The 57,671-nt window shown below is 56.5% G+C and carries 47 protein-coding genes and 3 pseudogenes (2 of these 50 cut by a window edge); 24 read left to right on the top strand and 26 right to left on the bottom strand.

Going from position 1 to position 57,671, the window contains the following annotated elements; genetic code table 11:
- On the top strand, window positions 1-1,045 hold the 3' portion of the coding sequence (gene tnpC / locus HPC62_RS01530) for an IS66 family transposase (RefSeq protein ID WP_315872759.1). It extends 56 nt beyond the left edge of the window; 1,045 of the gene's 1,101 nt are visible here — the last part of the coding sequence; its start codon lies off the left edge, out of view; its stop codon occupies window positions 1,043-1,045.
- A 28-nt stretch (window positions 1,046-1,073) separates the two neighbouring features.
- Here the strand turns inward: tnpC and HPC62_RS01525 are convergent.
- Window positions 1,074-1,235, bottom strand: a pseudogene (locus HPC62_RS01525) (helix-turn-helix transcriptional regulator); the annotation flags it as partial.
- Between the two features lie 133 nt (window positions 1,236-1,368).
- Window positions 1,369-2,679 carry an MATE family efflux transporter gene (locus HPC62_RS01520; RefSeq protein ID WP_172353448.1) on the bottom strand — a complete coding sequence of 437 codons (1,311 nt, stop codon included), beginning with the start codon at window positions 2,677-2,679 and terminating at the stop codon, window positions 1,369-1,371.
- A 276-nt stretch (window positions 2,680-2,955) separates the two neighbouring features.
- Between HPC62_RS01520 and HPC62_RS01515 the strand changes: the two genes are divergently transcribed.
- Window positions 2,956-4,740: a M61 family metallopeptidase gene (locus HPC62_RS01515; RefSeq protein ID WP_172353447.1), complete on the top strand. Its 1,785-nt coding sequence runs from the start codon at window positions 2,956-2,958 to the stop codon at window positions 4,738-4,740.
- A 94-nt stretch (window positions 4,741-4,834) separates the two neighbouring features.
- The gene (locus tag HPC62_RS01510) at window positions 4,835-5,320 is read left to right on the top strand and encodes a tellurite resistance TerB family protein (protein WP_172353446.1); all 486 of its coding nucleotides are present in this window, start codon (window positions 4,835-4,837) and stop codon (window positions 5,318-5,320) included.
- 48 nt (window positions 5,321-5,368) lie between these two features.
- Here the strand turns inward: HPC62_RS01510 and nadA are convergent, their stop codons facing one another.
- The gene (gene nadA / locus HPC62_RS01505) at window positions 5,369-6,331 is read right to left on the bottom strand and encodes a quinolinate synthase NadA (RefSeq protein ID WP_172353445.1); all 963 of its coding nucleotides are present in this window, start codon (window positions 6,329-6,331) and stop codon (window positions 5,369-5,371) included.
- Between the two features lie 480 nt (window positions 6,332-6,811).
- Between nadA and bicA the strand changes: the two genes are divergently transcribed.
- Window positions 6,812-8,491 carry a bicarbonate transporter BicA gene (gene bicA / locus HPC62_RS01500; RefSeq protein ID WP_172353444.1) on the top strand — a complete coding sequence of 560 codons (1,680 nt, stop codon included), beginning with the start codon at window positions 6,812-6,814 and terminating at the stop codon, window positions 8,489-8,491.
- Between the two features lie 156 nt (window positions 8,492-8,647).
- Here the strand turns inward: bicA and HPC62_RS01495 are convergent, their stop codons facing one another.
- From HPC62_RS01495 to HPC62_RS01475, 5 genes are all read right to left on the bottom strand, one after another.
- On the bottom strand, window positions 8,648-8,974 hold the full coding sequence (locus tag HPC62_RS01495) for an MgPME-cyclase complex family protein (protein WP_172353443.1): 327 nt from the start codon (window positions 8,972-8,974) through the stop codon (window positions 8,648-8,650).
- Window positions 8,975-9,080: 106 nt separating this feature from the next.
- On the bottom strand, window positions 9,081-9,806 hold the full coding sequence (locus tag HPC62_RS01490) for a pyridoxine 5'-phosphate synthase (RefSeq protein WP_172353442.1): 726 nt from the start codon (window positions 9,804-9,806) through the stop codon (window positions 9,081-9,083).
- Between the two features lie 146 nt (window positions 9,807-9,952).
- Window positions 9,953-11,554 (bottom strand): ABC transporter substrate-binding protein, encoded by a 1,602-nt coding sequence (locus HPC62_RS01485; protein WP_205370275.1) that lies wholly within the window; start codon window positions 11,552-11,554, stop codon window positions 9,953-9,955.
- Window positions 11,555-11,583: 29 nt separating this feature from the next.
- Window positions 11,584-13,116 (bottom strand): serine/threonine-protein kinase, encoded by a 1,533-nt coding sequence (locus HPC62_RS01480; protein WP_172353441.1) that lies wholly within the window; start codon window positions 13,114-13,116, stop codon window positions 11,584-11,586.
- Between the two features lie 191 nt (window positions 13,117-13,307).
- The gene (locus HPC62_RS01475) at window positions 13,308-14,294 is read right to left on the bottom strand and encodes a LysR family transcriptional regulator (protein WP_172353440.1); all 987 of its coding nucleotides are present in this window, start codon (window positions 14,292-14,294) and stop codon (window positions 13,308-13,310) included.
- A 488-nt stretch (window positions 14,295-14,782) separates the two neighbouring features.
- Here HPC62_RS01475 and HPC62_RS01470 point away from each other — a divergent pair, with 488 nt between their 5' ends.
- Both HPC62_RS01470 and HPC62_RS01465 read left to right on the top strand, forming a co-directional pair.
- Window positions 14,783-15,727 (top strand): hypothetical protein, encoded by a 945-nt coding sequence (locus HPC62_RS01470; protein WP_172353439.1) that lies wholly within the window; start codon window positions 14,783-14,785, stop codon window positions 15,725-15,727.
- A gap of 198 nt (window positions 15,728-15,925) precedes the next feature.
- Entirely contained in the window at window positions 15,926-16,411 is a 486-nt protein-coding gene (locus HPC62_RS01465; protein ID WP_068510758.1) for a 2Fe-2S iron-sulfur cluster-binding protein, read from the top strand.
- Between the two features lie 273 nt (window positions 16,412-16,684).
- Here HPC62_RS01465 and HPC62_RS01460 read toward each other — a convergent pair whose 3' ends face one another.
- The 3 genes from HPC62_RS01460 to HPC62_RS01450 all read right to left on the bottom strand — a co-directional run bounded on the left by HPC62_RS01460 (window position 16,685) and on the right by HPC62_RS01450 (window position 19,521).
- The gene (locus HPC62_RS01460) at window positions 16,685-17,239 is read right to left on the bottom strand and encodes an NADPH-dependent FMN reductase (RefSeq protein WP_172353438.1); all 555 of its coding nucleotides are present in this window, start codon (window positions 17,237-17,239) and stop codon (window positions 16,685-16,687) included.
- Window positions 17,240-17,620: 381 nt separating this feature from the next.
- Complete coding sequence (locus HPC62_RS01455; RefSeq protein ID WP_172353437.1) at window positions 17,621-18,373, bottom strand: class I SAM-dependent methyltransferase; 753 nt, start codon at window positions 18,371-18,373, stop codon at window positions 17,621-17,623.
- A gap of 59 nt (window positions 18,374-18,432) precedes the next feature.
- Complete coding sequence (locus tag HPC62_RS01450) at window positions 18,433-19,521, bottom strand: PIN/TRAM domain-containing protein (RefSeq protein WP_172353436.1); 1,089 nt, start codon at window positions 19,519-19,521, stop codon at window positions 18,433-18,435.
- Between the two features lie 264 nt (window positions 19,522-19,785).
- Between HPC62_RS01450 and hemW the strand changes: the two genes are divergently transcribed.
- Window positions 19,786-21,030 (top strand): radical SAM family heme chaperone HemW, encoded by a 1,245-nt coding sequence (gene hemW / locus HPC62_RS01445; protein WP_172353435.1) that lies wholly within the window; start codon window positions 19,786-19,788, stop codon window positions 21,028-21,030.
- 17 nt (window positions 21,031-21,047) lie between these two features.
- On the opposite strand, the gene HPC62_RS01440 is transcribed toward hemW, so the two are convergent.
- A complete protein-coding gene (locus tag HPC62_RS01440; protein ID WP_172353434.1) occupies window positions 21,048-21,896 on the bottom strand; it encodes a DNA-formamidopyrimidine glycosylase in 849 nt (282 codons plus the stop codon).
- A 409-nt stretch (window positions 21,897-22,305) separates the two neighbouring features.
- A pseudogene (locus HPC62_RS01435) lies at window positions 22,306-22,533 on the bottom strand (photosystem I reaction center subunit IV); the annotation flags it as partial.
- A gap of 371 nt (window positions 22,534-22,904) precedes the next feature.
- Here HPC62_RS01435 and HPC62_RS01430 point away from each other — a divergent pair.
- A complete protein-coding gene (locus tag HPC62_RS01430) occupies window positions 22,905-24,197 on the top strand; it encodes a hypothetical protein (RefSeq protein ID WP_172353432.1) in 1,293 nt (430 codons plus the stop codon).
- A gap of 72 nt (window positions 24,198-24,269) precedes the next feature.
- On the opposite strand, the gene HPC62_RS01425 is transcribed toward HPC62_RS01430, so the two are convergent.
- From HPC62_RS01425 to HPC62_RS01400, 6 genes are all read right to left on the bottom strand, one after another.
- Window positions 24,270-25,223, bottom strand: coding sequence for a PhoH family protein (locus HPC62_RS01425; protein ID WP_172353431.1), 954 nt, complete (start codon window positions 25,221-25,223; stop codon window positions 24,270-24,272).
- A gap of 142 nt (window positions 25,224-25,365) precedes the next feature.
- The gene (locus HPC62_RS01420; protein WP_172353430.1) at window positions 25,366-25,749 is read right to left on the bottom strand and encodes a KH domain-containing protein; all 384 of its coding nucleotides are present in this window, start codon (window positions 25,747-25,749) and stop codon (window positions 25,366-25,368) included.
- Between the two features lie 4 nt (window positions 25,750-25,753).
- Window positions 25,754-26,005: a 30S ribosomal protein S16 gene (rpsP, locus tag HPC62_RS01415; protein ID WP_068510770.1), complete on the bottom strand. Its 252-nt coding sequence runs from the start codon at window positions 26,003-26,005 to the stop codon at window positions 25,754-25,756.
- A 159-nt stretch (window positions 26,006-26,164) separates the two neighbouring features.
- Window positions 26,165-27,694, bottom strand: a complete 1,530-nt coding sequence (locus tag HPC62_RS01410) for a SagB/ThcOx family dehydrogenase (protein WP_172353429.1) — start codon at window positions 27,692-27,694, stop codon at window positions 26,165-26,167.
- Between the two features lie 120 nt (window positions 27,695-27,814).
- Window positions 27,815-29,083, bottom strand: coding sequence for a cytosine deaminase (gene codA, locus HPC62_RS01405; protein ID WP_172353428.1), 1,269 nt, complete (start codon window positions 29,081-29,083; stop codon window positions 27,815-27,817).
- Window positions 29,084-29,190: 107 nt separating this feature from the next.
- Entirely contained in the window at window positions 29,191-29,403 is a 213-nt protein-coding gene (locus HPC62_RS01400; protein WP_172353427.1) for a hypothetical protein, read from the bottom strand.
- Between the two features lie 816 nt (window positions 29,404-30,219).
- On the opposite strand from HPC62_RS01400, the gene HPC62_RS01395 reads away from it, so the two are divergent.
- The 6 genes and pseudogenes from HPC62_RS01395 (at window position 30,220) to HPC62_RS01370 (ending at window position 37,383) form a co-directional block, all read left to right on the top strand.
- Window positions 30,220-32,373 (top strand): GAF domain-containing sensor histidine kinase, encoded by a 2,154-nt coding sequence (locus HPC62_RS01395; RefSeq protein ID WP_172353426.1) that lies wholly within the window; start codon window positions 30,220-30,222, stop codon window positions 32,371-32,373.
- Between the two features lie 23 nt (window positions 32,374-32,396).
- Window positions 32,397-32,573: pseudogene (locus HPC62_RS01390) on the top strand (YkgJ family cysteine cluster protein); the annotation flags it as partial.
- A 96-nt stretch (window positions 32,574-32,669) separates the two neighbouring features.
- Window positions 32,670-33,983 carry an NF041680 family putative transposase gene (locus HPC62_RS01385; protein WP_172353244.1) on the top strand — a complete coding sequence of 438 codons (1,314 nt, stop codon included), beginning with the start codon at window positions 32,670-32,672 and terminating at the stop codon, window positions 33,981-33,983.
- 341 nt (window positions 33,984-34,324) lie between these two features.
- Window positions 34,325-35,218, top strand: coding sequence for a DNA/RNA non-specific endonuclease (locus HPC62_RS01380; protein ID WP_172353424.1), 894 nt, complete (start codon window positions 34,325-34,327; stop codon window positions 35,216-35,218).
- 228 nt (window positions 35,219-35,446) lie between these two features.
- On the top strand, window positions 35,447-35,986 hold the full coding sequence (gene pyrR / locus HPC62_RS01375) for a bifunctional pyr operon transcriptional regulator/uracil phosphoribosyltransferase PyrR (protein ID WP_172353423.1): 540 nt from the start codon (window positions 35,447-35,449) through the stop codon (window positions 35,984-35,986).
- Between the two features lie 224 nt (window positions 35,987-36,210).
- Window positions 36,211-37,383: a transposase gene (locus tag HPC62_RS01370; RefSeq protein WP_172353422.1), complete on the top strand. Its 1,173-nt coding sequence runs from the start codon at window positions 36,211-36,213 to the stop codon at window positions 37,381-37,383.
- 766 nt (window positions 37,384-38,149) lie between these two features.
- Here the strand turns inward: HPC62_RS01370 and HPC62_RS01365 are convergent.
- Together HPC62_RS01365 and purD are read right to left on the bottom strand one after the other, a co-directional pair.
- Window positions 38,150-38,959 carry a hypothetical protein gene (locus HPC62_RS01365; protein WP_172353421.1) on the bottom strand — a complete coding sequence of 270 codons (810 nt, stop codon included), beginning with the start codon at window positions 38,957-38,959 and terminating at the stop codon, window positions 38,150-38,152.
- A gap of 1,075 nt (window positions 38,960-40,034) precedes the next feature.
- Window positions 40,035-41,312 (bottom strand): phosphoribosylamine--glycine ligase, encoded by a 1,278-nt coding sequence (gene purD / locus HPC62_RS01360; RefSeq protein WP_172353420.1) that lies wholly within the window; start codon window positions 41,310-41,312, stop codon window positions 40,035-40,037.
- Between the two features lie 224 nt (window positions 41,313-41,536).
- On the opposite strand from purD, the gene HPC62_RS01355 reads away from it, so the two are divergent.
- On the top strand, window positions 41,537-42,871 hold the full coding sequence (locus HPC62_RS01355) for a tetratricopeptide repeat protein (RefSeq protein ID WP_172353419.1): 1,335 nt from the start codon (window positions 41,537-41,539) through the stop codon (window positions 42,869-42,871).
- A gap of 374 nt (window positions 42,872-43,245) precedes the next feature.
- Entirely contained in the window at window positions 43,246-43,599 is a 354-nt protein-coding gene (locus HPC62_RS01350) for a phenylpyruvate tautomerase MIF-related protein (RefSeq protein WP_172353418.1), read from the top strand.
- 193 nt (window positions 43,600-43,792) lie between these two features.
- Here the strand turns inward: HPC62_RS01350 and HPC62_RS01345 are convergent, their stop codons facing one another.
- Together HPC62_RS01345 and HPC62_RS01340 are read right to left on the bottom strand one after the other, a co-directional pair.
- Window positions 43,793-44,683 (bottom strand): succinate--CoA ligase subunit alpha, encoded by an 891-nt coding sequence (locus tag HPC62_RS01345; RefSeq protein WP_172353417.1) that lies wholly within the window; start codon window positions 44,681-44,683, stop codon window positions 43,793-43,795.
- Between the two features lie 96 nt (window positions 44,684-44,779).
- Window positions 44,780-46,003 (bottom strand): succinate--CoA ligase subunit beta, encoded by a 1,224-nt coding sequence (locus HPC62_RS01340; protein ID WP_172353416.1) that lies wholly within the window; start codon window positions 46,001-46,003, stop codon window positions 44,780-44,782.
- Between the two features lie 181 nt (window positions 46,004-46,184).
- On the opposite strand from HPC62_RS01340, the gene HPC62_RS01335 reads away from it, so the two are divergent.
- Both HPC62_RS01335 and HPC62_RS23630 read left to right on the top strand, forming a co-directional pair.
- Complete coding sequence (locus HPC62_RS01335) at window positions 46,185-46,859, top strand: YqiA/YcfP family alpha/beta fold hydrolase (protein WP_172353415.1); 675 nt, start codon at window positions 46,185-46,187, stop codon at window positions 46,857-46,859.
- A gap of 497 nt (window positions 46,860-47,356) precedes the next feature.
- Window positions 47,357-48,979, top strand: coding sequence for a HEAT repeat domain-containing protein (locus tag HPC62_RS23630; RefSeq protein ID WP_172353414.1), 1,623 nt, complete (start codon window positions 47,357-47,359; stop codon window positions 48,977-48,979).
- 64 nt (window positions 48,980-49,043) lie between these two features.
- Here HPC62_RS23630 and moaA read toward each other — a convergent pair whose 3' ends face one another.
- Complete coding sequence (gene moaA / locus HPC62_RS01325) at window positions 49,044-50,027, bottom strand: GTP 3',8-cyclase MoaA (protein WP_172353413.1); 984 nt, start codon at window positions 50,025-50,027, stop codon at window positions 49,044-49,046.
- A gap of 701 nt (window positions 50,028-50,728) precedes the next feature.
- Between moaA and HPC62_RS22965 the strand changes: the two genes are divergently transcribed.
- The 6 genes from HPC62_RS22965 to HPC62_RS01295 all read left to right on the top strand — a co-directional run bounded on the left by HPC62_RS22965 (window position 50,729) and on the right by HPC62_RS01295 (window position 56,662).
- Window positions 50,729-52,405 carry a low-complexity tail membrane protein gene (locus HPC62_RS22965; protein WP_205370267.1) on the top strand — a complete coding sequence of 559 codons (1,677 nt, stop codon included), beginning with the start codon at window positions 50,729-50,731 and terminating at the stop codon, window positions 52,403-52,405.
- Between the two features lie 298 nt (window positions 52,406-52,703).
- A complete protein-coding gene (locus tag HPC62_RS01315) occupies window positions 52,704-52,961 on the top strand; it encodes a hypothetical protein (RefSeq protein ID WP_172353412.1) in 258 nt (85 codons plus the stop codon).
- Window positions 52,962-53,384: 423 nt separating this feature from the next.
- Window positions 53,385-54,146, top strand: coding sequence for a MinD/ParA family ATP-binding protein (locus tag HPC62_RS01310; RefSeq protein WP_172353411.1), 762 nt, complete (start codon window positions 53,385-53,387; stop codon window positions 54,144-54,146).
- A gap of 168 nt (window positions 54,147-54,314) precedes the next feature.
- Window positions 54,315-55,349 (top strand): glutaminase A, encoded by a 1,035-nt coding sequence (glsA, locus tag HPC62_RS01305; protein ID WP_172353410.1) that lies wholly within the window; start codon window positions 54,315-54,317, stop codon window positions 55,347-55,349.
- A gap of 222 nt (window positions 55,350-55,571) precedes the next feature.
- The gene (locus tag HPC62_RS01300) at window positions 55,572-56,363 is read left to right on the top strand and encodes a YdcF family protein (protein WP_172353409.1); all 792 of its coding nucleotides are present in this window, start codon (window positions 55,572-55,574) and stop codon (window positions 56,361-56,363) included.
- Window positions 56,364-56,371: 8 nt separating this feature from the next.
- A complete protein-coding gene (locus tag HPC62_RS01295) occupies window positions 56,372-56,662 on the top strand; it encodes a hypothetical protein (RefSeq protein ID WP_205370264.1) in 291 nt (96 codons plus the stop codon).
- Here the strand turns inward: HPC62_RS01295 and HPC62_RS01290 are convergent.
- Together HPC62_RS01290 and HPC62_RS01285 are read right to left on the bottom strand one after the other, a co-directional pair.
- The gene (locus HPC62_RS01290) at window positions 56,655-56,879 is read right to left on the bottom strand and encodes a ferredoxin-thioredoxin reductase variable chain (RefSeq protein WP_172353408.1); all 225 of its coding nucleotides are present in this window, start codon (window positions 56,877-56,879) and stop codon (window positions 56,655-56,657) included. The genes HPC62_RS01295 and HPC62_RS01290 overlap by 8 nt on opposite strands.
- A 123-nt stretch (window positions 56,880-57,002) precedes the next feature.
- Window positions 57,003-57,671, bottom strand: the 3' end of a protein-coding gene (locus HPC62_RS01285; protein WP_172353407.1) for a PP2C family protein-serine/threonine phosphatase. It continues 1,356 nt past the right edge of the window; the window shows 669 of its 2,025 coding nt (coding positions 1,357-2,025); its start codon lies beyond the right edge, outside the window — the gene reads right to left on this strand; its stop codon occupies window positions 57,003-57,005.

The following is a 57,671-nucleotide window of genomic DNA, read 5'->3' as shown; positions in this document are numbered from 1 at the left end:
AATGCAGCGATTGAGTGGGATTTACGAGCGCATTGAATTGCCCCGATTGACCCCTCACATCACCCGAGTTGAACGCTACGGTGGGACTTGTCAGTGTTGCCAAAAGGCGTATGAGGCTCCGGTTCCAGTCGGATTAGAGCCAGGGTCTCCCTTTGGTACGAGTGTTGCGAGTCTAGTCACCTATCTACGCTACAGCCATGCGATCAGCTACCAACAGTTGAGCCACTTGATGGGCGACCTTTACGGTCTAAAGCTGTCGGAAGGAGCCATTGCCAATCTCTTGCAACGGGTGCAGGGGCAGCTAGAAACTCCAATTGCCAAGATCGTGGAACGTTTACGCAGTGCTCGGCTAGTTGGTAGGGATGAAACCGGGGCGCGGGTGAATGGGAAAAACCAGTGGGAATGGGTGTTTCAAAACGACCAGGTGTGTCTGCATGGGATTCGTCCCACTCGTGGCAAAACGGTCATTGATACCGTGATGGCTGGGCATCAACCGCAGATTTGGGTGTCTGACTTATTCAGTGCTCAGGCAGCCCATCCGGCCCAAGACTGGCAAGTATGTCTAGCGCATCAACTGCGTGATTGTCAGTATGCGATTGATGCAGGGGATGATTTGTTTGCGCCCCGGATGAAACGGCTGTTGCTCAAAGCCATCGCCTTGCAACGGCGACGACAGATCCTTGCCACCTCGACCGTCGAACAGTATTGCGCTCGATTGCGTGGGTCACTCCGAGAGCTTCTCAACTTGCAGCCCAAATCAGTCGAGGGACAAAGGTTGCTCAAACGCTATCAGAAGATTCGCGCTCATCTGTTACTGTTTCTGACCGATGAGGCAATCCCGCCGACTAATAATGCGAGTGAACAGGCGTTGCGCTGGAGTGTAATCTTTCGCAAGGTGACCAACGGATTCCGCTCAGACTGGGGAGCAGAGTTATTCGCTCAGGTGCGTTCGCTGGTCAATACTGCAAAGCGTCAGGGCATTTCTGCCTTTGATGCCATTTCTCGTGCCCTTACCTCACATCAGTTCGATTGGCTATTGGGTTGAGTAATTACGCCGTTTCGATGCGCTGCTAAAGCAAGTATTGATAGGGAGAAAGTCCGACCGATTGTCTGAACAAACGACTAAAGTGAAACTGGCTAGTGCCTAGCAGATTTGACAGATTCGCCAGCTTAATCTCCTGATCTAAATGGTCATTGAGATAGTCCAAAACTTGGAGCAATTGTTGCTGGCTCAGCCTAGCATCGTGCGCGATTTGCCCTTCGTCCGCTCCTATGTGCTGCAAGACGGGCATCTTTCCCATCGCTGTTTGCAGATGGCAGCATTGACAAATTCGAGCCAGTTCCCTGCTAATCTTACCCCGCTAATCTCTAGCAGCGCTCTAGGTAAGATTGCCGCAGCGCCCAGCCCAGCGTCACTGTGCGGGTTGCCATGAAACAAGTGAGCGCCAGCCACAGCAGCGCGTTGCTCTGAGTTTGCCAGGCGATCGCCGCGATGGGAGCAAAGCCCAGCAGCGATGAGGCAAGGGCCGACTTTCGCAGCACGTTTCCCGCCGTGATGCCGAGAAAATAGCCGTCGAGCATATACGCCAGGGAGCCGAAGCCCAGCAGCGGCAGCAGCCACCAGACCGACTGGCGCACGCCCTCCAGCACGTCGGCATGGTGTGTGAGCAGGCGAAACAGCGGTTGGGGCAACAGGGCAAACAGGAGGGCGATCGCCAGTCCGAGTCCCAGGCTCAGCGCTCCAGAGAGTTCCGCCAAGGCCCGCAGGCGATCGCGCTGACCGCCGCCGTGAAATTGGCCCGCGTAGGTTTCGGTGGCAAAGGCGAGGCCATCGATGAAGTAGGCCGCCAGCGTCACCACCTGAAGCAGCAGCGTATTTGCCGCCAGCACGGTCGTTCCCACCGCAGCGCTGAGGTTAGTAAACACTGCAAACGTGGTAATCAGGGCAAAGGTGCGAATCACAATATTGCCGTTCAGCAGAACCAGGGACTTCAGCGCTGCCGCGTTCCAGATCTTGGGAAACACTGCCCGCACCTGCGCCCCGGACACCTCGCAGCCCAGCAGCCCCAGTGCCACCCCCAGCATGGCGTACTGGCTCAGGGCCGTGGCCGCGCCCGCCCCTGCGCTGGCCCAGCCCCATCGCACAATCAGCCAGTAGTTCAGCACAACGTTCACGCCATTGCTGACCGCCGACAGCAGCAGCACCGCTCGCCCCTTACCCCGCCCCAAATACCAGCCCATCCACACCAGATTGAGCAGCGTCGCGGGTGCCCCCCAGATCATCGCGTTGTAATAGGCTCGCCCGGCCTGTTTTACCTCCGGTGCGGCGCTCAGCAGCGTAAAGCCAATCTCTCGCAGCGGCAGTTGCAGCAGCACAATCCCCAGCCCCACGGTCAGGGCGATCGCCCCACCCCGCAGCCCCGTCACCAGCACTTCGTCCGCGTCGCCCCGGCCTACTGCCTGCGCGGTGGTGCCCGTTGTGCCCATCCGCAAAAAGCCAAAGGTCCAGTATAGATAGTTGAATAAAACGGTGGCGATCGCCACGCCCGCCAGATGCCGAATCTCTGCCAAGTTGCCCAAAAACGCCAGATCCAGCAGCCCCGCCAGCGGTACCAGCAGATTCGAGACCATGTTCACACCGGCCAGTTGCAGGAACGGGAGCCAAAAGGGGTAGCGCATGGCAGAGGGTGGGTTTCAGAGTTAGGACTGAGAGAATTTTCGGTGACTTTGGAGGGCGATCGCCTAGACTAGACACAATCACCAGACACACTATCCCAGACACACTAACAAAGCTCTCAACAAGCTCTCAACAAGCTCTCAACAAGCTCTCAACAAGCTCTCAGCCAAAGCTCTCAGCAACTCGCTGGCAGCGATCTGCGACCCCGGCCGCTCGTTCTAGCCCAGCAACCCGTCTAGCCACTGACGGCTTCAATCGTTTTCAACCCAATTTTGCCCATGACCGCTACTCAAGTTCAGCCCTACACCGCCAGCGCCACCACAGTCCAGCTTCACTACACCGTCGCCATGTCCCAGCCAGAGACGCACCTGTTCGAGGTGACGCTGCGGGTTTCTGGCTGGCAACAGACCACGCTCGATCTCAAAATGCCCGTGTGGACCCCCGGCTCCTACCTGATTCGGGAATACTCACGGCATGTGCAGGATTTTTCTGTAGACTCTGGACTGACATGGGAGAAGATTAGCAAAAACCACTGGCGAGTTCACGCAAACGGCCTGTCAGAGATCACGCTGAAGTATCGCGTGTTTGCCAATGAACTGACCGTCCGCACGAACCATCTCGATACGACCCACGGATACTTCAACGGCGCAGCGCTGTTCTTCTTTGTGCCAGGGTTTGAGCGTCAGCCCATTCGAGTGACGATCGTGCCGCCCAAGCCATCGTGGAAAATTGCAACCACGCTGCCAGCCGTGTCGGGTGAGGCAAACACCTTTGAAGCTGCTGACTTTGATACGCTGGTGGATACACCTGTGGAGGTGGGCATCCACGATCGCCACGCATTTAGCGTGCTGGGTAAGCCTCACGAGTGGGTGATCTGGGGAACGGGCAACTACGACGCGGCAGATTTAATTCAGGACACCACGCGAATTGTGGAAGTAGAAGCGGCGCTATTCGGCGGGCTGCCCTATGAGCGCTATCTGTTTTTGCTGCATTTGTCGTCTCAGGGCTATGGCGGGCTGGAGCATAAAGACTCCTGTACCCTGAACTACGGACGTTTCAGCTTTCGAGCCAGGGAGAAATACAATCGCTTTATGCAGTTGGTGGCACATGAATTTTTTCACCTCTGGAACGTGAAGCGGATTCGTCCGAAGGCGCTGGAAGTCTTTGATTATGAATCGGAAAATTACACGTCGTCGCTTTGGTTTTGCGAAGGGACGACCAGCTTTTATGATCTGGCAATCCCCTTTCGGGCGGGACTGTATGATGCAAAGACCTATCTCAAAGAATTGAGCAAGGAGATCACGCAGTTTCTCACGATTCCTGGACGCAAAGTGCAGCCGCTGAGTGAATCTAGTTTTGATGCGTGGATCAAGCTCTATCGCCGCGATGCAAATAGCAACAACAACCAGATCTCCTACTACCTCAAGGGCGAAATGGTGTCGCTGCTGCTGGATTTGCAGATTCGCGCCAAGCACCAAAACGGGCGATCGCTTGATGATGTTATGCGGCTGATGTGGCAGCGGTTTGGGCGGGATGAAATTGGCTTTACGCCGGAGGAGCTAGAAGGGGCGATCGCCGCTGTTGCCGAAACTGACCTCACCGACTTTTTCCACCACGCGCTGCACACCACCGAAGAATTGCCCTTTGACGAATACCTGCATCCGTTTGGGCTATGTCTGCAACCCGACGACGTGAGCAGCGCCCCGCCCAGTCTGGGCATCACTGCCCGCGCCGAAAATGGCAAAACCATGATTCAGTTCATCGAAATGGGCGCTCCTGCCCAGCAAGCCGGCCTCGACATTGGTGACGAGCTACTGGCGCTGGACGGGCTGCGGGTGTCGGCGGAGCAGTTGGGCGATCGCCTGCAAAACTACCGACCCGGCGATACGGTGCAGGTCACGGTCTTTCATCAAGACGAACTCCGCACCCTTCCCGTCACTCTCGACCCGCCCTCCCCCAGCAATTTCAAGCTCACGCCCTTGCCGTCTGCTAACGATGCTCAAAAGGCACTTCTGCGGGGCTGGTTGAGTATCGACTGGGAAACGCTGTGTAACGCCATGTAACCAACTCTGGACAAGAAGCTTAAGCTCCAAGGCTCTCTGAATGGGGTGTGGTACTGTCTGAAAAAATTCCTCCATCACACTTGAGGAGATCTCTATGCCGCTACAGACACCGCCGCCACCGTCCATCAGCCCCAGTCAAATGAATCTGCTCCGCGTCGTTGCGGCGATGGCCTGGGCCGATGGCAACCTCGCCGAAGAAGAAGTAGACGTGATGCTCGACAGCTTTAGCGGACTCTTTGCAGCCGATGCGCCCCAAAAAGAAGAACTGCGGAAGGAGTTGCGGGATTATGTCATGCAAAATATTCCGCTAGAGGAACTCATTCCCAAGCTGCAAACGATTGAGGAGCGGGAACTGGTGCTGCGCCTGGGCTATGCCGTGATCAACTCCAGCGCCCGCACGCCCGATGAAGAACTCGTCAACGCTGAAGAAGCCGAAGCCTACCAGCGGCTTGTTAACCTCCTGGGCTTTGCGCCAGAAACGGTGAAGCGTGTGGAAGAAGAGGCGATCGCCGACCTGTCGCAAAGCGAAGGGCTGATCGAACGCCTCACCCGCCACTTGGGCGACTTCATTGGTCACTAAGCGTCCTTGTCCACCGACCCTAGCTCATCATCTCCCAGCCCATCATCTCTAGCTCATCTCCAACATGCGCTGAATCGGTCTGAGCGCCGCCGCCTGAATCTCCTTGGATAGAGTAATTTCAGGTCGGCGGTTTTTCATGCAGAGATACAGCTTTTCCAGCGTATTCAGCCGCATGTGCGGACACTCGTTGCAGGCGCACTGGTTCAGCGGCGGTGCAGGGATGAAGGTCTTGCCGGGTTCCGCCTTTTGCATCTGATGAATAATGCCCGGTTCCGTCGCCACGATGAAAGCGCGGCTCTTGCTTTTCTGGCAATAGCTGAGCAGCGCAGTAGTCGAGCCGATGTAGTGGGCATGGCGCAGGACGGCGGGTTCGCATTCGGGATGGGCGATGACTTCTGCTTCGGGATGCTCGATTTGCAACTGCACAATCTTGCGTTCCGAAAAGGTTTCATGCACCATGCAGCTTCCCTGCCACAGCAGCATCTCGCGCCCGGTCTGCTGCATGACATAGCGCCCCAGGTTGCGATCGGGGGCAAAGAGAATGGGCTGATCTGGGGGAATCTGCTGCACGATCTTCACCGCATTGGAACTGGTGCAGATAATGTCGCTGAGGGCTTTGATGTCTGCGGTGCAGTTGATATAGGACACGACAAGGTGATCCGGATGCGCCGCTTTGAACGCCGCAAAGGCATCGGCCGGGCAGCTATCCGCCAGGGAACAGCCTGCCTCTAGGTCGGGCAGCAGCACCAGCTTGTGCGGATTCAAAATCTTCGCCGTTTCTGCCATGAAATGCACCCCTGCAAACACGATTACGTTTGCATCGGTGCTAGCGGCCTGCTGCGACAGCCCCAGCGAGTCGCCAATATAGTCGGCAATGTCTTGAATATCGGGATCTTGATAGTAGTGCGCCAGGATGACCGCATTGAGTTCGCGCTTGAGATTGGCGATCGCCCCAAACAAATCCCTGGGCAGAGTCTCAGAATTTTGGTAAGAAAAAACAGTTTGTAGCACAGTTTACGGACTTTCCAGGTAGTCATTGGATAGCAGGCATGAATTAATTATAGTCGTTTTCACCATAAAAGGGGCAGCGACGACTCAGGATAAGTTGCCAGCTTAGAGGGACAGAGATGTTAGAGGGACAGAGATGTTGGAGGGACAGAGATTTGGTGAATTCACCCACCACTTTAGAAATGCTCAGGAATTCTTATCAATCAGTGCTTTACGTTATCCAGCGAACACTATACGCTTATACTCATAGTTCTAATTCTATTAAAAAGTCTCAGTTCATAGACTTAGGTCTATCTTGTTTATTAATTCATTGCCTCAGAGACACTCAAGAATTTTTATCGGTCAGCGCTTTACGTTGAGCATTGAACGCTATACGCTTGATTCATAGTCCAAAGTCTATGAACGAAATATGTAGTATAGACTAGAGGCTATGTTATTAATTGAATTTGCAACTGCTGCTTCAGCTACCTCATTTTTATCCCTATGCAAATTATCAATCACATCCACTTCAGGAACTTGCAGGGTGACCTCTTTGGCGGCTTGACTACCGCTATCGTCTCTTTGCCTCTGGCGCTGGCGTTCGGCGTGGCCTCTGGTGCTGGCCCCGTTGCCGGACTCTACGGCGCAGTCTGTGTGGGTTTTTTCGCAGCGCTGTTTGGTGGCACGCCGACGCTGATTTCAGAACCTACCGGCCCCATGACCGTGATTACGACATCCGTGATCGCCTCGCTGGTAGCTACTGACCCAGACAACGGACTGGCGATGGCCTTTACGGTGGTCATGTTGGCAGGCATTTTTCAGATCCTGTTTGGCATATTCAAGCTGGGCAAGTATGTTACGCTCATGCCCTACAGCGTCATTTCGGGGTTTATGTCGGGCATTGGCGTAATTCTAGTGATTCTGCAAATTGCGCCATTTCTGGGGCAACGTGCCCCCAAAGGAGGGGTGCTGGGTACGGTCACAAGTCTGCCAACACTGCTGGCCAACATCAACCCCGCAGCGGCCATTCTGGGTGGATTGACTCTGGCAATCATTTTTCTATGGCCGCGCAAGCTCAAGCGCTATGCCCCGCCACAGCTTGTAGCGCTGATTGTGGGCACACTGGCATCGCTGATGCTGTTTCCAGATGCCGACATTCCCCGCATCGGTGAGATCCCTATGGGTCTGCCTACCCTGCGGATGCCGACGTTTACCCCTGGGCTGATCACCACGATGATTGTGGACGCAGCCATGCTGGGAATGCTGGGCTGCATTGACACGCTGCTGACGGCGGTGATCGCCGACAGCCTCACCCGTACCGAGCATGATTCTAACAAGGAGTTGATTGGTCAGGGCATTGGCAACTTGGTGTCGGGCCTGTGCGGCGGGCTGCCGGGTGCGGGCGCGACGATGGGCACGGTGGTCAATATTCAAACGGGCGCAAGAACGGCCTTGTCGGGACTGACGCGAGCGGCAATTTTGCTGATCGTGGTTCTTTGGGCAGCACAGTACACTCGCGCAATCCCGATGGCTGTGTTGGCAGGGATCGCCCTCAAGGTCGGTCTTGATATTCTGGACTGGAGCTTTTTGAAGCGATCGCACAAGGTTTCGACCCGCGGCTCCATCATCATGTATGGTGTGCTGCTGCTGACCGTGTTTGTGGATTTGATTGTGGCGGTTGGCGTGGGTGTGTTTATTGCGAATATCCTGACGATCGAGCGTCTTAGCGAGCTGCATTCTCAGGAAGTCAAGGTTATCAGCGACACGGATGATGATGTGGTGCTGAATGATGAAGAAAAGCGCTTGCTGGACGAGGCAAACGGTCGAGTTCAGTTGTTCTACCTGAGCGGGCCGATGATCTTTGGGGTGTCGAAGGCGATCGCCCGCCAGCACAACGCTCTGGGAGACTGCGACGCGCTGGTGATGGATTTGAGCGATGTGCCTCACATGGGCGTGACTGCCTCGCTGGAAATTGAAAATGCGATTCGCGACGCAGTGGATAAGGGTCGGCAGGTCTATCTGGTCGGCGCAGCAGGGAAGGTCAAGCGCCGTCTGGAAAAGCTCGGTGTTTTTAACCTGTTGCCCCACGATCACCTGTTTACCGACCGCACAGATGCGTTGCGGATGGCAGTGAGCACGGTCAGCAGCTATCCCAAGGGACTGAGCCATCGCTCTATTTCATAGCGGTTTATTCTTCATAGCGGTTTATTCGCGGTTTATTCACAGCGTTTTACAGAAATCCGTTCCCTTCCAAAACGGTGAATCGCCCCGGATTCTTCAAAGAAATCCGGGGTTTTTTGTGCTTTTCATATCGAATTTTGAACGTTCTCTAGACGGCTTCTAGACCGCCGACAGCGATGCCAGCGGATCGGGAATCGTCGCCGAAGGAGCCTCGAACTGGCCAACCAGCACATATTCATGGCGCAGCTTGAGCCAGGTAATCATCTGCGGGTTCGTCGAAATCACCGCCACCGCAGGGCGGGGACACTTTGCCTTGAATTCGCTCATCTCCGGTGCTTCTAGAAACGCAGGCTCACGCACCAGCCAAAAATCAATTTCTTTGCCCGTTTCGGCATAGTGGCGAGTGCGCTCGCGCAGCGACTCATCGAGCGGCTCCTCTTGGAGCAAAAATTTTTCACTGGCCAGGATGAAGTGATAGGTGGTCATGAGAGGTATTGGGATATTTGAAGAATAAAGGGTTGGAGCAAGGGTTGGGATTGGGTTAAGAGAAGGAAACTGGCACTTGTAGCTTTGTTCTCCATCGCTCATTTTCTCATCCCGGCAGCCCCAGCATGGCCTGTTTCATCTCGCGGATGGCCCGATCCATACCCACAAGGACAGCACGGCTAATGATGCTATGGCCGATGTTGAGTTCTTCCATGCCGGAAAACTGGGCAATGGGGCGCACGTTCCAGTAGGTGAGTCCATGCCCTGCATTGACCCGCAGCCCAGCGGCGATCGCCCGTTCACAGCCCCGCGCCAGCATCGCCAGTTCGTGGGCGTGGCTTTGCTCGTCATGGGCTTCCGCATAGCGGCCTGTGTGCAGTTCGATAAACTGCGCCCCCACAGCAGCGGAAGCGTCGATCTGGGCTGCATCGGCATCGATGAACAGGCTGACGGGAATGCCCGCCGATTGCAGCGTGCTGACGACGTGCAGCATCCGGTCTTTTTGTCCGGCGATGTCGAGGCCGCCTTCGGTGGTCACTTCCTCGCGGCGTTCTGGTACGAGTGTTACGTAATCGGGACGAATGTCGAGGGCGATCGCCACCATCTCGTCTGTGGCTGCCATCTCTAGGTTCAGATGCGTCCGCACCGTCTGCCGCAGCAGCCGCACATCCCGGTCTTGAATATGCCGCCGATCTTCCCGCAGGTGAACCGTAATGCCATCGGCCCCGGCTAGCTCTGCCAGCACGGCCGCCGCTACCGGATCGGGTTCCACCGTGCGCCGCGCCTGCCGAATTGTGGCGACGTGATCAATATTGACACCCAGCGTAGGCAAGGCTAAACGCTCCAACTCATTAAGATCTTCTTGGATCACTTTATTGGATCACAGTAGGGCATCCCAGCGGACACAGCCGCCCTGCCCCTCCTTTATCATGCCACCATCATGCCATGCCAAGGCATAGGGATTGGTGTGGAAGTATCCTAACCGACGGCATTGGGCGCTGGAGGCGCATCGGAGGCGGGCGTTTCTACAGGATTGGACGGCGGCGCGGGTACAGGGAAAGGTTGCGGTGCTGGGCTGGGCGCTGAGACGGGAATAGAGTCGGGGGCTAGTTGGGGAACTGGTTGGGGGACTGGCGCAGGCAGGGCAGCAGGCAGGGCGTGGCCCAGTGGCACAAAGTCAAACCCAAAGCCCGATCGCAGGCCAGGCTGCACTGTCACCAACTGCACGCCCTGGTTGCGATCGCCCGTTGGCAAAAATCGCACCGTTCCTGTCGCGCCACTAGCAAAAAAGTCAGGGGAGCGGAGCGCCTGCTGCACACCCGCGCGGTTCGGGGCCTGCTCCAGCGCAGCAATCAGCGTTTGGGCCGCATCGTAGGCCGTGGCGGTGCGCCAGTTCACGTCGCCTCGCCAAAGCTGGCGCGATCGCTCCACAAACGCCGCCTGCGACGCAGACAGAATATGCCACGGCACTGCCACCACCATGCCCACAGACTCCGGCCCGCCCACCTCCAGCGTCTTTGGCGCGTATACATCGCCGCCCGCCAGCAGAGGCAGCCGCCCGCCATTCGTCCGCACCACTTGCAGCGTCCGGTCAAGCTGGTCGCCATCGGTCAGCAGCACCAGCGCCGTCGCGCCTTGGGACGTTGCCTGCTGAATGCTGTCTGCGGCGCTAAAGGTAGACTGCGACACGTCGATTTCTCGCACCACTAGCCCCCCGCCGAGAGAGAGTGCCGTCCCAAATTCTGCCTTGAGCGACTGGCTGTAGCGGCTGCGCGAGTCGAAAAAGACGGCGGCTTTTTGCTGCCTCATTTGGTTGAGTAAGTGATCGGCCAGGGCGCGGGCGGTCACAAAATCGCTGGGCACGGTGCGATAGGTATAGGCTCCAGCATGGGCTAGTTCAACGGCGGTGCTGAGGGGCGAAATGGCAACCAGTTGCTCCGCTTCGTAAATCTCCGCAGCCGCCAGAGTTGCCTCGGCGCTGGCGTGGCCAACCACACCCAACACGGCAGGATTGGCAGCCAAGGCCTGGGCGATCGCCCTTGCCACAGCAGGACGGTTTTCGTCATTGGCAATGATCACCCGCAGCAGCACGCCGCCAATGCCGCCCCGCTGGTTAACTTCCTGCTGCGCCTGGGCCACACCCCGCAGCACCTCCAGCGAACTGTTCAAGTCCTGGCTGAGGGGCACGGAGACGGCGATCACATAGGCCGGGTTTGCGCCAATCTGGGCGTTGTTCAGGTAAATCAGCGCCTCTGGGTCGTTGGGCGTGGATTGGAGCGCGGCGGCAAAGTAGGCAGCGGCCTGGCGAGAATTTCCAGCGGCGATCGCCTGCACGCCCTGATGCTTCTCTGGCGACGCGCCCGCCTGAATCAACAGCCGCTCGCCGCTGCTGATGCGCCCTAGCACCTCGTTGGGCGAGAGTCCGTCTGGCTCTGTAGGACGCGGCCGAGTGCTAACCGACAGCAAATGCGCCGTTTTCAGATGATCTGCCGACCACCACAGCCCCATCATCACCACGCCCAGCGTGATTAACAGTGAAAGGACAAATGCCGGTGTTTCCGTTTCCCGTTGGCTAGACATACTTTTTCACAAGGGCGATGCACCCGCCGCTACAAGACTCGCGACAGCGCCAGATAAACCAGTCTGAATATAATTCCGACGAAAACGGCCAGCAGTCCGGCAAAAATGGCCAACATGAAAATATTGGGTAGCGACGGCGCAGCAATAATCGCTAGCCCTCTTCTAAGCGGCGTAAACGCCACCAGCGCCAGCGTGATCCCTGCAATGATGAGCAGATCGTTGCGCTCGATCCAGCGGCGCGATTGGGCAAAAATCAGCCCCACCACGATTCCCAGCAGCGGCACCCAAAATACCGGACTGACAATCGTCGTCCCCAGCAGGCTGAGCAGGGCGATCGCCACTAGCCCGCCCTCAAAACCCGTGAACAGCGCCCCACCCAAAAACTCCATGAGCGAAAACGGCGCAACCGTCGGCGCGGGGGGCGGGGCGGCAGCAGGCTGGGGCGGAGAAGCGGGCGCAGGTGAGGCAGAGGGCGGAGAAACGGGCGCAGGCGGGGTAGACGGAGCCGATTGCAGAGACGTTTGCCCCGTAGCTGGCGGCGCAGCGGTAACCGGGAAGCCCTGGCTGGGTTGCGTAATCTGCACGGGATGGTGCGCCAGCGACGCGGCTCCCAGTGCATCCTGCACCTCCTGGGCCGACTGAAACCGCTGGCTGGGCGTGGGCAGCAGCATTTTGTTCAGTACGTCGGCTAGGCGATCGCTCACTGGTGTGGACAAGTGCGATCGCCAGTTCCAGTTATTGCTGTAGGCATCGTAGAGTTCGTTGGGCTGTTTGCCCGTCAGCAGCGTAATACAGGTCACCGCCAGCGCATACAAATCCGTCGCCGGATACACCTGGTCGCCCCGCATCTGCTCCGGCGGCGCAAACCCCATCGAGTAAATCCCTGTAGAAGCCTTTCCGCCTGTACTGGCTGCGGCCGCTGTCACCTGCTTCACTGCGCCAAAGTCCAACAAAAACAGCCGCCCATCCCGCCGCCGCATGATGTTCGACAGCTTGATATCGCGGTGGATTGAGCCGTTGGCATGAACGTAGTCAAGCACCTTGAGGACTTCCTCTAACACCTCCAGCACTTCAGACTCCGAAAATGCCCCCCGTTGTTCCAGTTCTTGCTCTAAATCTTTGCCATCGATAAATTCCTGCACCAGATAGAAGAACCGATCCGTCCTTCCTGGCACTAGGCTGGGCACTTCCAGTTCAAAAAAAGCGAGCAAGTTGGGAATTTGGGGATGGTTGCTGCCTAGCTGCTCCAGCACCTCCGCCTCACGCTGGAATAGCGTCTGCGCGACTTGGAGCTGGTTGGGGCTGAGGTCGCCCGACGGCTGAAACTGTTTCACCACACACTGGCGCATAGCGGGCGTGTAGCGATCGCGCGCCAAAAATGCTGCCCCAAAGCCGCCCTTGCCCAGCAGCTTTTGCGGGATGTATCTCCCCTGCAACAGCAGTGGCATCCCGCAAGTGGTGCAAAACTTCTGCTGCACCGTCCGCAGGGTTGCTGAATCGTCCAGATCCATAAAGTGATTTTGCGGGCGGGGACAGCCAAAACGGGTGCAATAAACTTCCATACGGCGCGGCTAGCTGACAGGGGTGAACACACGCGAACCCTACAGCTATAGGTTAACCCGGATAGGTAAAACCGAACCTTGACAAGCAGCCTGCCAAACTGCCGCCAGAATATTTGCGGAATATTTGCAGAATACTTGCCAGCCTGTCCAATCGGCAAAGCAGGCTCTTGTCCTGCGCCCTCAGCCCACGCTCAGGTTTCGACGGGCAACACCGCTGCTGCCATCGATCCATGACCGTCATGGGCAGGACTGGGGACATGGGTGGAAAACTGGGGCAACACTTCTTCAATAAAGGCCTGGGCCGCCTTGGAGCGATAGCGGTTGGGGTTCACAATCACCGACAGCATCCGATTGACCACCACATCTTCGATGCGGGTGCGCTTTAGCACGTCCATTTGTAGCTCTTTCTCAATCGCTGAAATCGAGACAAAGGCAGCGCCTAGCCCCGACTGCACCGCGTTTTTGATGGCTTCGATAGAGTTTAGCTCCATTTCCACCTTCAGGCGGCGCGTTTCAATGCCGCTGCGCGTGAGAACCTGATCAATCACTTTGCGAATTGTGGACTGCGAATCGAGGGTGATGAACTGGAGCTTGTAGAGGTCGTCTTTTTGCACCATGCCTTGGCGAGCCAGCGGGTGATAGGCAGGCAGGATGAGTGCTAGTTCGTCTTCGGCATAGGGAATAATTTCTAAAGATTCCTGTAATTCGGGAGGCACTTCTCCGCCGATAATCGCTAGGTCGATCTGCCCGTTGGCGACGCTCCAGGCCGTGCGTCGGGTGGAGTGGACGTGAAGCTGGACGGCGACTTCGGGATACTGCTTGCGAAACACGCCGATCATGCGAGGCAGCAGGTAAGTTCCGGTGGTCTGGCTGGCCCCTACGATCAGCGTCCCGCCCTGGAGGTTTTGCAGGTCTTCGATGGCGCGGCAGGTTTCTTCACAAAGGGACAAAATGCGATCGCCATAGCTGAGCAGCAGATGCCCCGCTTCTGTGAGCTGGGCCCGCCGACCGCCCCGGTCAAACAGCGGTACATCTAGCTGGCGCTCCAGGTTTTGCACCTGCAAGCTGACGGCAGGCTGCGACACATAGAGGCTGTCGGCCGCTCGCTTGAAGCTTCCCTCGGCGGCGATCGCCTTGAGAATCCGTAACTGATCCAGTGTGAAAGGAAGGTCAGCCATGACTGCTAAGCCTAACAAAAGAATGAACCGGGAGTCTGAACCTGAAGCATGAAAAAATGATCAACCCTTTCAAATATCAACCTCTCAGCGGTGCAGCATTGCCTTACTTATGGGTCAATTCTGCAACGTGATCAAACCGACAGCATTCTCCGAAATCCTGATTTTGGCGGCGCGTCTGGCTCTTGGGGTGACAAACGCTTGAGCGCTAGTCCGCAGCCAGATAGCCTGAGCGTGGAGCGTGGGTCTTGTGCGTTTGACCACACCTGACATCATTGGACTACAGAATGTCCCTTTCTAGTGCATCGGCGTAGATAAACATTCAGTAAACAACATCCTGTGAGAAAAAGGCGAAAAAGTTGGGCAAATTGAGGCAAGCTAAATCAGGCTAGATTTTTTAATGAACCTTAACGTATCGATTTGATGACCTGCGCTGCCTGAGAGCGCCACTTTAGGAATCCTTTAGTATTAGAGCAGCATTAGAGCAACTTATGAAGCGGGAGGTCGTCCAAGAGTTTTTGAATCAACCCGGTGTCGCTGGGATTGCCCTGATGGATGGGCGATCGCGACCCTACTTTTTTGGGGTTGATCAAACCCTCAACTTTCAGCAGAAAGAGGCGCTAGCCCAGGGGATTCAGCAAGTCGTGCAAACGACACCCCCTGGATTTGAGTATTTTGAATTTCAGTTTAGCGGGCATCGTGCCTATATCTACAAATTTGATCACGGCATGATTTTGCTGGTGCTGGCGACTGGTGAGCTAGTCTTGGCAACCTATGCGCCGCTCATTCATCAACTGCGGGCAGAGCTAAAGCATGATCTGACCAATGCGATCGCCACCTTTCGCCTACTCGCAGGCAACCTCTCTCTGTCGAACCAAAATTACTGGCAGCCCACTGGCCCAACCGGCCCCTCCGCTCCCTCCGCTCCCCTTCCTGCTGCCCCGTGGCACAGTCCCCCTTCGTCCCCTGTTCAGCCTGAGAGAGTTCCCGCGCCCCCACCTGTTTCTTCAGAGTCTATTGCCCGCGATCCGGTTTTGTCGTCGCCTGTTTCTGAAGATGCTGCGGGTGCTGCGGCGTTGCTCCCCGATGCGCCTGCGCCCACGCTCAAGGAACTGCTGACTGCGGTGAATCAAATCAGCCAGTTCACCACGCACTATCTGGGGCCGACGGTCGTGGCCAACTACTGGCGATCGAGCCGTCCGGCGATGGAGTGGCTTGGCAATTTTGAAATCGATCGCACTGCCCGGATCACCTACACAGGCGACGTGCCCGCCCTGTTGCAGACCCTCAGCGATGAGCAGCAGCAGGGAGTTCAAGACTGGACTCGCGCCTTTATCCAGCGGTGTTCTCGCGTGATGCGGGACTTTTCGACGCTGCTGGATCAGGGCGTGCTGGACAATCGCCAAAAGGCGTTTCTGGCGCTGTCATCCCTCTAGGTTCTTTTCGCTAGAGAGATGCGATATTCCTGAAGGGCGATCGCCCTTAATTTCCCTGACTCAGAGCGATGCCTGCCTCAGCATAGCCCCTTTAACCTTGTGTTAGCTCTGTGTACTTTCTGCGGACTTTCTGCGGACTTTCTGTGTACTTTTTTCCTCTGCTTTCCGTTTTGATCGCTAACCTCTGGAGACCCCGTCATGGCTAAAACTGTCCGCCTGGAACCGATTGCTCAAGAAACCTCAGTCGAAACCAACGGCAACTTGCTCTCTGTTTTAATTAACAAAGATCTGGATGTCTTACGTGAATGCGGCGGACGGGGCATGTGCGCCACCTGCCATGTCTATGTCACTGAAGGCATGAACCAGCTCTCGCCGATCAACCGCCGAGAACAGCGGACCCTGGAAGTCATTACCACCTGCCGCCCAAACTCCCGCCTTGCCTGCCAGGCCCGCGTCCAGGGCAACGGGGTCACCGTCGAGCTACCGGCCGGGATGTATATCAACTCGCTGCAAGACATTGAGGTGCTGATCGGGCGACGGGCAGAGCAAAACCTGCTGCACCCGATTACGGGTCAAGTGCTGGTGGAAGAGGGCAAGCTGATTACTCGCTCCATGATGAAGCAGTTGGAAGCCACGCCGACCTTCAGAGTGTCGGAATACTTCTCCAATAGCAGTGAGGCTTAGAGGGTGTTTGAAAAGGTATCGACTGTAATGTTAAGCACTCAGAGGTCCCCCCTAGCCCCCCTTAACAAGGGGGGAAACCGCCTTAAAGTCCCCCTTTTGAAGGGGGATTTAGGGGGATCTTGCACGCTTTGCTACAAACAGTAGGACTTTTCAAACATCCTCTTAGACCGATGCCAAGGGGGCCGGGGTGAGGAGTGAGACGTTGCTCCAGAACCTGACCCCCCATCTCGAACTGGCTCAGAAACTGGCTCAGAAACTTGCTGAGGGACTGGCTCAAGCCGATACAGCGACGGAGCGGAGCTTTCGGGTGTTTTCGACCAGGCTTTTAGCAAAGGCATCAAAGCGCTTGGAGAGGGCTTCATCACTCAGGTTGCCCTCAGCATCAAACGCTTTCCAGGCTTGCCCGATCGCCACTTGCTCTGGAATCACCCAGGCGTGAACCCAGCGCAGGATGGTTCGCAGGTCGTTGAGCGCGTTGCTATTGGGCTGTCCACCCAGGACGCTGATGTTGCCCACTACCTTGTCGGTAAATTCTTCAAAGCCCATCAAATCGAGGGCATTTTTCAGCACGCCGCTGACGCTGCCGTGATATTCCGGGGTTGCCAGAATGATGCCGTCTGCCTGACGAAACGCTTGCTGTAAGCGGGCTACATCGGGATAGTCGGAATAGTCGTCGCCGCCATCGCAAAAAGGGAGATGGAGCGATCGCAGATCCAGAATTTCTACCTCGGCTCCTAACGCCCGGACTCGCTCGGCGGCGATCGCCAGTGCTTTGTGACTATAGGAACCTGGACGCAAACTCCCAGCAATCCCCACGATTTTGACCATTGCGTTAACCTTTTTAACCTCTGTATCGACTTGCCTCTATTCTAGCTAAATCGAACTCGGTATGAGTATGCTTTGCTGACCGGGTCAGGGCTTTGCGGCAAGGGGCTTCAAGGGCAAAAACGCAAAAAACACAAAAAATGCAAAAAACGCAAAAAAAGGAGGGACTACGGGTAGCCCTCCCAACCATCAGGGTGCATCTACTTATCACATTATGCCATCTCAGGGATGAGGGGTGTCACCCCCTAAATAAAGTTTCTTCGTTTATTCATTGGCATAAGTTATGGTAGTCAGTCTTTTTAATATGCAAATCAAATGTTAGTGTATCAATCACTGCTATCATACGCAAACTCCTCTGTTTTTGCACCTGCTGATCAAAAACCCTTAGCTAAACTTGACCCGATAGAGATAAAAGAGTTCACCGGGCTGTTTTTTCATCACCTGTGCCTTGTGGGTCTTCAGCAAGTCCTGCCACGTGCTGAGGGGTTCCAGAAACACCTCTGCTCCCAGATAAGTTTCCAAAATGGCCCAGTTTTCGGCCAGGGGTGAATCGGGATCAATAACATCGAACACAAACATGCCGCCGGGTTTGAGGACGCGCTGCACCTCGGTCAGGACGGCTTTCCAATAGTCCAGCGGGTAGTAGCAGCTAAACCCAGTGGCGATCGCCAGGTCAAACTGATCCGCTTCGTACTGAAGCTGATGCGCCGGGCCAGGCTGCACGCCTTTGAACAGCTTGGAGTTGAGCTGGGGACCGCGGGCGTTGAGCGTGTCTCGCGCCACCTGGCTGATTTCCTGCCCATAGAACACAGCCTCCCAGTCGCGCCAGGGATAGATCAGAAAGCTCACGCCGCAGCCAATGTCCAGACAGCGCTGCTGCTTTTTGGGCTGGGCAACGTCCCAAAAGGGCGAGGCGATTTTTGCAGTGAGCAGACCCGCCTGCCACTCCTGGTAAATGGGCATTTCGGTCACTTCGGCGGGCAGGTCAAACGGCTCTCGCTGATATTCCTGGTTGAATCGGCGGGCAACAGCCGCAAGCTGGGGCTGCCATTCGTCAGCGCGATCGCCCAAAAAGCTCGCCAGACTGTTTCCTGACGGGCCCTTTGGCGATGACCCAGCCGCTCGATCTTTTGCCATTATTCACTCACTCGATCAACCTTTGACAGCGAGACTTGCAGCGAAACTTTCGTCCTGTGCTATCCGCGTGGCACCGCCGAAGACTGCTCCGGGCGGGCAAAGATCATGCGCCCCGCCGACGTTTGCAGCGCCCCCGTCACCAGTACGCAGATTTCATCGCCAATATAGTCGCCCCCTTCCTCCACCACGACCATCGTGCCGTCGTTGAGATAGCCCACGCCCTGCGCGGGTTCCTTGCCCTGCTTCAAAATCTTTAGGTCGAAGGTGTCTCCGGGCAGATAGGTCGGGCGGATCGCTTGGGCCAGGTCATTGATATTCAGCACGGGCACCTGCTGCAAACTGGCGACCTTGTTGAGGTTGTAGTCATTGGTCAGCAGCATTCCGTTGATATCTTGCGCCAGCCGCACTAGCTTGGCATCAACGGTGGGAATGTCGTCATAGTCGGCCGGGTGGATGGCGATGCGGTCGGGATAGGCTTCCTTGATGCGGTTGAGGATATCCAGCCCGCGCCGCCCGCGCACCCGCTTCTGGTCGCTGGAGGCATCTGCCACCTGCTGAAGCTCTTGCAGCACAAACTGCGGTACTAGAATTTGCCCTTCAATAAAGCCTGTCGCCAGGATGTCTTCGATGCGTCCGTCGATGATGCAGCTTGTGTCTAGCACTTTTGCCGCAGCGGGCTTGAGCGTACCCTCAGCCACTAGCAGCGTTTCAACACTGTTGGGGTTGATCAGGCGCAGGAGCGATCGCCCGTGAGCATCCGCCAGATTTACCCCCGAAAAGGCAAAAATTACGCTGCCCAAAATCGCGGCCAGTGGCTTGATAAAGGCAAATTCTGTGGGAATGGGCAGCAGAAAAATCGGAGCCAGCAGCAGGTTCGCCACCAGTAGCCCCAGCACCAGCCCCACTGAACGGCTGAGCAGCATATCCACCGGCATTTCGCGCACCTGCCGCTCGACGCGCCGATAGGATGTCTGCGCCACCAGCCCCAGTGCCAGCCCCAGCAGCCCGCCAAAGCCACCCGTCACCAAGCCCAGTCCCTCGCGGTTCGTCACCTGGTCGAGCGCGTCCATCGGCAGCAAATCGACGCTGAAATAGCCGATCCCTGCGCCCGCTACAATGAATGAAAGAATGATGATTGCGTCAAGCATAGGTTCCAGTGAAACGCTGGAGAAAAGGCGGCGCGGTCAGAGGTCGCGGTCACGAAGTTACGAGAGAACTGCGGGTGAGGGGAGAGTGAAGAGGACGAGCGGACGGAGGGGCGCACGGAGGGGCGGTCGCCAGATGAGAGACTCGTCAGGATAGCCAGCCTGGAAGTTGTCGTAAGCTCGATGCAGCGGGTTAGCACGTCACGCGCAGGCCCATTCACAGGCCCATTATATCGCCCGATTTTACACCGGAAGATTCCTCTAGCAATGGCAGCCCAACAGATCGCAACAGTTTCGCCTGCTGCTTCTAAAGCCAAACCTCAAGACGAAGTTCCAACGGCGGCCTATCTCCATATTCCCTTTTGCCGTCGCCGCTGTTTCTATTGCGACTTCCCGATTTCGGTGGTGGGCGATCGCGCTCGTGGCGAAACATCGGGAACCATCGCCCAGTATGTCGAGGTGCTGGAGCGAGAAATCCTGATCACTGGGCAAGACGGGCGATCGCCGCTGGAAACCGTCTTCTTTGGGGGTGGCACGCCCTCGCTGCTGTCGGTGGCGCAGGTCGATCGGCTGCTGACGAGGCTCGATCAGCACTTCGGCATTGCGACGCAGGCAGAAATTTCAGTGGAAATGGACCCTGGAACCTTTGACCTGAGCTATGTCCAGGGCTATAGGGCCGCTGGGGTCAATCGCATCAGCCTGGGCGTGCAGTCGTTTCAGGCAGACTCGCTGCAAGCCTGCGGCCGCACCCACAGGCCAGAAGACATTCCCCTGGCGGTAGACCTGATTCGTCGCGCTGGGCTAGATAACTACAGCCTGGACTTGATTTCGGGATTGCCGCACCTGACGCTGGAGCGCTGGCAGGAAGACCTAGATCGGGCGATCGCCCTCGATCCCGCCCACCTGTCTATCTATGACCTCACGGTGGAACCGGGCACGGCCTTTGCCCAGCGCTATCGGCCCGGCGAAGCGCCCCTCCCCACCGACGAAGCCACCGCCCAGATGTATCGCCTCGCCCAGCAGGTGTTGACCCAGCGCGGCTTCCAGCACTACGAAATCTCGAACTACGCCCGCCCCGGCTACTCGTGTCGCCACAACCGGGTTTACTGGGAAAATCGCCCCTACTACGGCTTTGGCATGGGCGCGGCCAGCTACGTGAACCATCAGCGCTTTAGCCGTCCCCGCACCCGCCGCGAATATTTCCAGTGGGTGGAAACGCTAGAGGCCGCAGGCGGCAGGCTGGCGCATCCCACCACGCCCCCCCAAGAACGGCTACTCGATACGCTGATGCTGGGGCTGCGCCTGGCCGACGGGCTGGATCTGCTTAGGCTAGAACTGGAGTTTGGCAAGGGGGCGATCGCCCGCATTCTCACTTGCCTGCAACCCTACGTTCAGCGCGGCTGGGTCGATCAAACGCCCTCCCGTATTCGCCTGACCGACCCAGAGGGCTTCCTATTCTCCAATGTCGTGCTGTCGGATTTGTTTGAGACGCTGAGCGAATCGCCCGTTTAACAAGCCAGACTCGACCATCACCGCTGACACGCCTTGCAATAGTGCGCCGATCGCCCGGCCATCTTGAGCCGCAGGATCGGGGCGTTGCATACGCGGCAGGGTTCGCCGTCGCGGTTGTAAACCCAGGCCACGCCGCCGTAGTTGCCATTGATGCCCTGCACGTCACGAAAGTCGCTAAAGGTGGTGCCCTTGTTGGCGATCGCCGTTTGCAGCACGTCTCGAATGGCGTGGTGGAGCCGCTGAATTTGCTTCGGCTTCAGTCGGGCGCAGAGGGTCTGCGGGCGAATACCGCTGAGAAACAGGGCCTCGTCGGCGTAGATGTTGCCAATGCCTGCGACGAGGGATTGGTCTAGTAAGGCATTCTTAATGGGGCGCTGGCGGCCGCGTAGCCACCGGGCAAAATAGTCTACCGAAAAATCGTCGGAAAGCGGCTCTGGGCCAAGGGCTTGCAGTCCGGTGATGACGGATTCCGGCGGGCGATCGCCCGGAACCCACCACAGTTGCCCAAAGGTGCGCTGATCCACAAACCGCAGTTCTCGGTTCTCTGGAAAAAACAGCCGCACTCGACAGTGCTTTTGCAATGGAGCATCCTGCGCCACCCAGAGCAACTGCCCCGTCATCCGCAGATGCACACCGAGATAGCCAGCGGGCTGGTTGGCTGCGTCCACCAATTCTGCTAGCAAATACTTGCCGCGCCGCCGCCACTGGGCGATCGCCAGCCCCCGTAGCCCTGCAACGAACTCAGTGGGTAAAGCGGGATGGGCGATCGTGCGATCGAGCAGCACATCCGCCCCGACAATGGGCTGGCTGAGCGTCGTTTGGTTTAGCCCTCGGCGGACTGTCTCTACTTCGGGAAGTTCGGGCATGGGGGAGAACCGTTGCGATGCCCAGTAGAAAACGGGAGGAGGGCGATCGCGCCTAGTTCTCAAACTCTAGCGAACTCTGACGAAAAAGCGGGGCAAAAAAGCGAGGTGTCCTACTCACAGATCCTTTCCTGCCGAATCCTGAGATCTTTTCCTGTCGAATCCTGCTGCTGCCGAGTCCTGCTGCTACCGAGTCCTGCTGCTGCCGAGTCCTGCTAAAAATTCGGGTTTCCCAGACAGATTAGCGACCTAACCCCTCTCGGAAACCCGAAACTGCCCTGGTAATTTAGGGTAATTCAGGACTTGTGTAATTTCAGGCCGTGCCTGGTAATCAGGACATGCCTTCGCCTTCGGCCTTGTGGGGCGCATCGGTCGGCTCAGGCGCTTTGGGAGGCACCGCAGCCGTCTTTGCTTTGGCAGACTTGGGTGCAGGCGCAACTTCTTCTAGTTCGCTGAGGGCGAAGTTATTGGTGTTCACACCAGAAGCGCTGCCGCTGAAGCCGTTGTAATTCACCTTGTCAAACCGGACGATCACCGGGTACTTGATGCCGCTTTGATCGACCGAAGCAACCGTGCCGACATCGTTGTACCAATAAGATTCTTTGCGGAGAATCCGAACTTTTGAACCGCGTTCAACCATGAGTGCTTTTCCTTAGCTGATTAATCATCCTGGAGGCCATCTCTACAGATGCAGTCCCAGCGTGAGCGGTCAGGGCCGACCCTTTTGGGCGCAGGAGAAATGACTTTTCATAGTTTGATTTTCAGCGTACTACTCCCACGTAGCCATCTGGCGAGATCAAGGTTTAAGTTTTATTGCCTAACGTGTCTGGGTTTGAACGAGTGTTGCGCCTCTCGTCCCCCTGCTGGCTCCCTATCGCAAACGCAGAAGCCAGAGCAAAATTGCTGTTGAGATTTGCGGGATGCGCTTAAAATAGCGGGTAATCAATACGCCTGTATAGCGTTTGCCGCAGGCAGATTTCCCCCACAGAGCGGTAGCGCTCCGCAACAGCTATGAATAGGGTTCCGCACGGCTCAGCAGCGCCAGAGTTTGCAGCACAATCTGAAGCACAATTTGAGGCACAATTTGCAGAACAATTTGCAGAACAGCCTGAAGACGGTCATGACGTGCAAATCGGCAACGGACAAACCGCAGATTCAGGGTTTCTGAATTCCTCGGCTCCGGAGTGGTCTGCGGTCGGGTGGTCTGCTGGCGCTGCGGCGATTGACCCACCCCCGTCCGAAGGCCCGAACACCGAAGACGCGAGTGCAGTGCAGCCGCCCGACCCGACCTTGCCGCTATTCCCCCCAGCGTCCCCTTCAGGAAATTCTGCGGTGCTTGCGCTACCCCCTGTCCGGTTTTTGGGGAAGTTGTTAAATCAGCATCCCACGATCTTCTGGAGCGGGGTCTGGGTGATCACGCTGCTCTGTGCAGGCATTGCCGTCACGGGCCTGATGAATCCAGAACTGTCGTCCCAGCAGGAGCAGCCCGACCCGACCGGGGTAGAAGCCGTGCTGCGGGCGACCCGGCTCGATCGGCAAAGATCTGCGTCTCCGTCCGTCTCCTTTGGGCTGCTGGCGGTGAGTTGTGCGGGATGCTGTTTGCTGCTGTCGCGGCGGTTTCAGCAGCCCCAGTCGCTTGCTCAGCCAATGGGCCGCAGAAAACTGCGATCGCCTGCCAGAAGCACCATCGCCGCAGAACTGGAGGCGATCGCCACCCTCGCTTCTGACTCTATCCAAGACCCAGAGCGTTTGCCACCCCTGCCCAGCCGCCAGCCCTGGATGGACGCAGCCCTCTCCGCTGCAAACGCCGAGTCTGCGCCCGTGCCCCCTACTAGCCACGCTTCGGGTTCTCTGGGTTCTCCGGGTTCTCTGGGTTCTCTGGGTTCTCAATTACCGCAAGTCCTGCAAGCGCCCCAATCGCAGGATTACCTGAGCTATCTGCGCGTTCATGCCCAGTCCAGGGCGCAGAGCCAGCGGCTCGCTCGAACCGAAGGGCGATCGCCCTCTCGTCCCCAAAACTCCAGACCCCAGAATGACCCTGCCAGCCCGCACACCATTGCCCCCTACGCGCCCAACCCGGCTTTGCCCGTCGCGTTTCTCTTGCCTTCAGCACATTCTTTGCCAGAAAACGCCTTTTTGCCTGCTCCCATTGCCCAGCCCACACTGCCCGCTGCCACCCAGCCGCTGCTCAACCTGAGCCAGCCGCCCCAGTCCCAGGCAGAGTCCTTGCCAGATCCAGCGTCTACCCTGGCAGAACTGCGGAAGATTCAGGCGAAGCGGGCGCGAAAGGAAACGGAGTTGTAGGGTGTAGGGGGATGATGCCAATCCTCGATTACTTCAACGACCTTAACGACCTCAACGCTCCATTACGCTCCACTACGCTTCATGCTGCTCGTAAGCTGCCACAATCCGCTGCACTAGGGGATGGCGCACCACGTCCGCCTTGGAAAGATTGCAAAAGGCGATGCCCTCGACATGGCGCAGAATCTTTTCGGCGATCGCCAATCCAGACTGCTGATTCATGGGCAAGTCGGTCTGCGTCACGTCGCCCGTGACCACCATCTTGGAACGAAAGCCCAGCCGGGTCAGCACCATTTTCATCTGGGCAGGCGTGGTATTTTGCGCTTCGTCGAGGATGATAAAAGCATTGTTTAGCGTGCGTCCGCGCATGTAGGCCAGGGGCGCAACCTCGATCACGCCGCGTTCCATCAGTCCGGCAATTTTTTCGGGGTCGATGAGTTCATACAGCGCGTCGTAAAGCGGACGCAGGTATGGGTCAATTTTTTGCTGCAAATCGCCCGGCAAAAAGCCGAGCCGCTCTCCGGCTTCTACTGCTGGGCGGGTGAGAATCAGCCGCTCCACCTGGCTAGACAGCAGCGCCTGCACCGCTAGCACTGCCGCCAGAAACGTCTTCCCGGTTCCCGCCGGGCCAATGCAAAAGGTCAGGTCATGGGTGCGAATAGCCTGGACATATTGCCGCTGGCGAAACGTTTTGGCGCGAATCTCGTCACCCCGGCGCGTGCGGGCCAGCACGTCTCGCTGGAGTTCCTCTAGATCCCCCTGCCGACGAGTGTCGAGCGCCTGACGCGCGGTGAAAATGTCTGCCAGGGTGACGGCTTTCCCTACTCCCCAGTAGGGCTCGAGCGATCGCACCAGTTTCTCACACAGTTCAACCTGGCTCTCGGTTCCTGAAATCAGGAGCTCCTGTCCCCGCATCACAACCGTTGCCCCCGTCTGACGAGCCAGCAGCTTCAGGTTTTCTTCCTGGTAGCCCGCAAGGGCGATCGCGCTTTCGGGGCTGGGAAACGGAACGATGGCAGAGTTACCCATGCAGCGGGTCAGGATAGAAGGGCATAGGCGAAAGCGAGAGGATTGAAGTTAGGCTCAAAACTCAAAACGCGCCTCAAAATTTGAAGAAATTTGAAGGCGCAGCGTCGGACATTGTCAGGCAATTTCGGACAATTATTGGGCATTATCGAGGGCGCGATCGACGGGGCATCGGCTTGGCAGAGCCAGAACGACGGTCAACTGGAGCTTCCCGCCCACCTTCGTCTCGTCCAGCAGGTTGCCCACCAAACACATCTAGATGAAGAGAGTAGCCAGAGGCTCGTGCAATTCCCTGCAACACGGTGCGAATGGCTTGAATATTCCGTCCGCCACGACCGTACACCCGCCCCCGATCTTCGCCGTCAAACGCGACACGCACCAAGACTCTAGAGTTGCGAGGCAGCACCTCACAATCGACCTTTAGCGATGCTGGCGATTCCAAGAATGGCTCCAGCAAAAACTTCACGACTCCTACGTAATCAGGAGTCGCAGCAGAATCTGGCAAATCGGGAGCAGTTGCGTCGGACACGACCTCACTGAGCCTTAAGCTGTTCAAAAACGTTTTGCTTTTCGAGGATATGGCGGACGGTATCCGTCGGCTGAGCGCCCTCTTTCAGGCGCTTGATGATAGCAGGCACATTGAGCTTTACTTCATCGCTCCGGGGATTGTAGAAGCCCAACTCTTCTAGCGGACGACCATCGCGACGAGAGGTACTCTTCACCGCAACGATCCGGTAGCTTGCCTCAAACTTTTTGCCGTACCGCTTTAAACGCAGCTTAACCATGCTTGAACTATTTGCTCCTGGGGTAATTCACAAAAACTTGCCGCAGTCCAGTCTCTTATTCTACTATGCCAAGGCTCGCTGTGCAAAAGCATTTTGTGATAGCCTTTGCGACCAACTTGGATTCCTCTCTTGGATTCCTCTCTTGGATTCCTCTTTGGATTACTCGCTGGCCCGACCCCGGCCGAGTGTCGTAATGTACAGCACGGCCTCATCGGGGGGAATGCCCAGCACTTCATTCACCTGGTCGTCAAAAAATCCGCCGATGCCGCTGACTCCTAGCCCTAGTCGCACGGCCGCCAAATTGAGGCGCTGGCCCAAATGTCCCGCATCCATATGCAGGTAGCGATAGGCGCGATCGCCATACTGGGCCACCGCCCGCTGCAAATCTGCCGTGTGAAACAGCACCGCCGCCGCATCGCGGCCCAGGTCTTGCCCTAGGCAGAGGGTGTGCAGCTCTCGCCGAAAGTTTTTGAAGCGAATCTGGCGGAGTTCTTGGGCCCTGGGTGCGTAGTAGTAGCAGCCTTCTTCCAGCCCCTCCACGCCGGAAATGGCGATGAAGGTTTCGATCAGGCTGAGGTCGAAATAGTCGGGCGATCGGTCGAGTCCCTGATCTAGATAGTGAGCGGGCTGGTAGGTAAAATCGAGCAGCAGACGCAGTTCTTCCAGCGTCAGGTCGGTCCCGCTGTAGGCGCGGGTGGAGCGACGCTTGAGCATGGTCTTTTCTAGCTCTGCCAGATGGTCGCCCCAGGCGATCGCCCCGCTTTCCATTGACACCTTCAGGCAAAACGGAAAGTTGTATTGATCCGGCTCGCCGTCGGCGCGGGCGGCGGGCAGGCGATCGGGGAGCGGATCGCCGCTGATCTGTGTCATCTGGTGCATGTAGCTCAGCAGCCTGCCGTCGGGAATGTCGGGATAGTCGGTCTGGATGGCAGAAGGGAGTGCCGTCGAGGTGGGCGGCAAGTTTTGGTCGATATCCCACAGGTCGGCTAGGGGAACAATGGCGATCGCCCCTTCCTGCGCCGCGTCCAGATACATCAACTGGTTCACCGCCTCATCGCGAAAGCCGCCAATCAGGTGAGGGCGATAGTCGTTGATGGCCCCTGCCAGTTCAATATTGCCCAACAAATGCCCAGCATCCAAAAAAATTCGGCGATAGGCCCGGTCTTGATAGCGCCAGGCCGATCGTCCAAACACCACCGTCACCACCAGCGCCATCTGGGTCGCGTCCAGCGCCGGATGCCAGAAACAGGCTTCCTGAAGCGGCTTCCAGGCTTCCGTTTCCCAAAAGTGCAGCAGCGAATTGGTCTGGGTCTGGTAATGATACAGTCCTACTGGAAGCTGGGGCGTGCCCCGCGAAATCAGGTAGACCTCGGCCGGGTATAGCCCGCCCGCCGACGGAGCCGCCCGCAGATAGACCGCTTCCCCGTTCAGCATGGTCATTTTCACCGTTAGCCCGTAGCTGCAAAACAGGAAGCGAGCAATCCGCTGCCACTGCTTGTCGCCGTTGTCTAGGGCGGGTTCGGCGTTGAGGTAGGGTTTCAGGTCATAGGCTGTGCCGATTTTGTATTCCTTAAAGGGAATAGGCTGGTTGCGCCAGTCAAGCTGCTGGGTCTTGCTGGCCAGCGTCGTGGGATCATACTTGGTGCGATCGTGAAAGTGCTGGGCGATCGAGCGGCGTTGATCTGGCATGAGTTCCACCGTAGCGTTCCACAATCCATCCTGCTCTACGATCTTGACACCCCAAACTCAGTTCGACGAGAGCAATTCTTACAAATTTGGTGATTTGGTAAATCCAGGCGAAAGTTGCCCCTAAAGTTTCCACTGCGGTTGCGGCGGTTCTGTCTGGGCGATGAGCCTGCCCCGTGAGATGACGTAGCGAATCGTGGCGCGGCGGCGGATGGCATCGTAGCGATCGCCCGCATCTAGCACAATCAAATTCGCGGGTTTGCCCACCGCAATGCCGTACTGATCTTCGAGGTGGAGTGTCTTTGCGCCGTTCCACGTCACCATGTTGTAGCAAGCGTCGATCTCTGGAACGCCCGTCATCTGGCAAATGTGAACCGCCATGCTGGCCACATCGAGCATATTGCCCGTGCCCAGGGGATACCACGGATCTTGCACACAGTCATGGCCGAGGCTGACGTTTTGCCCCTGCTGCCACAGTTCTTTGACCCGCGTCACGCCGCGCCGCTTGGGATAGGTGTCGGCGCGTCCTTGCAAGGTGATGTTAATCAGCGGATTGGCGACGAAGTTGATGCAGGTTCGCTGCAAAAAGCCCATCAGCTTGAAGGCATAGGCATTGTTGTAGGAATGGAACGCGGTGGTGTGGCTAGCCGTCACGCGATCGCCCATGCCCGTGCGAATTGCATTGGCCACAATCACTTCCAGAAACCGGGACTGCTCATCGTCAATTTCGTCGCAATGCACGTCGATCAGGCGGTCATATTGGACGGCCAGTTCAAAAATCTTGTGAATCGACTGCACGCCGTCTTCTCGCGTTAGCTCGTAGTGGGGAATGCCGCCGACCACATCGGCCCCCATCAGCAGCGCCTCTTCCAGTAGCGTCTCGTTTTTCGGGCTACCATACACGCCATCCTGCGGAAAGGCAACCACTTGCAGCGTCATCCAGTCTTTCACGGCCTCGCGGGCCGCCAGTAGCCCCTTGAGTGCCGTCAGCGTGGGTTCGCTCACGTCGGCATGGCTGCGGACAAACAGCACGCCCTGCTGAGCCTGCTGCTTCAGGGTGGCGATCGCCCGCTCGGTCACGTCTTCCAGCGTCAGCGATTGCTTGCGCTCCCGCCAAATTTCAATCCCCTCGAACAGCGTACCGCTCTGGTTCCAGCGGGGATCGCCCACCGTCATGGCCGAATCCAGGTGAATGTGCGACTCCACAAAGGGTGGACTGACAATTTGTTCCTGTAGCGCTAGCTCGGTCTGATGCGGAGCGGCGGGCGGGAGTTGTGGGGCGATCGCCGTGATGGTGCCGTCTTCGATAGCAATATCGACCAATTCAGCGGGGCGATCGGGATGCAGCAACCGACCCCGGCGCAACAGCAACGCAGAAGCAGATTCAGGCATAGCAGGAAAGTCATGTGGCGAAACTTTCCCCAGTCTACTCTGGGCGATTCACCAGAATTGCCAAGCTGCTGACAAGAGCGGACACGCCTGGGTCAAACCTGCCAGAGCTAATCGACCACTCGCAGCATTCCCCGACGCAGCGCCTCAAACACCCGATCTACCAGGGCCCGATCCTTGGGATTGAGCATCGTTTCTCCCAGCGCCACGCGCATGAAGCTCTGCTGATCTCGCCGAGAAATACAGCGGGTGGCAAAGATGTGGTCTACGATTTGCTCAAGCAGGTTAGAGGAAAGGTCGGGTGCAGGGGTGGACGATTTCATATGAGGCAGCGGGGAACATCTACTCTTCTAAATATCAGTTGAATCCCTGGTTTTTACGGTGATAGTCCGGGCAGTTTTGCGTGATTTTGCGAAAGGTCTGGGGTGACGCTGCCATCGCGTAGCACTGATCTAAGTCCTGAGTCGCGGTGATCCAGATCAACAAATCTTGTGAATTTTGCCACATTAGATACACAGAGGCGATCGCCCCCTGCGATACATTAAAGACATCAGGGCTTGCACTATCCGGCGATCGCAGGAAGGCTCCGGTTGGGTTCCGGCTTGATTAGTAGGCAATTTCTGGTAACGCCTACCTGGCATAATCCAGAATTTTGGATTCGATTTGGATTTAGCTTTGCCTGTGCTTTCACAGAATTTACGCTGGAAAATTCTCAACAATCTTTCTCCGATGCGTTTCCAGGAAGTTGAGTTTTGCGGAAGCGCCTGTCAGCTTTTTGTATGGCAAGCCGTCGCACAGAAACTTGTCATTGGTTTCCAATCTGAGTTTCAAGAGCGTGTGTCTTAGCCACATCTGGAAAGCATTGTGAAAGTATTGTGACGGCTATTAAGAAGATGGTAGCCGCTTCCAAACTTTCGCGCAGGAAGGCGGTGCCGACCCAAGGCTCATCTTGGCTTTGTCAGTCAGAGCCGTAGACAAGACGTAGAAACACGGTTCTGGCGCATAGATTGAACCCTTTAGTATGGATAGGGTTTTTGTTTATAGACGGTCGATTCCAGGTTTTTGCTGAAATCCATGCAGCGCTTGGAATTTCTGGGTGCTTTTTTCTAAACCCTAATTATTGTATTCACTGAAAAACCGTGGTCTGGTTGCGCTATTTTCGTCCACAGGCTTCTCATTACGATTCATCGTTTATTCAGCAGACCACTCTGGTACGCCAGATCGGCGATCGCATCCGCAGTTCTCTGGAACTGTCTGTGGTGCTGCAAACCGCAGTGGAAGAAGTGGTGGCGCAATTGCCCGTCGAGTGCTGTCTGTTCCTCTGGTACTTTCAAGACATTCAGCGGGTACAGGTCGTCTGTGAAGCGGGCGATCGCACGCTGTCTAGCAGCACGCTATCCAACGGCACGCCATCCGGCGGTATCGGGCATTTTCCCCTGACGAAGTTTGGCGACCTGGTCAGCGCCATCGACCACGGTGAGCTAATCCTGCGACCCGGCAAAGCCAGCAATCGACCCAATGGATTGCTGGGTCTGCAACCCGGAATGCAAAGCTGCCCTATCGACCCCCCCGGGCCCCTGTTTGGCGATTCGGCAGTGCTAATGATCCCTGTCAAAGGGCTGGAACACTCGCGGGGCTACCTAGTTTGCCTAGACTCGACCCGTCGGCACTGGTCGCCAAACACTGTAGAACTGATGCAGGCGATCGCCCAGCCGCTTGAGATGGCAATCCGCCAAGCGCAGCTATACGACCGCTTACAAAAGCAGGCGCGGCGCGAGCGACTGGTGAACCAGATTACCGCACAAACGCGCCAGAGTTTAGATGTCCAAAAGATCCTGAAACGGGCGATCGCCCAACTGCTAAACGCGCTGGAGGTGGATCGCTGTCTGGTGCATCTGGTGGAAGCGCCCGATGAGCTAACCGATGTTGCAGAGGAGTTGGGGAATTCCCATCCTGATGCTCTGGGCGACTCCTTGGGCGATCGCGGGGAAGGCTACAACAGGTTTCGCCGCAAGCATCTCTTTGAGGTCTGCCGCGAACCCTTCCCGTCTACCATTGCAGACTTTGACACCGACGGCCCGATTACTCGCTGGGTCATCGAAAACCGTCAGCAGGTCGTCATTTCCGACATTACCCAAGACCCCCGCATCGGAACCGACAATCAGGAATATCGCCTAGCCCAGATTCAGTCGTCGCTGGTGGTGCCCGTCCAGGCAAACGGCACGCTCCAGGCCATCCTGTATCTCAACCAGTGTTCGCATATCCGCTACTGGACACGAGACGACCAAAAGCTTGCCCAGGCCGTCGCCGACCAGCTTGCGATCTCGATCCAGCAGGCCCACCTCTACGCCAAAACCCGCCAGCAGGCCCAGGAAAGCGCCGCCCAGGCCGAGCGCCTCAGCGAGGCCCTGCTGAATCTCCAGCAAACCCAGGCACACCTGATCCAGAGCGAGAAAATGTCCAGCTTGGGGCAACTGGTATCGGGGATCGCCCACGAAATCAACAACCCCATCAGCTTCATCTACGGCAATATCCCCTTCGTGGAGCGCTACGTCAAAGACCTGCTGCGGCTGCTGACGGCTTATCAAGCCAGCTATCCCCAAAGCACCGAAAAGCTGCGAGACTTGCTGGAGGAAATCGAGCCAGACTTTGTGCTAGAAGACTTGCCCCGAATTCTCGACTCCATGCGGGCGGGAGCCAGTCGAATTCGGGAAATTGTGCTGTCGCTTCGCAATTTCTCGCGGGTGCATGAGGCAAACCGCAAGGTGGTGGATCTGCAAGAGGGTCTGGAAAGTACGCTTAAGCTCCTACAGCATTCCATTCCCGCAGATGTGGAAATTTGCCGTTGCTATGGCGATTTGCCGCCTGTGGAATGCTTTCCTAGTCGGCTGAATCAGGTCTTTTTCCACATTATTAAAAACGCGCTGGAGGCGATGGAATCCGTTGGCGATCGCCCTCGGATCATCACCCTCACCACCGAATCCTTCTGGCACTCGCCCCTAGAGCAGCCCTGGGTGCGCGTGGCGATCGCCGACACGGGCCCCGGCATCCCTGCCCACCTCCAGCCCAAGATTTTTGACCCCTTCTTCACCACCAAAAGCGTTGGCCAGGGCTACGGGCTGGGGCTTTCCATTGCCTATCAGACCATCGTGCAGCAGCACCAGGGAACGCTGGAGTGCCACTCGACGCTGGGCAAAGGCACCACGTTCATCCTCGAAATTCCGATTTGCCCCCCCACTGCCCCACCGCCCGACGCCCCCGACCCGCCCCTTGCTGCGCTGAGGACCGTTTAGCCCTTGCCGCCAAGCTCGACACCATGAACTGCCGCCCCGACTGCGGTGCCTGCTGCATCGCGCCTTCGATCAATAGTCCCCTGCCGGGTATGCCAAACGGCAAACCCGCCGGAGTACGCTGTGTACAGTTGACCGAAGATAACCGCTGCAAGCTGTTTGGCAAGCCAGAGCGCCCTGCCTTTTGCAACCACTTGCAGCCATTAGAGCTTTAGTTTGGACTAATGGTGAAGAGGAAGGCAGTCAATGAGAAGCACCGACTGCCGTAAGGTCAATGAAGTACAACCAACATTGACCCCATGATTTTCAACGAACTTCAGCAATTTCGCCAAACGTTGTATGCCAGCTTGGGAAACGCCAGAGATGCCCTGTTTGATCTGATGGATGCCGTGTTAGTGAGTGCGTGCATCGTGTCGTTTGTGAGGCTATCGCAGAGTCCTGTCTTTCGTCGCCAGTGGTCGAGCACCTATGAAGCGTTGCGCGATAGCCGCCTACCCCGATCAAAGGTGCTGAAGCTGTTGGTGCAGCAGATACCGACTCAGCAGCAACCGTTGTTGGCAGGTGATGCGAGTCGGTGGAACCGTCCTGCTGCCAGGCGTTTGAAAGACCGCACCTTATCAGGCAGAACAGGACATGCCCCGATAGCCGGACAAAACTACAGTACCTTAGCCTGGATTGCTGAAGACAGGGGCAGTTGGGCATTACCATTGCGGCATGAGCGCATCACCAGCTTTGAAACACCCGCCAGTAAAGCGGCATTCCAACTCAAACAAGTGACTCGGCAGTTAGCGGTGCGTCCGTTGGCGATCTACGACCGAGGGTACGGCAATGCCAGTTTTGTCAACCAAACGGCAGGGATTGAGGCAGACTTGCTGCTGCGGGTTACATCCAATCGATGTGTCTATGGCGCGCCCCCAGCGTATCGAGGGCGAGGCGCACCTGCCAAGCATGGACATAAGATGAAACTCAATGACCCTGACACTTGGAGTGTCCCGGTCGAAACCGTTGAAGTCGATGATCCCAACTGGGGACGAGTGCGGGTCAGTCGTTGGAGTGCATACCATTTCCGCAAATCCCCCAAACGGGCAATGGAAGTGTTGCGCGTGGAGGTGCTGGAGACACAGAGCAGCACGCGACGCTTGGCTCCTTTGTGGTTAGTTTGGCTGGGTGAGCAGATGCCTCCGTTAGAAACCCTGTGGTTGCACTACCTCCGTCGCTTTGCCATTGAACACTGGTATCGCTTTGCCAAGCAGAGGCTATATTGGACACATCCCCAGTTCAGTTCTGTATCGGCAACCGAACAGTGGAGCAGCCTGATGCCGTTGCTCAGTTGGCAGTTGTGGTTAGCGCGAAAGGACTGTACTGACCACCCCTTGCCCTGGCAGGCACCGCAAGAAACGTTGACTCCGGGTCGGGTCGCACAAGCGTTTGCAGGCATTTTGGCAGCGATTGGCACCCCTGCTCCTGCGCCTAAACCTCGTGGTAAATCGCCAGGACGAGGCAAGGGGCACAAGCCAACTCCTCGTCCCTGCTATCCGATGGTCAAAAAACGAGCCTCGAAACGCAAGACATCCGAACAATCCCTGAACAGTCCGGTTGCAACAGCAGCTTAACTGCGAGCAGGATTGTATCCAATTCCTTAAGTTCAACTGTTATGAACGGTTGAGCAGATTCTTTATGGCATCCTGTTGAGCATTATTGTGATGCCAGTTAGTCCAAACTAAAGATTAGAGGAGATGTGTGGCACCTGCCGAGAAGAGGCGATCGCCTACCTGACGGCTTTGGAAACTGCCACGGCTCCGGCTTCGTCTCCAGACCCACCCCAGCGCTAGCCCGCCGTCTGCCCTGGGTATTCTGGACTGTGAAGCCAGGGAAACAAACAGGGCGCGGATACAGGCGGATACAGGCGGATACAGGCGGGATGCAGAGCCAGGGCAACCAAGGGGGAAACGCCATGCTGAATTGGAACACAATCTTCAAGCCTCGAAAACGACTTAAACGAGCCGTGAGTGCCGGACTGGGCCTTTTGCTGGCAGGTTCTCTGGCAGCGGGCTGTGCCCAACTGGCGGCCCATGTGTTGCTGCCCGATCCCACCATCGACTCGGTACACTTGGCGCTGGGGAACCCCAGCGAAGCGACCGCCGAAACTCGGAATGAAAATAATTACCTGATCGTGCGGCCGCAATACGCCCTGTCCTACAACCGGGGCAAAAATATCGCCAATTGGGTGAGCTGGCAGCTTGACGCAAGCTGGCTGGGCCGATTGCCGCGATCGCCCTTCATGCCCGATCCCTCTTTGCCCCAAGGCTGGTATCGCGTCACCACCAACGACTACACCGGCAGCGGGTTTGACCGGGGACACCTGTTGCCCGCCGCCGACCGCAACGCCCGCCCCGAAGATAGCCAGTCTGTCTTCTGGATGACCAACATCATCCCCCAATCCCCCGACAACAACCAGGGCCCCTGGGAAGGACTGGAAAGCTATTGCCGCACCCTGGCCCGCCGGGGACACACGCTCTACATCATCGCAGGCGGCGCAGGCGAAGGCGGCACAGCCCGCAACGGCCCCCGCAACACCATTGGCCGGAGCAGCAACCCCATCTCCGTCCCCGCCGCCACCTGGAAAATCGCCGTAGTGCTAAATCCAGGGCAAACCCTCGAAGACATCGGCACAGATACTCGCGTCATCACGGTCATCATGCCCAATGACATGGGCATTAAGGACAACAATTGGCGCGACTATCGCGAATCGGTAGACACGATTGAAAATATTACGGGCTATGATTTTCTCTCCGTCTTGCCCGACGAAATCGAGGAATTTCTGGAAGCAAAGATCGACAGCCGCTAGCGGTTAGGTCACTTCAGGTCACATTCAGGTCACATTCAGGTCACGGTGTCACGGTTGCAGGCTGGGCTGAGGCTCGATGTGTTCGATGTGGGGCGATTTTTGGGCGATCGCCTGTTGCCCGCTTGCCTCTTCAGAGAACAAGGGTTAGGGTTCAGAAGTTAGGCTTTAGCCGTGTAATCGTTTAAGTTATCGTCTAACCCCTGTCCACTCTTTCTCACTCTCCAGCCCATGCCCCCCGAAGTCATCGAAATCCTCTCGCCCGATGAAGTTCGCCGCACGGTCAACCGCCTTGCTTCGCAGATTGTAGAGCGGGCTGGCGACCTGTCGAAGCTGGTGCTGGTGGGCATTTTTACGCGGGGCGTGCCGCTAGCGGAACTGCTGGGCCGACAAATCGAGGCCCTGGAGGGCGTGAAGATTCCCGTAGGACATCTGGACATCACCTTCTGGCGCGACGACCTCGACCAGATCGACCTGCGAACGCCAGAAAAGACCGACATTCCTTTCGACCTGACGGATAAGGTCATCGTGCTAGTAGACGACGTGATCTATCGGGGACGCACGATTCGCGCCGCGCTAAATGCCGTAACGGAATATGGCCGCCCTGAGAAGATCCTGCTGGCCGTGCTGGTCGATCGGGGCCATCGAGATTTGCCAATTCACCCCGATTTCACAGGGAAGGAATTGCCCACTGCAAAGGATGAAAAAGTGAAGGTCTTTCTGCAAGAAATTGACGGGCGCGATGGCGTAGAACTGCTTAAACCTAACTGAATACGTGCAGCGTTCTACTGGCAAAAAGCTTCAGGTGTTGCGAATATTTCCTGATCTGATCCGAGGCAAGCTCTGGACTGGAGGCAAGGCCAGAAACTCTCGGATAGCTTCAGCCGTTTCCTGCCCTGCTTGACTGACAAAACAGGTTAAAGCTGGAACGAAAGCCATGCGGGAAGCAGAGCATGATTTAGGCTGAGAAGTAACCACACAAACCAGTCAAATCAATGTCACCGACTTCCCGTCTTTATGATGCGTTGAATGATTTTCTGCGTCAATGCGACATTCAGTGGCAGGATGCTCGCCATCTGCAAACACTGTGCTGGATGATCATTGGCATGATTGGAAGCCAAAACGTTCATCTCAATGGATTTGGGGTGTATGTGAGGAGTCGCGCTCAAATGGCTCAATCCCACCAACGCCGGTTTCGCCGCTGGTTGTCGAATCGGCGGATCAATGTCGCGTCCGCTCATCATGCGCTGATTGGGCAGGCTCTGTCCAACTGGCAGACCCAACGACTCTACTTAAGCCTCGATACAACGGTCGTATGGAATTGTTTCTGCATCGTCTGGGTCGCAGTGGTGTACCGAGGAAGAACGGTTCCGGTCGCTTGGAAAGTGGTGGCGCAATCAAGCAGCACCGTCAGGTTGTGGACGATTCAACGGGTACTGCGGCAAGCGCAACGGCTGATGCCCGAGGGTGTCGCGATTGTCCTTTTGGCAGACCGAGGGTTTGCCGATGGCAAGTTGATGAAATACCTCCGGGAGAATCTGGGTTGGCATTTCCGCATCCGCATCAAACGCTCCTTCCAATTTCAGCACCAAGGGCAGTGGCGCCAGGTATCGTCGGTTCAATTGCAACCAGGACAAGCTTACTTTACGCCTGCAGTGTCGGTGGGTAGAACAAAGCCCTACGACAATGTTTACCTTGCCTTTGCCCACGACAAACTCAGCAGCGAGAATTGGACAATTGTGAGTGATGAGCCGACGAACTTGCAGACGTTTGCCCAATATCGACTGAGATTTCAGGTGGAGGAGTCGTTTTTGGATTTGAAGTCCAACGGGTTTAATCTCGAAGCCTCCAGACTCAGAGACAAGGTTGCCCTTTCCCAGTTGTGTGGGGTAATCGCCTTGACGATGCTGTTCTTAGTTCTCCAAGGGGTGCAAGTGGTCGCATCCGGCAAGCGTCGCCAAGTCGATGCTCACTGGAAGCGCGGCATGAGTTATCTCAAGCTGGGCTGGAATTGGATTCGGCTGGCTATCACTCACCAGTGGAAGATTCACGTTTATCAGTTCCTCTCCTGTTCACCTGACCCTCAACCTGCCATCGCATCAAGGCGACAACACGATGACTCCCTAAAGCGTGAATTCACTGTCCTCAGCCGTATTCCAGCTTCTTAGTTTTGTCAGTCAAGCAGGTGTGGTTACTTCTCAGCCTAAATCATGCTCTGCTTCCCGCATGGCTTTCGTTCCAGCTTTAACCTGTTTTGTTAGTCAAGCAGGACAGCGGGTCGTTTCTAAGTTTGGGCGATCGCACGTCAGCTCGGTTTTACCTAAGTTCGGAGACATCACGGTGGATAAACCCAGCAGAATTCCACCTGAGAAAAGCAAGAATCCTAATATCCGCAGAAGCGGCAATGGCTGCGTTTTCAGGACTAGTCGCTGGGAATCCTTGCGAGTTACTTTTAGCAGACCGTCTTGTTTTTTAGTTGCTGTCATTACATCTAAGCCTACCTTTTGAAGCAAACGAGAATGATCGAGATTTCTTGTGCTTTTTATATTGGGGCACCTCGATTAATTGCCTTATTGAGAATCTTAGGAGCCTGAAACCCTTGTTTTCTCGCAACCATTCTCAAGAGGATCTGAATTTTTCGAGGTGCCCATTGGCAATTCTGAGTTCTCTGAAGAGATCTTTGAGTCTATATTAGAAATTGGAAAGAAAAATTAAGCAGGACTGCAAGAGCTTACATCGATCAATTCGCGTTAAGCCAGAAGTGTTGAATCTTGATGGTAAAACTTTACAAAAAGCACTCTCAAGAGGCGGATTATTGAGAATGGAAGCAATAAGTAGGTCATTACAGGCAGAATTATAGATCTTTTGTACTGGATTCAGCTATGAACTTGCCCTGCTAACATTGCGTTCAACACTTCTGGCGTTAAGCCCTTCCTATTGCCCTACATAAAGTGAATTACTTCCTGGGGCTATAATCTGAACAGGAGGCAGGGCTAAAAAATCTCGAATTGCCTTAGTCGTTTCCTGTCTGCTCGAAAGATTTGAATCTACAAAAGCCAATTCTATTGGCAGCCGTTTGCCTGTTTTGGTCAGGGCAACAATTCGATAACGATAACCCCTGCTGGATGAGACCCATTGAAACTCTTCAATGGCGATTGATTCAATATCTGACAGAGGTACGGTTTTAGTAGCTTTTCCAGATAAGGGTCGGAAAGATAACTTACCTGTCAATCGATCGAATTTACAATATCCCTGACGAAGGCTAAGGAGTAGTGTTGAAGCACATATTAGAATTCCCCAAACAGGATAGAAGAGGTGATACAGGAAAAGTAATGCAAGTTGCAAGTATTCGATATCTCGCTCCATCCAAGATATGGGAGGATGGACATCACGTAGGGATGATTGAGCGGGATTTTTGAGAAATCGCTGAATCTTGTCAGCGATCGCTCTTGCTTCGTCAGGATTTTTCCAAAGTCCAACTCGCATTTCTATATGGGAGTCAGTGAGTTTCAAGGCTGGTGAAGTTTCTAAATCAACCCGGGTTTCTGTGCCTGAACTCATCTCCCCTATCGAAATCCGGACTTCATAGAAGTCGCTTAGCATTTCCAAGTTAAAGTTGTCCGATAGTTGCAAAACAGTAATCTGGGCTTCTAGCTGATTCGAGGACTGAAGTTCAACAGAATGTCGATAAAAAATTGGGAGGGAGCCAATGAATTGGGTTTTCTGGCAGCGCGTAGTCTCCAAAGTCGGGCGATGCACGCTAGTTCCGTATTGCTTGGAATTGAAGGTATAAGGACGGATAAAAAAGGAAGTAATACGCCTGACATAATCAAGAACCCCACTGTTCGAAGGCTCCGAAACGAACGAGTCTTCAAGATGAGTTGCTCGGAATCCTGATAGGCGACACTCAAGGGCACACCGTGCTGTTTGGCTATTTTCATCGCATCTGAGCCTACCTTTTGAAGCAAGTGGAAATGCTCAAGCTGTCTTATATGTTTGATACCGGAAATTTCGGCTTGCCTGGAGAATATCGAGACAAAAATTAACCGAAATGAGCAACCCTGCCACAGATCTACGATTCACTCCTACACACTACGATCCACACCGTCTCAGGCAGCAATTCCAGAAGCCGCTGAGCGAGCGACCGAAAATTTTTACCTCTACTGTCAATGCTTCTAAGAGGGTGTTTGAAAAGGTATCGCCTGTAATGTTAAGCACTCAGAGATCCCCCCTAGCCCCCCTTTTTAAGGGGGGAAACCGCCTTAAAGTCCCCCTTTTTAAGGGGGATTTAGGGGGATCTTGCACGCTTTGCTACAAACAGTAGGACTTTTCAAACATTCTCTCAGAGATCCCCCCTAGCCCCCCTTAAAAAGGGGGGAAACCGCCTTAAAGTCCCCCTTTTTAAGGGGGATTTAGGGGGATCTTGCACGCTTTGCTACAAACAGTAGGACTTTTCAAACATTCTCTAAGGCACGTTACGACTGGAATGGCTGGAAGACCGACAGATCCTTGACAGCCTGCCCAAAATCGCCCATCCAAAATTGAGAATCAGATAAGCCATTGGGCTTTGCTGAAAAGAAGTGTGATTCTCGTGCCTGAGCGTCTTGCAGCCCTCACTCTAGCCCTCTCCCAAAGGAGAGGGGACACGAGAAGAAGGGTTGGGGATGCGTCGTTCATATCTGCGTTTAGCAACGCCAGCCATCTCGACCAGCGGTAACTTTAGCAACTTCCAAGGTGTGACCAAAAAGTGTGACCAAAACGCGACCCGCGCCACTCTAGATAAGATAGCTAAGATAAGATGGTGTCCAGATAGCGCCGTTCAAGTCAGCACCCGATGCCCAATATCCCGCCGACAGTAAGCACCCTCAAACTGGATGCAATCTACGGCTTCGTAGGCGAGGGCGATCGCCTCTCTCACCGTTTCCCCCAGCGCAGTGATGCCCAGCACTCGGCCGCCGTCGGTGAGAATCGTGTCGCCGATCAGTCGAGTGCCTGCATGGAAGACCATCGCGCCCGTGTCGGCGGCTTGGGCGAGGCCGCTAATGGGTTTCCCCTTTTCGTAGCTGCCAGGATAACCTCCGGCGGCGAGGACGACGCAAGCGGCGGCTCCAGGCTTCCATTGCAGCGGCGGAAAGTCGGCCAGGGTTTGTTGGGTGCAGGCCAACATTAGCTGATCGAGCGGCGTTTCTAGCAGCGGCAGCACGACCTGGGTTTCGGGATCGCCAAAACGACAGTTAAACTCGATGACTTTGGGATCGCCCTGGGGTGTAATCATCAGCCCTGCATAAAGGACTCCGCGATAGTCGATGCCGCGATCGCGCAGGGTGGCGATCGCCGGTTCCAGAATCTCAGTCTGGATGCGTGTCATTAGCTCTGGCGTAACCACCGGGGCCGGGGCGTAGGCTCCCATGCCGCCTGTGTTTTCGCCCGTGTCGCCCTCGCCAATGCGCTTATGATCCTGAGCGGGCAGCAAGGGTCGAATGGTGAGTCCATCCGTCACCGCTAGCACGGAGGCTTCTTCGCCCGTCAGGTATTCCTCCAGCACCACACGGCTGCCCGCTTCGCCAAACTGCCCCCCGAAGGCGGCTTCGATGGCGGCGATCGCCTCTGTTTCGGTCATGGCCACCGTCACGCCCTTGCCTGCCGCCAGCCCGTCTGCTTTCACCACAATCGGCGCACCCTGTTTGCGAACCTGGGCGATCGCCGCTGTGGCATCGCTAAACACGGCTGCGTTTGCGGTGGGAATGCCGGCCGCTTTCATCAGATCCTTTGCCCAAGCTTTGCTGGCTTCGATCTGGGCCCCCGCCTGGGTCGGGCCAAAGACTTGCAATCCCTGCTCTTTCAAATAGTCGGCAATGCCATTGGCCAGGGGCACTTCTGGCCCCACCGCAATCAGGCTAAAGTTATTGACCAGGGAAAATCGAGCAATGCCTTCAAAGTCCTTGACCGAAAGCCCCAGATTGCGGCAACGGGGAAGGGTTGCAGTACCGCCATTGCCAGGAACGCACACGACCTCCTGCACGCTGGGAGACTGCAATAGAGAAGTGGCGATCGCATGTTCTCTGCCGCCGTTTCCCACTACCAGAACTTTAACCACACCCTCACCAACCGTTACGAATGTTACCTGTTGCGTCTCAAAACATCCTCCATTATGCACCCTGATGCCACCAATCTCCTGATGCCGATAAAACTCTCGCAAAGCGTTAAAAGTCTGGCGGAAAACCTCTGGCTTCGGCGTAAGGTAAAGAAGGCGGCGAAAATTCGATGCAACGGCTGTCGAACGCCCGATTTCTTCGCTATTTTGCTGTGACGAGTGAGATCATGCCTGTTTCTATGCCCGGTTCTAGAGCCAAAACGCACAAGACTCATCACCAGACTCAATGGAGAGCGATCGCGCTGATGCTCGGTTGTGGCGGTCTGTGGGCCACGCTGCAATCGCTGCCCACAACGGCTCAGACCGCAGAAACGGTGGCCCAAATCGTGCCCCTGCCGCCCCCGGTTGCGCCGTCGCCCTCCGAGAACCCATCCTCGCAAGAGGAACTGCTCCGAACACCGCCCAACCCGCTAGAGATGACGGAACCCGATCCTCTGTTGCCTAGCCCAGTCGTGGATCGGCCCCTCAGCCCGCTGGAAATTTACTTCCTGCGGCTGGGGGTAGAGGACTTGCAGCGGCAGGCGGAAGCGCGGTATGCGCTGGGCCAAACGAATGCTGCGTTTGAAATCTGGTATCGCGAGCTGCGGCTGCGGCGGGTGCTGGGTCTGTCAGAAGAAGTGTCGGCGCTGGGGCGCGTGGGGGAAGTTGCGTGGCGCGAAAACCGCCGCACCGATACGCGAATCATCACCGCCCGCCTGGAGCAAATCGAGCAAGAGCAGCAGGCAATCGCTCCGCCAGACTATAGCCTCCTGCTCAGCATCGCCCAGGGCTATGAAAAAATGCGGGCACTGCCGCTAGCCGTCACCCTCTATGACCAGCTTTTGACCCAGGCGCGGGCCGAGCGCAACAGTGCCGTTGAACAGTTGGTGCTAACTTCCTTGGGGCAACTGCACCTGGCCTGGTTTGACTACGAAAAGGCGGCGATCGCCTATACAGATTTGCTCAACCTAGCGCGATCGCGCAGCGACGGCATTCGCGAATTGGAGTATCTACAGCAGCTTGCCTATATTTACCAGCAGGGCAAAATGCCCGACCGCGCTATCCCGATTCAGCAAGAACTGATGCAGCGATACGAAGCCCTGCCCCTGCCGCTGCTGATCCCGCCGCTCAAGATTGCGCTGGGGGACAATTACCGGGCGATCGGCCGCGCGGGACTGGCTGCGACCACCTACCAGGAAGCCTTTACCCAGGCCCAGGCGCAGCAGCAGTATGGCTACTCTAGCGAGGCACTGGTGCATCTAGCAGTGCTATATGAGGGGCTAAATCGTCCCGCAGATGCGCTACTGGTCTATCAAACGCTGATTCAAGTCGAGCAGCAGTCCTACAACACCTACGGCATCATGACCGCCTACGAAAAAATTGCCCAATTGCACCAGGCCCAGGGCGAAACCGCAGAGGCGATCGCTGCTTATCAGTCCGCCCTTTCTCTGGCGCAGCAGCTCGACTATGCCAGCCGCGTTAGCGCCTACACCGCTCAAATTCAAACCCTCAGCGGCAGCTAACATCAGTTCAATCTCTTGAGTCATCCGTTAAACGGTCGTTAAACGGTTTGTCATTAAAAACTGCGGCTGTTACTGAGATATCTTTGAGGATATCTTTGAGTCAGCATAGAGTTCAGCGTGTAGCTCTACTGTGTACACAGATCTCGATTGGTTGCGTCAGGCTCCGAAAGATCCCCCTAAATCCCCCTTATCAGGGAGGACTTCCGATCCCCCCCTTGCTCAAGGGGGGCTAGGGGGGATCAAAGCATCGCCGCTCAAACAAGACTTGGGTGTACACACTAGCAGCGCATCGAGAAAGTCATTGAGCTTGTCGAACGTCCTTGTCGAAAGTCTGAACCCAGCTTGCCCTTTAGAACTGCCACAGCGTAACTGCCATGCCCTTGATCAAGATCCAAACCTCCGTGTCTTGTCCTACGTTGACCGAAGTGGAAGAACTGTTGAAGACCCTGTCAGACAGTCTGGCAAAGCACACAGGCAAGCCCGAATCCTATGTAATGACTGCGTTTGAGTCGGATGTGCCCATGACCTTTGGGGGCACGCTCGATCCGGTTTGCTATGTGGAAGTGAAAAGTGTGGGTTCCTTTAACCCCGCCCAAACCAAGTCCATGAGCCAGGAGTTTTGCCAGATTATCAGTGCGACGCTGGGCGTGCCTGGAAACCGCACCTATATTGAGTTTTCTGAGGCCAAGGGCTATCTCTGGGGCTGGAACGGGGCGACCTTTGGCTGATGCCCGCCCTGCCGCTGACCGGAATCAGCCCGCTGAACCCAACCTGCCGAATCTAGGGCCCCTGAAAACGGGGAAACCGGGCTGAGATGCTCCGGAAGTCCCCCTTACTAAGGGGGATTTAAGGGGGATCGACTCAGGGCAATCAGTGACCCAGGAAGTTTTAAGACCCTGCCTAGAATCTGAAGTGCGTCCCTCAAATCCGCAAGGCCTGTTTTAGCAAGCTGGGAATATCGGACGGGCGATCGGCAACGGGAACGCCTGCTTTTTGGAAGGCGGTTACTTTGCTGTCAGGTGTGCCGATTTCGCTGCCCCAGCCCGCCACCAGGGAGGCAATGATAGCCCCAGCGTGGCCCATGCGATGATTCTTGGGCGCGGTGCGTCCGGCAATGTAGGCGATTACGGGTTTATCGATCGCCTCGACGATGTAGCGGGCTGCTTCTTCTTCACTGTTGCCCCCAATTTCGCCCACTAGCACGATCGCCTCGGTCTGGTCGTCTTCGTCCAGAATTTGCAGCCACTGCTGAAAGGAAGAGCCAACGATGCGATCGCCCCCAATACCTACTGCAATCGACTGGCCCAGTTCCGCCTGTGTCAGATGCAGCGCGATTTCGTGGGTGAGCGTGCCGCTGCGGCTGATCAGCCCGATACGTCCGGGGGAATACAACTCGGCAGGGTACGTGCCTAACAAAATCTTGCCAGGGAGGATAATGCCGGGGCTATCGGGCCCGACGACCAGCGTATCGGTGCGCTCAGCAATATGCAGCAGCTTCACCATGTCCAGCGGCGGCACGCCCTCCGTCACCAGCACCAGATGCCGAATCCCAGCGGCGATCGCCTCCAGCGCCGCATCCAGCATCCGATACGGCTCCATCAGGATTACTGTCACATCCATCGGGCCAGCGGTTGCTAAGGCCTGTTCCACCAAGTCGAACACAGGCACACCCTCTAGCACTTGCCCACCGTGCCCCGGCGACACCCCAGCCACGATCGACGTGCCATAGGCCCGCATTCGCGTCGTGTAGAGGCTTCCCAGAGCGCCCGCAATGCCTTGCACCAGAACTTTACTTCTTGCCGATAAATCCATGTCTGATAGAGCGTTTGGGTTTGAGAGTTAGGATTTGTGAAACTTGAGCCTTGAGAAGAGACGGGCAAAATGCGAAACGCCTGCCCAGAGGCAACCCTACCGCCCGACTCCGGCTCCCTCACTGAGGGCGATCGCTTTGGTGAGGGCCTCATCCAGCGAATCCAGAACAAACAGCATTGACAAGTCTAGGGCAGCGAGTTGCTCACGGGCTGCTGCCGCATGGGCCCCGCCCAGCCGCACAACAAGGGGAACGCTGACGGGCTGGCGCTGCTGCTTCAGGTAGCGGGCGATCGCCCCGGCAACCGCATTGCAGGTTTCTGCGCCGCCCAGCAAGTTGAGCAATACGCTCCGCAGCCGCTGGGTCTGCAAGATCCAGTCCAGCCCTTTTTCTAGGCGATCGCATAGCGTATCGGGCGGCAGCCGATAGGACGACTCTCCCCCCAAGTTCAGACAGGCCGACGGCTGTCCACCCGCCCGATCGACCAGATCGAGTGTCGCCATCGTCAGCCCCGCCCCGTTGCACAAGATGCCCAGGCTGCCAGGAAACAGCATGGGATTCAAGTTGGGCAGATCAAAGGCGCTGGCGGCCAGTCCGCTACAGGTTGGGCCCATTGCCAGGGTGGAGTGGGAGGGACGATGCGCGGAGTGATCCCTGCGGCCCCCCACCGACTGCATCACCGGTAAATCTGGATGTCGCTCCAGTGCTGCATCGTTCACAGCGACCTTGCCATCCAGTGCCATGACTTCCCCAGCCGGATTGACCGCCAGGGGGTTGATCTCGACCAGATCCAGGTCATAGGTCAAAAACAGGCGATACATTTTCTCGACGATCGCGCTGACGGACTCGATTAGCCCACCCGATAGCCCCATATTGATCGCCAATCGCCGCGCATAAAAGGGCGAAAACTCTCCATCCACCAGCACCTGCTGAATTTGTCGCGAGGTTGCCTCCAGCGCCATGCCCCCTTCCCGCGACCCCAGCAGCAGCGGCCGCCGCAGCGATGGATCAAGCACCACTGCCAGATAGAGTTCCTGGTCTGGCTCATACTTTGCCTCCGCCAGCAGCACTTCTGGATATTGCCCTAAAATCGGCAGGTAGAAAATCGCCTGAGCCGCCGCCACCGCATCAATTGTGTTTTCTGCAAAGCGCACGCCGCCTGCCTTACCACGCCCCCCCGCATACACCTGCGACTTCAGCACAATGGGATAGGGAATCCGCAACTGTTTCAAGTCCTTAGGATGGTCAATCCGCTGCGACGGCAGGATGGGAATGCCAACTTTCTGAAATAGATCCTTTGCCTGATATTCGAGGAGATCCATAGAGGAGAGAAAGGGGAAAGAAAAGGTTGAGGAAGGAAGGAGGTGAGGGAGGGAGGTTAGTTGCTGACGGCTTGAACACTCCCTTGTGCCCCCAAGACGGCCAATCGCATAATCTCAGGAAAGATTGCAAGAAAGAAGATTGCAAGAGAGATCTAAATATAGACCAGAAAACGGCTGAGCAATGGTGTTCTACTGCTACTTACATGGGTTTGCGTCGAGTCCTAATTCTGCCAAGGCGCGGGATTTGGGCGATCGCTTTCGGGCGGCTGGGCTGTCTCTAGTCATCCCCGATTTGAACCAAAATGACTTTGCCCACCTGACGCTCAGTCGTCAAATTGCCCAGGTCGAAGCGCTACTGCCGCCCCCGCCGGAGCCTGTGGTGCTGATTGGGTCGAGCCTTGGCGGGCTAACGGCGGCCTGGCTGGGCGATTTGCAAAGCGATCCCTGCGGGAATCGCCATCCCCAGGTGCAAAAACTGGTGCTGCTGGCTCCGGCATTTGGGTTTCTCGATCACTGGCTGCCTCGCCTAGGGACGGAGCAGGTAGCGCAGTGGCAAGAGACAGGCTTTCTGTCGGTTTATCATTATGGCGATCAGGCAATGCGGCCGCTGCATTATGGATTTGTCTCGGATGCAGTGATGTATGATCACTCCACGCTGAAGCGGCCAGTGCCCACGCTGATTTTGCACGGGATACGGGATGACGTAATTCCAGTCCAGTCCAGCCGAGATTACGCCGCAACTCGCCCCTGGGTTACGCTACTGGAACTGGATAGTGACCATGCGCTGACCGACCAACAGGATGCCATTTGGCAGGCCGTCCAAACATTCTGTGAAATTGATTTAGAACTAAGCTAGTGGGGGGTGTTGCCCCTCGTGCCTGAATGCTAGAGCCGCTCAAGCTGCCTAGAATTGAAAAATAGTCATCTTAGGGCACTGACATACTTGAAACAGCAAACTTACTGCCCTCATCCCCCAACCCTTTCTCCCAAGCAGGGAGAAGGGGAGCCAGACATAGGTTTGAAGTCCCTCTCCCGGAGCAGGAGAGGGATTTAGGGTGAGGGCTGAAATTGCTGCGTGAAGTATGTTAGTGCCCATCTTAGGGGGAAATCCGCGCCGCGCATCTAGTAGCGTAAATTCACTCTAAAATCCTGACTACTATAGGACTTACGCAGTTGGAGGATTTCTCGCGGGCGCAGCCCGCAAGAAATCCTCCAAAGCCCAGAAGACTGATCGCAAGTGTGTAAGTCCTGTACTAGATGAAATGGGTCGATGAAATGGGTGTTCGATGGGCATTTATAACCTAGAGTTACTGAGGTGAAAACGGGCGTGATGGTATTCTCCGCTGGGCTACGGTGTCTCAGTCTGCAATCTTGACCTGGAGTTTCATGCGCTGCTCTGCGGTTCTGCTGCTGACTGTGATTTCTTCTGTGGGACTCGCCGCCGATTTGCGAGGGGTTTCTGCTAGCTTGCCTTGGGGTTCTGTTGCAGCAGCCCGCTCTGGTGTGGAAAAGGCGCAGGCTGACCAAGCGATTCGCGAAGCGATCCCTGTGGGAATCGCCCCTGCATTTTCCCTTGCCCAATCCAGCCAACCTGCCGACCCCTCTAGCACTCCTTCGCCCTCGCCGCCAGAGCTACTGGGCTTGGGCAGCCGAGGTGCGGCAGTGCAGGAGTTGCAAACCACGCTCAATCGGCTGGGCTATTACTATGGCGCAATCAATGGCGAGTTTGGCAAAGAAACGCAGACTGCGCTGCTGACCTTTCAGAAAGAATCGGGGCTGGTGGCGACGGGCGAACTAGACGACCCCACCCGCGCCAGACTGCGGCAGGCCCGAGTGGAACTGTTGGGTGATGAAGCGCCGCTGTTTGGTGGGACAGACGTGCCTGCTGGTGAAATAGGCCCAGATGAGGCGGGTGTGGAACCGTCAGAGTTGCCAGTGGGTGAGTCTGGCGAAGTTGCTGAAGCGCCGCCGAGTGAGCTAGCAGAATCGGGGCCAGAGACGGGCGAATCCGCAGACTGGATTGGCTGGGCAGGACTGCTGGTGGGGCTGGCGATCGCCATTGGGGTCATCTACAGCCAGTTGCGCCAGAGTCGGCTGGGGACGCTGGAAACAGACGGCGGGCCTGTGCTCGACGGGGCCGGCGGCTCAGGGGTAGGCGTGCCGTTAGAGCCGCCGCTCAATCCAGGCTGGTCGCGGGCAGCGGCAGAGTCGGCCGCCCCAAGCAACCTCGCCACAGGTCAGGCCGCTACGGGTCATGCCGCCATAGGGAATGGCGATGCACCGCCACAGGCTCCACCTGCGACTTCTGAGGTCGTGACCCGCGTGACCCGCGCTGAACCCTCCCCACAGCCTGATCCAAAGCCCAATATGCTGTGGGAAACGGTGGGCCCGATTGCGACGACCAGTTCCTCCCAGGCGTTGATTCCTACGCCAGCGCGATCGCCCCAGTCTGTGGATTCTCTAGCCCACGCCGCACCCGACTCAAATCCTGAAACCTCCCTAGAAACCGTCCTCACAGAAACCACCCGGCTCCAGCGCATCAGTATTGTGGATAAGCTGCTGGAGGAACTGCACAGCCCCGACCCGGCGACTCGCCGCAAGGCCATTTGGGAACTGGGTCAGGCGGGCGATTCGCGGGCAGTGCAGCCGCTAGTCGATCTGCTGGTAGATGCCGATTCGCAGCAGTGCAGCCTGATTTTGGCAACGCTGTCGGAGATTGCCCTGCGGACGCTCAAGCCGATGAAACAAGCCCTGCTCACCTCCCTGCGCGACAGCAATGCCGATGTTCGCAAAAACGCGATTCGAGACGTGACGCGCATGTATGACGTGGTAATGCAGATGAGCGACCTGCTCAGCCATGCCGCGAACGACCCCGACCCAGAGGTGCAGGCGACAGCGCGTTGGGCGATCGCCCAGTTGTCGCGGGGGCGATCGCGCTCAGACTTGAACGGCAGCACAGGCACTCAAACAGACTAGACAAGCTTTCAAATTCACTGGTATCGAGAAGATTCGAGAAGATTCACGCCCGAAGTCCCAGCGCCTAGCCCCCAATCTCCGACATCACCCGATTCATCGGCACGTCCTGATCTGCCAGCCCGTGGCCCCACGGCTTCCACCAGATGCTCTTTTCAATCAACGCCTTTAGGTCATCCACGCTGGCTCCCCGGCGCAGCGGGGTCAGCAAGTCCAGTTCCTTTTCCCGCAGCAGGCAGAGCCGCAGCCGCCCGTCTGCCGTCAGCCGCGCCCGATTGCAGCCTGCACAAAACGGCTTCGTCACGGAGCTAATAAACCCCAGCGTGCCCAGCGCTCCGGGCAGTTGATAGAGCCGTGCCTCGCCATCCAGTTCTCCTTGGTTCAGCAGGTCTGGCGGTTGCAGGTGTTGCCCGATCACGCCCAGCAACTCGTCCTCGCTGACTGTGTTTTGCTGCTGAAAATCCGACACTTCCCCAAAGGGCATCATCTCGATAAACCGCACCTGCCAGGGAAATTCGTAGGTCAGCCGCGCTAGGTCTACCACGTCCTGCTGATCGTTAAAGCCGCGCACCACAACGGCATTCAGCTTCACCCGCAGCCCCGCATCGGCCGCCGCCTGCATTCCGCGCCATACGTCGTCCAGCTTTCCCCAGCGCGTAATCTGCTGAAATTTCTCTGGATTGAGCGTGTCAATGCTGATGTTGACGCGGCGCAGCCCGGCCGCAGCCAGGGGCGCAGCCAGTTGCCCCAGCAGCACGCCGTTGGTGGTCATGGCGACCTCTGGCGCATCGGGTAGGTCGGCGATAAAGCGGACGATTTCGACGATATTTTCTCGCAGGGTGGGTTCGCCGCCCGTCAGCCGAAACTTGTTGAAGCCCAGCAGCTTGGCAAAAATCGGCAGCAGTTGATATAGCTCTGCGTCTTGCAGCAGTTCTGCCCGTGGGCGAAACGTCATATTGACGGGCATACAGTAAACGCAGCGCAGATTGCACCGATCGGTGAGGGAGATGCGGAGGTAGTTGATGTTGCGACCAAAGCGATCCAGCGTCATCCAAAATCCTGAAAAATTAATCCTGCTGGAACTCCCCTTGATTAAGCTCCTGTGTACACACGTTTCGATTTTTTGCGTCACGCTCCGAGAGATCCCCCTAAATCCCCCTTAAGAAGGGGGACTTTCGATTCAGTTCTCTCTGTTGCGAAAGATCCCCCTGAATCCCCCTTAAGAAGGGGGACTTCCGAGCCAGTTCTCCCTGCGGTAGGTCACGCCTCACCCCTTACTTAAGAGGGGATCAGTTCCCCCCTTGTTCAAGGGGGTCAGGGGGGATCAAAGCATCGCCGCGCAAGCCTAGAAGACTTGTGTGTACACAGTAGCCTTGATTAAGGGCATTAAGGGGGCGAGGGGGGATCAGGGTTGACATCCACTAGTGCGAAAGTCCTGCCCCAACAATATCGAGCAATATTAAGCAATATCGAGCCTCGCCTTTTAAGCTTATTGACCATGTTAAGGGATGTAAGCGGGATGTTGGGGATTAGAAAAGTCTGGGGCGATCCTCTACATCTACAGCGGGGTCGGAGCTGCGGCGGATGGTGGGCTGGCGCAACCGGTTCTATAGGGAACGTTGTGCTGCGGAAAAAGCGCGATCGCACGCGGGTTGGATTAGGATCACAAAAGTAGGTCAAAGAACACAGCCCCAGGCTCTAATTTTTGCTGTAACACTCGCTGCTATCACGGCGAATACTCCGGTAAGCCTTATGCGATCCTTCTGGTCTGATCCATATCTCTGGGTTCATCTTGCAGGTCTGGCGGCAGTGCCCCTGCTGGTGGAGGTGTGCCTGGTGGGATTGGCGGTGGGTGATCCGTGGCTGCCCGTGTGGCTGGAGGTGTTGCTGGTAGCGGTGGTGGGCATTGCGCCCGTGCTGTGGATGCAGTGGAAGCGACCGTTTTGCATTTTTAGCCTGACCCCGCTGGCGCTGCGCCCCGATGCGCTGTCGGACGATCGGCGACGGATGCTGCATTTGTTTAAGGGAACCGAAGTGCAGGCGTTGGCGGGGTCGGCAGCGATCGCCCTGTTTCTCTTGCTCTGGCAACTGTTTCGCTTTGCGCCCGTGGCGACGGAAGCCGCCGCAACCCTGCCCCAAAACCGGGCGCTGGGCCTGCTCATTGCAGCCATCGCGTTTTTGCTGTGCAACCTGTTTGTGCAAGTGCCGCTGAGCGTGATTCGGGCGCTGCTGTCGAGCGATGCGGCGATCGCCCAGTTTGCACCCTATACGCCGGACGAAGTGGCGAAATCCTTCACGATTCCCGGCTTTCGGGTTAAGCAAATTGTGCCCGATTTGGTCGCCGCTGCGCCCCGCGTTCCGCCTGCAATCAAGCGCGATTCGCGAAGCAATCCCTACGGGAATCGCCCCCAGCCGCCCTCCGCTGCACCGTTGGTGGTTGACGAAGCGCTGAACGAGTCGCCCTGGGACGAATCTGAGCCTTCAGGGTCGCAGCCTCTCGCGCCGGAACTGACCCCAGACTCTGGCACTCCCGACCTTGCAATCCCGGAACCTGCAACCCCAGAACCTGCAACCCCAGAACCTGCAACCCCAGAACCGTCGCTGGAAACTTCCACCACTCTGCCTGAGCCGTTTTCTGAAGCGTTCCAAGCAGAGAACCCGCCTGAGAGAGAGGACTCGCCTGAGTGCTTCCAGCCCACGAGTGTTGTTTCGGAAGCCATTTCAGACGCACAAGCTTCGTCCGCACCCCTGTCAGATGCCGCAGCCGTGGTTTCAGAGACGATCGTTTCAGAAGTGCGGGTTTCCGCAAAGCCGCCAGACGGGGCCGCAGCGCCTTCAGACGCAGACGAGGGCATGGCAGAGATAGACGCGATGGCGGGGGCGATTGCCCAGGCAGCAGACCTGATTGCCCAGGCTCCCGAACCCCCCCCAGCAGAAGCCACGATTCTGGACACCGAAACTCTCAACCCTGGCCTGGATCTTGGAGACGATTTTGGGGGCGGTGTCGCTGCTGGGCTAGACGCTCTGGATTCCCTAGACGCGTCGGATTCCACCCCAGAACTCCCAGAACACCGAGAACTTATTGATGCCAGCGCGACAGAATTAACCCCAGAATTGACCCGCGACTCCGCAGAACCCCAAACCCTGGAAATTGTCGATGCCAGCGCTCTGTTGGCAAATCAGTCGATAGAGAAAACAGAGGAAACCACTGAGGGGGCGATCGCCCATGAGCAAAATTCCCTGGCCTCAGACCCCCTCTCCGCAGACACACCCAGCGTGGACGTAGAAGCGCTAGTCGCAGAGGCCCTGGAAGCGGTAGATGCCGAGCTGTTGCGTGAGCTACCCGATCCGCTGACCGATGTCAGCCTGACCGACGATGCAGCGTCCGAATTTGAGTCGCCAGAGCGCCCCCCCGCCGAGAACCCGTAAAGAAGCCGCAGGCTGCTGCAAGGTTTGAGTAAAGACTTAAAATTTGGGCGAGTCGAGGCTTGATCCGGCCCAGCGACCGTGCTTCAAAGCACAACTCGCCCCAAAGAGTACGCTATGGTGAGAAAAGGAACAGGTTTAATCCTGAATCCTTGTGCTGCTTTTGTATGCGTTTGCATTGCGGTTACCTAGCTTTCTCTCTTTAGCTTCGTATCTTTGAGATTAAGTCTCTTGATCGTTCGCTGTGTTCTGCTCGGTTGATTGATTGCTGATCTAACGTTTGAGGCATTACTGAGATCCTATGACCAGCTCATCCACGTCTTCCAACTCGCTGCCAAATCCCTCAGTCTCAAATGACGAAACCATTTGGGAAAGCCTGAAGCAGGCGATCGCCTCTAGCTCTGGTTTCCAGCGCTGGCAGCTTGAGCGTAGCGACGAACAGTCAGCGGCTGAATTCGCAGCGGGCGATCCGCCAGTTGCAGGCGAACTCAGCACCTTACCCCTAGATCAGCGTGTTCGTCGCTACCTACGAGAAACGCTAGAAACGCTTGCCTATTGACTTTCTGAGTAAACTTCTAGAGCTTATCTAGGGCTTATCTAGAGCGATGTAAACCCTAAAAAGCGCCAAATACCGGACACGGTAATTGGCGCTTATTGCCATTGATAACAGTAGTTTATGGTTAAGGTCTTTATTAAGCTGACCTCATTTGAACTTGTATTGATCGTGCCAGGAATCTTGGGCAATCCCCGTGTTTGTTAATCATTTCTTTGGAATTTGTGTCCTGTTGTACTGAATAGTAACGAACTCGGTCGATAGCGGTGGAAAAACGGTAAAAAGGACTGATATCTTTGGCCAGATACTAGCTAGATTAAGGAAAAAATCTGCAATTAAAGCAAAATTAAAGCAAATTTGTATTGCAAGGCACACCTTGTTTGACTGCACTTCTATCTACTGAAAGTTATATGCTTTCACAAGCCTCCAATGCCTAAAGTCGTCTCGATCCACTCCTATCGGGGTGGCACTGGCAAATCTAATTTCACGGCAAACCTGGCAGCCGCGCTGGCGATGCAGGGAAACCGGGTGGGCGTGGTAGATACCGACGTACCCTCTCCGGGCATTCACAACATCTTCAGCCTGGAACCCGATGCCATGACCGAGACGCTTAACAGCTATCTCTGGGGAGAAGCGCCGATTGAGGAAGCCGCCTACGACGTGAGCGCCAATGCAGGCCTGTCTGGCGACGGAAAGGTGCTGCTGGTGCCCTCCAGCGTCAAAGCAGACGACATTGCCCGCATCCTTAAGGAAGGCTACGACGTAAAGCTGCTCAACGACGGTTTCCGCAGCCTGGTCAAAAACCTCCAGCTTGACTACCTGTTCATCGATACGCATCCGGGGCTATCGAAGGAAACCTTTTTGTCGATCGCCATTTCCCATGTGCTGATCCTGCTGCTGCGCCCCGACAAACAAGACTATCAGGGAACGGCGGTGGCGGTGGACGTGGCCCGACAGTTGCGCGTCCGCAAGATGCTGCTGGCCATCAACAAGGTACATAGCCGCCTCAACTTTGAAGCGCTGAAGCAGAAGATCGAAGAAACCTACGATGCTCCGGTGGCGGGCATCTTTCCGCTGTCTGAAGATGTGGTGCAGCTTGCTAGCGAGGGCGTGTTTTGCATGAAGTTTCCAGAGCATCCGGTGAGCCAAGAGTTTCAGCGATTGGCACAGCAGATCCAGGATACGGATTAGCGCGTGGATTCGGTGTTGCGGTCAATCCGCAAATCCTATCAATGTTGCGAATGCTGGACGAATCGCTTCTATACTCCCTCATGTTCAATTAAGAGTCGCTCCTTGTGCCAAGATTCGTCCCCAGGTTTATTTGAGGTCACTGTTTGAGGCAACTATGTTGAGGCAACTATGGTGAATATCGGAGACTTGAAATCGCTAGCAAACTCGATTCAGGCTGTGGCATCGCCATTTCGGGCTTATCTGAGCGATTTGCACGCAAAATACAAGCCTCTCAACACCGGAAAGGTTGCAGACTATATTCCAGAACTGACCCAGGCTAGACCGGAGTGGTTTGGCATCTGTGTCGTCACAACGGACGGGCGCGTGTTTGATGTGGGCGACTGCGATCAGGTGTTTACGATTCAGTCCATCTCCAAGGCGTTTGTCTATGGTCTGGCGCTGGAAGATCACGGCCGGGAGTATGTCAACAGCAAGGTAAGCGTGGAGCCGACGGGTGAGGCGTTTAATGCGATTGTGCTGGACGAAAAGACGAATCGCCCCTATAACCCGATGGTGAATGCGGGGGCGATCGCCACCACTGACCTGATCAAGGGAGACAGCGCCACCGATCGGCTCAAGCGAATTCTGGATATGTTCCTGCGCTACACCGGACGCAAAGAAATCGACATCAACGTGCCCGTGTTTCTGTCTGAAAAAGCAACCGGACACCGCAATCGGGCGATTTCCTACCTGATGCTGAACTTTGGCATGGTGACCGATCGCATTGATGAAACGCTCGATCTGTACTTTCAGCAGTGTTCCATCTTGATCAGCGCCCGCGACCTGGCGATGATGTCGGCTACGCTGGCCAACGGGGGCGTGAACCCAATCACGGGCGATCGCGCGATCGATGAGCATTATGTGCAGGACGTGATTAGCGTCATGCTGACCTGCGGCATGTACGACTATTCCGGCGAGTGGGCCTATCGCGTGGGGATGCCTGCCAAGAGCGGGGTCGGCGGTGGCATCACTGCGGTCGTGCCCGGAAAGCTGGGCATCGGCACTTTTTCGCCCCTGCTCGACGAGAAGGGCAACAGCGTCCGGGGTATCAAAGCCTGCGAAGACCTGTCCCGCGACTTTGGGCTGCACTTATTTAACGTCGCCAAGGCAGAGCGCGATCTCTACGACTGGATCGAGAGCCGCGACGTGCCAGACGGCTGGTAACTCTTGGCGGCTAGCTGGTCATTGAGGGTTAGCTATTTAGAGGGTTAGGTATTTAGGCCGTTAGATATCTCAGACAGAGCGTGACTTGAGCAGCCAGGACAGGAGCGAGGGCATTAGAGTAGTGGGTGATGGCGTATGGTGTGGTGAAGTGATGGCGTGATGGAGCCATCCAGCAATCTCCAACCCCTCGTTTCCCCTCTGTGTCCCAATCCCAAACCGCTCATGTTCCTGTTTCTTTCCAAACTCCTGCCGCTGTTCATTTACCCAGTTGGGCTGGCGTGTGTGCTGATGCTGGTGGCCCTGGCAACGCTGTGGAAGCGGCCGCGGCTGGCCGCAGTGTCTCTGGTGCTGGCGCTGGCCAGCCTGCTCTTGGGCAGCAATCTGCGGCTGTCCAACGCGCTGACACAATCCCTGGAGTGGCAGCATATTCCTGAAGGAGAGTTGCCGCGTGCTGGGGCGATCGTGGTGCTGGGGGGCAGCCTGAAGCCGCATATTCCGCCGCGCCCGTCGATTGATGTGATGGAGCCGGGCGATCGCGTCTTGTATGGAGCCGAGCTATATCGCCAGGGCAAAGCGCCGCTGGTGATCATGAGCGGCGGGCGAATTTATTGGAAAGGCGGCGGCCCACCCGAATCGAGCGACATGGCAAAGCTGGCGCAGGATTTGGGCGTTCCCTCCTATGCCATTCTGGAAGATCAGACCTCGCTCAACACCTACGAAAACGCCGTGAATGTGAAAAAGATTTTGCAAGAGCGGGGCATTCAGCAGATCTTGCTGGTCACGTCGGCGATGCATATGCCGCGATCGCTCAAAATTTTCCAAAAGCTGGGCATTGACGCAATTCCTGCACCCACCGACTTCTTTGTCAGCAATCAGGAACTCGAAGAAGTCGATAACTCCTGGCAGGCGATGATTCTTAATGTCATGCCCGATGCCGACCGTCTCCAGCAAACCACCCGCGCCCTCAAGGAATATATTGGGCTGCTGGTCTACCGACTGCGGGGGTGGCTCTAGGAGTGACCATGCCGGAACCCATCTTCTACCGCCGCATTCTGCCGCCCCCTGAAACCGAGGCGCAGGAAATCCTGCAAAGCCACTACGCAGCCTACGAGTTCTATCGCGAGGTGCGCTATCGCGAGGCCTTTGAGCAGTATTGCCAGTGGTACGCCGAAACGGCTGCCGAAAATCAGCGGGATCTTGCCCAGATGCAGCGGGAGCTAAATTTCTTTGGATGGCTGAACCGACGGTCGGACAAGCCTACCTTCCCTGAGCCTGAAACGGAAGTCTACGACTTAGGCTTGGATGCTAGCTGATGACCTCCAGCTCCGTTTCGCGCAGATGGGCTTTGAATTTTTTGGTGAACTGAACCAGGACTGGGAAGTTGGCGCTGATGGCTTTGCCCTGCCAAGTATTGGCCAGTCCGACAACTTCACCCTCCTGCCCTTTGAGGTCAAAGGGTTCGTTGCGATGTTCGGGATGGTGGTAAACAATGACTGATTCAGTCACCCGGACGCGATCGCCAGCCTTCATAGTGTTCCAAGGGTTTCAAAGAGTGTCTTATACAAAGCAGGCTGACTTGTAACAAGCCAGCAATTTCTGAGAGGTGCTTAGCAAAACAGCATCTCTCATCATCTCACAGGATGATCCTTCAGCCTAAGGCTGGGTGTTGATGGAATCCATTGGGTCGCGGGTTGCAGGCTGATCGACCGGGGCGCTGGGCCAGAGGCGCGGCGTTTGGCGAGTGTGCATCTGCCGCCAGATTTGCACACCTGCGGCTCCCAGCGTCAGCAGCGTGATGCCCAGCAGCAGCACCGTGATCCAGCGATCGCCCTTAGGACGCGGTTTTGCTGGAGTTGGCGCGTCGAGGGTGTTGTCAAACAGCAGGGCCCGCGAAGCCTGAGATAGCTCCACATCGGCATCCGGGGCGGGCTGGGGCATGGCGGTGGCGATCGCCCGCTCCGTCATCGTCGGGTCGAACACCGTCGGGTCGAACACCGTCGGGTCGAACAGTTTTGGAGCCTGCGCCGTCACGCGGCAGCGCATCACCACCACCGAGGCGTTGTCGTGGCCGTTGCGCTGGTTGGCGTGTTCCAGCCAGGTTTGCACGGCCTGTTGCGGCGTAAGTTGGTCATTGAACAGCAGTTGCGTCACTTCTGGCCCCAGGGCTTCGACCCAGCCGTGGTCGCTGAGGCCGTCGGTACACAGCAGCAGCACGCCGTCTTCGTCAATCATGAAACGCTGCACCGTGGGATAGAGGCGATCGCCTTCATGAATCCCTACGGCCTGCGTCAGAGCGCCTGCGTTGGGATACTTGCGGGCTTC

It is taken from the genome of Thermoleptolyngbya sichuanensis A183 (assembly GCF_013177315.1).
Lineage (GTDB): Bacteria > Cyanobacteriota > Cyanobacteriia > Elainellales > Elainellaceae > Thermoleptolyngbya > Thermoleptolyngbya sichuanensis.
This window is presented reverse-complemented; position numbering and strand designations above follow the sequence as displayed.

Bases quoted from the DNA above. Each gene is read 5' to 3' on its own strand.
- HPC62_RS01350 (WP_172353418.1), top strand. From the start codon at position 43,246: ATGCCCTTGATCAAGATCCAAACCTCCGTGTCTTGTCCTACGTTGACC.
- HPC62_RS01385 (WP_172353244.1), top strand. From the start codon at position 32,670: ATGATTTTCAACGAACTTCAGCAATTTCGCCAAACGTTGTATGCCAGC.
- HPC62_RS01400 (WP_172353427.1), bottom strand. From the start codon at position 29,403: ATGAAATCGTCCACCCCTGCACCCGACCTTTCCTCTAACCTGCTTGAG.
- HPC62_RS01355 (WP_172353419.1), top strand. From the start codon at position 41,537: ATGCCTGTTTCTATGCCCGGTTCTAGAGCCAAAACGCACAAGACTCAT.
- HPC62_RS01340 (WP_172353416.1), bottom strand. From the start codon at position 46,003: ATGGATCTCCTCGAATATCAGGCAAAGGATCTATTTCAGAAAGTTGGC.
- hemW (WP_172353435.1), top strand. From the start codon at position 19,786: ATGGCAGCCCAACAGATCGCAACAGTTTCGCCTGCTGCTTCTAAAGCC.
- HPC62_RS01510 (WP_172353446.1), top strand. From the start codon at position 4,835: ATGCCGCTACAGACACCGCCGCCACCGTCCATCAGCCCCAGTCAAATG.
- glsA (WP_172353410.1), top strand. From the start codon at position 54,315: ATGGTGAATATCGGAGACTTGAAATCGCTAGCAAACTCGATTCAGGCT.
- pyrR (WP_172353423.1), top strand. From the start codon at position 35,447: ATGCCCCCCGAAGTCATCGAAATCCTCTCGCCCGATGAAGTTCGCCGC.
- HPC62_RS22965 (WP_205370267.1), top strand. From the start codon at position 50,729: ATGCGATCCTTCTGGTCTGATCCATATCTCTGGGTTCATCTTGCAGGT.
- HPC62_RS01370 (WP_172353422.1), top strand. From the start codon at position 36,211: ATGTCACCGACTTCCCGTCTTTATGATGCGTTGAATGATTTTCTGCGT.
- HPC62_RS01465 (WP_068510758.1), top strand. From the start codon at position 15,926: ATGGCTAAAACTGTCCGCCTGGAACCGATTGCTCAAGAAACCTCAGTC.
- bicA (WP_172353444.1), top strand. From the start codon at position 6,812: ATGCAAATTATCAATCACATCCACTTCAGGAACTTGCAGGGTGACCTC.
- HPC62_RS01345 (WP_172353417.1), bottom strand. From the start codon at position 44,683: ATGGATTTATCGGCAAGAAGTAAAGTTCTGGTGCAAGGCATTGCGGGC.
- HPC62_RS01335 (WP_172353415.1), top strand. From the start codon at position 46,185: ATGGTGTTCTACTGCTACTTACATGGGTTTGCGTCGAGTCCTAATTCT.
- HPC62_RS01310 (WP_172353411.1), top strand. From the start codon at position 53,385: ATGCCTAAAGTCGTCTCGATCCACTCCTATCGGGGTGGCACTGGCAAA.
- HPC62_RS01495 (WP_172353443.1), bottom strand. From the start codon at position 8,974: ATGACCACCTATCACTTCATCCTGGCCAGTGAAAAATTTTTGCTCCAA.
- HPC62_RS01315 (WP_172353412.1), top strand. From the start codon at position 52,704: ATGACCAGCTCATCCACGTCTTCCAACTCGCTGCCAAATCCCTCAGTC.
- HPC62_RS01485 (WP_205370275.1), bottom strand. From the start codon at position 11,554: ATGTCTAGCCAACGGGAAACGGAAACACCGGCATTTGTCCTTTCACTG.
- HPC62_RS01475 (WP_172353440.1), bottom strand. From the start codon at position 14,294: ATGGCTGACCTTCCTTTCACACTGGATCAGTTACGGATTCTCAAGGCG.
- HPC62_RS01295 (WP_205370264.1), top strand. From the start codon at position 56,372: ATGCCGGAACCCATCTTCTACCGCCGCATTCTGCCGCCCCCTGAAACC.
- HPC62_RS01455 (WP_172353437.1), bottom strand. From the start codon at position 18,373: ATGGCAAAAGATCGAGCGGCTGGGTCATCGCCAAAGGGCCCGTCAGGA.
- HPC62_RS01460 (WP_172353438.1), bottom strand. From the start codon at position 17,239: ATGGTCAAAATCGTGGGGATTGCTGGGAGTTTGCGTCCAGGTTCCTAT.
- HPC62_RS01410 (WP_172353429.1), bottom strand. From the start codon at position 27,694: ATGCCAGATCAACGCCGCTCGATCGCCCAGCACTTTCACGATCGCACC.
- HPC62_RS01515 (WP_172353447.1), top strand. From the start codon at position 2,956: ATGACCGCTACTCAAGTTCAGCCCTACACCGCCAGCGCCACCACAGTC.
- HPC62_RS01440 (WP_172353434.1), bottom strand. From the start codon at position 21,896: ATGCCCGAACTTCCCGAAGTAGAGACAGTCCGCCGAGGGCTAAACCAA.
- HPC62_RS01480 (WP_172353441.1), bottom strand. From the start codon at position 13,116: ATGGAAGTTTATTGCACCCGTTTTGGCTGTCCCCGCCCGCAAAATCAC.
- HPC62_RS01430 (WP_172353432.1), top strand. From the start codon at position 22,905: ATGAATAGGGTTCCGCACGGCTCAGCAGCGCCAGAGTTTGCAGCACAA.
- HPC62_RS01520 (WP_172353448.1), bottom strand. From the start codon at position 2,679: ATGCGCTACCCCTTTTGGCTCCCGTTCCTGCAACTGGCCGGTGTGAAC.
- HPC62_RS01290 (WP_172353408.1), bottom strand. From the start codon at position 56,879: ATGAAGGCTGGCGATCGCGTCCGGGTGACTGAATCAGTCATTGTTTAC.
- rpsP (WP_068510770.1), bottom strand. From the start codon at position 26,005: ATGGTTAAGCTGCGTTTAAAGCGGTACGGCAAAAAGTTTGAGGCAAGC.
- moaA (WP_172353413.1), bottom strand. From the start codon at position 50,027: ATGACGCTGGATCGCTTTGGTCGCAACATCAACTACCTCCGCATCTCC.
- codA (WP_172353428.1), bottom strand. From the start codon at position 29,083: ATGCCTGAATCTGCTTCTGCGTTGCTGTTGCGCCGGGGTCGGTTGCTG.
- HPC62_RS01470 (WP_172353439.1), top strand. From the start codon at position 14,783: ATGAAGCGGGAGGTCGTCCAAGAGTTTTTGAATCAACCCGGTGTCGCT.
- HPC62_RS01425 (WP_172353431.1), bottom strand. From the start codon at position 25,223: ATGGGTAACTCTGCCATCGTTCCGTTTCCCAGCCCCGAAAGCGCGATC.
- HPC62_RS01380 (WP_172353424.1), top strand. From the start codon at position 34,325: ATGCTGAATTGGAACACAATCTTCAAGCCTCGAAAACGACTTAAACGA.
- HPC62_RS01450 (WP_172353436.1), bottom strand. From the start codon at position 19,521: ATGCTTGACGCAATCATCATTCTTTCATTCATTGTAGCGGGCGCAGGG.
- HPC62_RS01300 (WP_172353409.1), top strand. From the start codon at position 55,572: ATGTTCCTGTTTCTTTCCAAACTCCTGCCGCTGTTCATTTACCCAGTT.